Source organism: Gemmatimonadota bacterium, from assembly GCA_041390105.1.
Classification (GTDB): domain Bacteria; phylum Gemmatimonadota; class Gemmatimonadetes; order Longimicrobiales; family Gaopeijiaceae; genus JAGQIF01.
In genome coordinates, this window is record JAWKQO010000003.1 from 173,015 (window position 1) to 230,685 (window position 57,671).

Here is a 57,671-nt window from a genome sequence, read left to right on the forward strand (position 1 = left end):
GGCGTGACTTAGGCACAGCGAAATCCACTGCGAAACAGGCCACCCTTTCGTGGCCGCCTGATTCATGAGTATCATTCCAGCATTCCCGACAACTTGGAACTCTCCCCCGTGAGGTGGCGCGATGCCCCGACCCCCGGGCGCTTTGGTCGTGCGTTGGCGCGACATGGCCGCAGAGGGTAAGTCGTATGCCGAGATCTCTCGGCGCTACGCGAAGTACTCAGCCGACCAGGTCCGTCACTACTGTCTCGGCAACAGCGGCGCGAACCTGCCTGGTCCCCGTCAGAAACCGGGACGCTGGGCGGGTCACAACGTATGGCTACAAGGTGAGAAGTCTCCCCACGCGGAGATGACGAAGACGCAGGCGCTTCGCGTCCTGAACGACTGGGACGAGAAGAAGGACCGCTGGAAGACGTCGGGAGCCGAGTGGGCAGAAAAGCTGGGCGTGTCCCCCAGCACGATCCACATGCTGCGGCGTGGCGAAACCTGGCAGCACCTCGACCACCCCAATCAGGGGCGGGTGCCCCAGAAGCGGGGCGCGGAGAGCACGCCCCGCGCGAAAGCGGCGCCGGCGCCGAAGCGCGCCAAGGTCAAGCGTGCCAAGAAGGCGACCACACGCGGCAAGGCGCGCAAGTCGGCCGCACGGAAATCGAAGTCGACCAAGAAGTCGACCCGTTCCCGGACGTCGACCCGCAAGCGGCGCTGACGAGATTGTCGCCGCGGATGCTCAGGCGTCCGCGGCGACGTCCACCAGCCCTTCGCGCACGGCCAGCAGGGCCGCCTGCGTCCGGTCGTTGACGCCCAGCTTCGCCAACACCGCACTTACGTACCCCTTCACGGTCCCGACACTCAAGAAGAGCGTCTTGGCGATGGCCTTGTTGCTCTTCCCCGAGGCAATGAGGCGTAGGACGTCGCGCTCCCGCTCGGTCAACTCCTCCAAGGGAGAGGTTCTGGGGGGCGCGGTGAGATGGTGGACCAACATCTGCTGTGCATCCGGGTGCAATGTGGTGCGGCCCTGATGGGCCGCGCGGATGGCCGCGACCAGATCGTCCCGACCCACATCCTTGAGCAGATAGCCCAAGGCGCCCAGACCCAGGGCCTCCCTGACCTTGCCTTCTTCGATGAAGGTCGTCAGCACGATCACGCGGGCGCGCCCGCCATTGGCCCGTAGCCGGCGCATCGCCTCCAGGCCGTCCATCCCTGGCATGACCAGGTCCATGAGCACCACATCCGGGTCCAACTCATGTACGAGCCGGAGGGCTTCCGCCCCGTCCTTGGCGTGCGCCACCACCTGGATGTCCTCGGCCTCCTCGGAGAGGAAGAGCTCCAGGCCTTCGCGGACCACGGCGTGGTCGTCCACGATCAAGACTCGAATCGCACGGATCACGGCGTTCCTCCGGCCTGTTGGGCCATTCCACCCGCCCCATCGTCGCCGTCCGCCGCGGGGCGGGCAGGTGCCAGGGCCCGAACGCAGGTGCCACCGCTCGGCCCCGCCGTGATCACCAGCAGTCCGCCGTACTCGGCCAGGCGCTCCCGCATGTTGCGCAGGCCGTGGCCGCCCTGCTCGGGGTCGCGACATCGTTCCGCCAACCCCTCGGGCATGCCCGTGCCATCGTCGAGCACGGACAGGAAGACGTCGTCTCCGCTCCTGCCAAGGCGCACCTCCACCCGCGAAGGCCGGGCATGGCGTAGCGCATTGCTCACGGCTTCCTGGGCAACCCGAAACAGGGCGCGCTCCAGTCCGTGTTCCTGCGCCTCATAGCCCTCGGCGTGGAACGCCAACGTCACGTTGGGTCCGCCGAAGTTCGGAATGGCCTCCGCGAGCGCGGACGCCAGTCCCCCATCGCGCAACAAAGCCGCACCGAACTGGGGACCCCCGTCGGACGGGGGAGGGGGAGTAGCGTCGGCGGGCTTCAGTTCCGCCAACAAGGCACGCATCTCGCCCAGGGCCGCTCGGGCCAGCTCCAGCATGCGCTCGGTGCGGCGCTCTCCTTCGTCCTTGTCTCGCTTCCACGCGTTCGCCAGCGATTCGGCGATCATCACGGTACCGAACAGCAGCTGCGTGACCGAGTCGTGAAGGTCGCGCGCCAGCCGCTGACGCTCGGCCAGGACCGCCAGGTCCCGCGCCTGCTTGTGCAGACGAGCGTTCACGATGGCCACGGCCAGCTGTCCGGCCACGACCTTCAAGCTCTCGACGTCTTCCTCGGTGAAGGGATCGCCGCCTTCCACGTTCAGCACGCCCACCACGGCGTCGCCGATCACGATCGGGATCGCGAGCTCCGCCCGGATCCCCTGTGAACCCGGAGTATGCACCCAGCGTGGATCCGACTCCACGTCGTTGACCAGGATGGCACGGCGCTCCGTGGCAGCGGCACCCATGATGCCCTGCGTCACCGGCTGCCGATACACGCGGGGGAGGAGGCTCTTGTAGCTTCCGCCGACGTGGGCGATGGCCAACACCGGTGGCTCTCCGGGCTCGAGCGTGGGGATGGCCACGTTGGGATAGCCCAGGACTTCGTGGATGGCATCGGCAGCGTTCTGCAGGATCTCGTCGAGATCGAGCTCGGTCGTGATGATCTGTCCGACCCGAGTGAGCAAGGCCATGGACTCACGCCGTTCCAACTCGCGTTGATACCGACGTGCGTTGTCGATCGCGATGCCCGCGTGTCGAGCGAAGATCCCCAGCGTCTCGACGTCGGACGCGTCGAAGGGGCGGCGGCGAGGACCGTCTTCCGGGGTCGGCGCCGGACAGCGACCGATGCCGATGAACCCGATCATCCGCTCCCGCACGGAGATCGGAAACCCCAACACCGCGTTCTCACCGTGGTAGCGTCGACCAGGAGCTTCGAGGTCCGCGTAGCGGTCGAGCAGGATCGGGCGCCCGCTGGCCAAGACCTGGCCTGCGAGCCCGACGCCGGGCGGGTACAGCGCATCCAGCTCTTCGTCCGGCATCCGGTAGATGGCGCGGGTCTGGACGACCCCGGTCTCGGGCTCGACCAACCCGATGGCGCCATCGTCGGCGCCGATGAGCTCGCAGGCGTGGCGCAGGATCCGGCCCAGCAGGGGCTCCAGATCGAGCTCGCTGCTGATCGACTCCACGAACGCCCGCAACGTCTCCTGCTCGCGCAGCAGCTCCTCGGTGGAGCGGGCGGGCCGGCGCGCGTGGAGGGGAGCGTGAGCCAGTACCCGCTCGCCAACCGGCTCTCGGCCAACTGCCATGGGCTCTCCTTCGGTCCGATGAGGGGTGGGTGACGATGGCCCCCCCCGACCACACCCCACGCCCCTGGAACGGGGGCCATCGCCGCCCGTAACAGGTTCGAAAAGGTGGGCGCCTCACACCACCGCAGGTCGTTGGGTCCGTGGCCCTGACTTTGGTCGGGTGGCCCGCCGCACGCTACTACCGGGTGGTCGACCCCGGGCCGGAGGGCCTCGCGTCGCTCAGTGGCGACCTCGGTAGAGGTGGTCCGCCAGGGTCGAAACCAGTGGCGTGCCCACCGCCAGAAGGGCCGCGCCCAGCAGTCGCTCGCTGCGGAACCCACTGCGCTCCCCGTCCACGTAGACCGCGTAGCTGAGCGCGGCGGGCAGGGCGGTCATGGCCAGGCTCGGCAACCAACGACCGCGCGAGACCTCGGTGCGGCCGAGCCAATGCGCCCCCAGTGAGGAGCCGAGCCAGGGAAGTGCCAGGGCCGCCAGGCCGGTACCGGCTCCCGCACTCTCCACGCAGCCCCCGTCGGGTACGTCCGGTCCCGGCAAGCAGCCGATTGCCGCCAGGCCCGCCGCCAACCCCCCCAGGGCGCCCAAGGTCGCCCCGGCCCAGGCCCGCGCCGTGGGGTGCCCTCCCGGCTCGACGGACCAGGAGTAGTTGGGGTAGCGCGACGCCTCCATGCGACCAGGGTCCGTCACCACTCCGGAGCGCCGCGTCTCGATCACCAGCACGCCGTGGGTGGCACCCATCCCGTAACGGGCCGAGCCCTCGCTGGCGGGGACGTACTCCACCCGCTCCAGCTCCTCCAGGGTGAGATCGCGCAGGAAGCGCGGCGCTTCGTAGACGGGGAGGCCGTCCACCACGATCAGCGGGTAGTTGCAGCCGCTGGTGCGGCTGGCGCGGGCAGCCCGGAACTCCACGCACAGGAACCCGCCGCGTGCCTCCGAGATCACGGCACCCGGGACGAAGCTACGTAGCAGGTCGCCGATGTGCCGGGCCCGCCCCACCACGGACTCGATCTGCTCCCGATCGATGACGTTGGAGCGGGTGCTCTCGGTGCGGGGTCGGCGCTGGGCCGTGACCTCGATGGCCTCCAGTACCAGCGCCTGGGGAGTCAGGCGCAACTCGACGGCGAAGACCGAGTCCTCAGGGAGTTGGGCCGACTCGGTGTGCACCCCATAGGCGAGGTGACTCACTCGCAGTTGGATCGGCCCCGGCAGCAGGCCGTCGAGGCGAAACCTCCCGAGCGCGTCGGTGAACGTGGCCAGGTCGAGGCCGGGCACCACCACTTCGGCCCCTTCGACGGCCCGGCCGGTCTCGGCGTCCAACAGGCGCCCTTGGAGGGCAACCGCATGCTGGGCGTCGAGGGGCGCCGCCCAAAGCAGGGCCGCGAGGCCCACGATACAGAAGAGACGGTTTTGCACAGAAAGCGAAGGCGCGGCCCCCGTCGCCGGGGGCCGCGCCGGAAGGGTACCGCTTAGCCGAAGTTCGGGTTGGTCCGCTTCTCGGCGTCGGGAACCGGCCAGCACTGCTGGTTCCCCACATCACCGACGCCGGGCTTGTAGTACGTGCTGTTGTCCGGAAGTACGAACGGCACGGCGTGCCCGTTACGGCGATAGTCGCCCATCTTCTTGCCCTCGAGCCAGAAGTCGCGGGCGCGCTGCATCATCAGCTCGGCGAACACCTCCGTGGCGTCCGTCGAACTGAAGGCCGCCTGGTTGCCCACCGCCCGACGCTCGTTGATGAGGTCGAGCTGGTCCTGCATGCTGCCCGTGGCCTCGGCCACGATGTAGCGGGCTTCCAGACCGGAGGCGAGGCGGATGTTCACGCCGTACCCCGTGAACTTCTGCTGCCGGTAGAACTGCAGCTCGGAGTCCTGGGCCAAGCGACCGGAGTCGTCATAGGAAATCCGGGGATCTCCCGAGTCGGCGATGTCCCGGTACTCGGGGGGCACCACCAGCGACTGACGGGCCGTGGTGAAGTTCCACACGTTGTTGCCCACCCGTCCGCGATTGGCGGCGTCGTCCACGTACTTGAACTCGAACACGAAGTTCGGGTCCACCGCGGACGCGGCAGTGGCGGCCTCGGCCTTGCGGCCGGCCTGCAGGTGCGCGCGGGCGATGCCCACCTGCGCTGCGCCTGCCAGCAGCACGCCCTCGCTGCTGCCATCCGCCGTGCCTTCGGTGCGCGCCAGGTTCAGGCGCTCCACCGCCCTGTCCAGCATCTGCGCCGTGGACAGGCGCGGTCCCGGCTCCTCCGGAGAAGCAGCCACCGTGCCCTCACAGAACGTCTCCGCCATCAACAGCAGGGCGTAACCCTCCGTGAAAGCGCCGATGGCCAATGCCAGTCCCGGCGTGCTTTGTAGCGTGCCCACAACCTGCTCGCCCGTGCTGGCGGCCAGAGTGATCGGCGACCACCCTTCGGTGTTCAGTGTGCCGTTCGTATCGTCGATGAATCGCCGACCGAACTCGTTGCGCGTGGGGAAGGTGTCTCCCACGCGGGCCTCGTGCGACCACCAGGCCGAGTAGACGATGATGTCCCCGAACGCGTCGGCCAGGTTCTGGAACGCAGAGCGCGCCAGCGTCATGCCGTCCGCTTCCGGGTCGATGTTGGTGGCTTCCAGAAGGTCCGGATCGGACACCTCGAAGAAGCTGTCGGTGCATCCGAACGCGGCCAACAGCGCCACAGTCGGGGCAATCCGATGAAGTCTCTTGCTCATTGGATATTCCTCGTGGCTCAGTAGGCGAGATTGACGCGGACCGACCAACGCCGCTCGGCCGGAACCGTGAAGAACTCGCGTCCGTCGTTGAACGTGGTCTCAGGATCGAGCCCGCTGTACGGCGTCCAGGTGGCCAGGTTGCGACCGGCCACCGTGAAGGACGCGCTGCGAGCGCGCATGGCGCGCGCCACCGACTCGGGCGCCTGATAGGTCAGGGACACCTCACGCAGACGCGTGTAGCTGGCGTCCTCGATGTACTCGCCGTTCACGTTGCCGAACGTCACCGTGTTGCCGCTCTCGTTCACGAACGGACCGAAGCGGCGGATGCGCTCCTCCTCCGACAGCAGCTCGTTGCGCTTGATCCAGCGCTCCGAGTTGCGGAACTGCCGATCGCGGAAGTCGTCCGTGAAGTTGTTCTTGTACACGTCACCACGCAGGTCCAGCTGCGCGTATAGCGTGAAGTTGCTGAAGAGGTTGAGCGTGGAGGAGAGGGTGCTCTCCCAGCCCGGCAGCGTGTTGCCCACGAACTCCAGCGTATCGGAGACGATGGCGCGACCGGCGGCCACGTCCACGCTGCGAATGACGGACGTGTGGAACGAGTTGATGGGCGCGCCCTCGCGCGTGCGGAGCAGCGTGCCGAACGGATCCACGTCTCCCAGATCCACCACCGTGTTCTTCACGGTGGACAGCGTGCCGCGCAGCTCCCACCCCAGGTTTTCCTGGGTGATGACGCGCGCGGTGGCACCCACTTCGAAGCCCTTGTTGTTCACCTCGCCGATATTGACGAACGGGTTCTGGCTGAACCCGAGCGACGGCGCGATGGGCCGGCGCAGGATCGCGTCGGTGGTGGTCTTGTCGAAGTAGGTCACCTCGAGGCTGAGGCGCTCATCCAGCAGGCCGGCCTCGAAGCCCAGCTCGTACTCGGTGCCGCGCTCAGGCTTGAGCGTGGTGTTGCCCGGATCGTTGGGCGTCACACCCGGCTGCACCGAGCCGTCGCCGTACAGCACGAAGGGCGACAGGTTGTAGGTCGCCAACGCGCCGGTCGTCGGAGACCGGCCCGTGGTGCCGAAGGCGCCGCGCAGCCGCATGGTGCTGACCAGGTTCCCCAACGGTCCGTCCTGCCAGAAGCCCTCCTCCGAGATCACGTAGGAGAAGCCGACCTTGGGGCTGAAGAAGTACTGCGACTCCAGGCCGAACGACGAGTTGCGGTCGAGGCGCCCGGCCACCTGCATGAAGAACTTGTCCTTCCAGCTGGTCTGCACCTGCCCGAACACGCCGTTGGAGCGATTCTCAGACACCAGCTGGTTGCCGGTCACGGTGGAAGCGGCACCGACAGAACGGGCCGAGTTGGCCACCAACCCCTGGCCGGTAGCGAAGACCTGGTCGTTCTTGTCCGCGATGGTCTGCAGACCCCAGGAGATGTCCGTACGGAGCGTCTCGGACAGGTCCAGGGCCAGGTTGCCCAGGTAGTCGATGGTGAAGCGGTTGTTGGTCTCGCGGCCTTCCTGGATCTGGCCGGAGTTCAACACGTCCGAGCCGTACCAGCCACCGTCGTTCTTGGGATAGAACTGCCAGGCGGAGGTGCGCGTGAGGTCCGCGCCCACGATGAACCGATTCGTGAAGTTCGTGCGGGGTGCCCAGTTCACGGCCAGTCGCGGCTGGAAGCGGAAAGCGTCGTCGAAGTTCTCGATCTTGGCCCGTCCGTCGATTCCACCCACTCCTGCGCCGGAATAGAGCCCGTTGGCCGCGGTGCCCACCGTGGTGGGGCTGCCGAGGAAGCCGGCGGCCACCATCCCGTACACCGAGTTGTCGGAGTGCGGCAGACGCGTCTTGGTCTTGCCGATGCCGAATCCGCCCTCGATGCGCAGCTCAGGGTTGATGACGAAGTCGAAGTTGGAGCGGAAGCTGAGCCGCTGGAAGCTGTTGTTGGGCAGCGTCCCGTCCTCGTCGTCCGCGCTGGCGGAAATGAAGACACCGTAGTCCTGGCCACCGCCGCGCAGCGAGTAGCTCAACCCCCGGCCCTGGCCGGGGTTGAAGACGTTGAGGCGCTCCAGAGGATTGTCCGATACGATGGTCCCCGCCGACTGACCGAAGCAGAGCGACCGGTTGGGATCCGCCACGTGCGTGGCCGAGCAGGCCGCCCAGTTGGCGGGCGCGTCGAAGCTCGTCTTGAGATCGGAGTATTCGGCGGAGATGGTCTGCGTGAACTGACCGGAGGCGCGACCCCGCTTGGTGATGATGTTGATCACACCCGCGGAGGCGTCGGCGCCGTAGAGCGTGGCAGCCGCCGGCCCTTTCACTACCTCGATGGACTCGATGTCCTCAGGGGCCAGGTCGTTCATACGGCTCACGGACTGCCCCAGCACGCTGAACATCTGGGCGTTGTTGGAGCCGGTGCCCGCCCGGGAGTCCATGCGCACACCGTCCACGAACACCAGCGGCTCGTTGGACAGAGAGATCGACGCCTGCCCGCGGATGCGGATGCGCGGCGCGGTGCCGACCGAGCCGGACCCTGCATCCAGGTGCACACCGGGCACCCGCGCCTGCAGCAGCGTCTGCACGTTGTTGACGGGGGCAAGCTCCGTGAGGCGGGCCGCGTCGAGCTTCTCGACGACGGCCGCCTGGGCACGGCGTTCCAGCCGCCCGGCCGTTCCGGTCACCACGACTTCTTCGAGCGAGATGGCCTGCTCGGTCAGGACGAAGTCCTGCCGGGCCGAGGCTCCCGCCGTGACCGTGATCTGGATCGACTCCGTGCTGTACCCGATGCTCTGCGCGACCAGCGTGACAGAGCCGGACGCGAGCACGAGCCGATACACGCCGGCGTCGTTGGTGAGCGTTCCTACGTTACGGCCTTCGGCGTAGACCTGGGCGCCACGTACTGGCTCGCCCGTCCGGGTCTTGACCGTTCCGAAGACCGTGCCGTCCTGCGCTGCGATTCCGCCCGGTATGAGCAGAAGCAGGCAGGCCAGCACCGATCGAACACGGTTGTGTGACATGCGCACTCCTCGACGTGAGTTGGTTGTACGAGTACGGGAGCGTTGATCGGGCCTTTGCCCAGGGAGTCGGGCCATGGGAACCGCCCCCCGGCCGGCGAGTGCCGGGCCAGGAATCCGGTGCGGGTGGATGAGGACAGCGCAGCTGGGTTGGGCTGCACCTTCCACCTTCACTTCGCGGTGACCCTGCGCGCCCACGAGAGGGCTCGGATGGCGCGCCCCTCCAACCGCGGTCCAGAACATGCGACTCGGTCTGATCGAAGGGGTCCCGAATCGTGAAACAAGGTCCGAACAGAAGTCGGTCGTAAGACACCCTCCAATAGGAAGACCCGACAGGCCGCGCCCGTCTTCGGTGATCCGGGCTTTCCTACGTGCGGATAGGTCGATGGCCGGTGCATCGCCGACGATCGAGGGCCCGTCACTGGTAATTAGGGTGGGCTCATGGCCCGATGCAAGGGGTTGGCTGGACCGTCGCTGACGACCGGGTCGACCCGGAGAACGGTTGGCAGAAGGCGAGCGACCCGATATCTAGAACCCTGTGGCCCCGCCCAGGCCGGGTGCCCGTCCCAGGAACGCCGGAACGAGGCGGAGATGCGCCACTTCCCGAGGTCGGCCGGTCCGTCCGGCGTCATTTCCACGCGCTGGTTGGTGCTGGTCGGGGCCCTGGCGCTGGGGCAGGTGAGCGAGCCCGGGGGCCTGGTCGCCCAGGAGGATGCCTGGCTCGCCAAGGACAAAGCCGAGCACTTCGCCGCCAGCGCCATCATCGCGGCCGGTACCTACGCCTTCGCCATCCCCCTTTGGGAGTGCAAGCAGCCCCGGGCCTTGCTGGCGACCGGAGTGTCCCTCAGCGCCGGGCTCCTGAAAGAATGGAGCGATTCACGGGGAAGAGGGCAGGCGTCCTGGAAGGACCTGGCCTGGGACGTCCTCGGGGTGGCGGCCGGAGTGGGGCTCCTGTGGGGGTTCGACGACGCCCCAGCGGCCTGCGGGCCCCCTCCAGCGGGAGGCCTACTGGACGCGTCCGCGCTGTTCTTGCCGATCGGCCCCTTCCCGCCGCCCATCCGCTAGGCTGACGCAGCCCGCAGGCACAGCGCGGCGGGTCCGAAGCCAGGGAGGGTCTCCCGCTCGGCCCTCAGGCCCCCACGAAGCGGATGGCCAGCACCCGTGCGCGCCGCTCGGCCGACGTGCCCAGGAGTGCCTCGGCCACCTTGTCGCCGGTGGTGGGCTCATCGAAGCCCTGCAAGATGATGGCGTGCGCGCCGATCTCGGCGGCCTTCTCTCGCATGGCCTCCACGAAGGAAGACTGATCGTTGAGGTCGGCGTCTCCCTCGGCGTAGATCATGGCGATCTTCACGTACTCGCCCTCCACGTCGGCTTCGTCCACGTAGACGACGATCTCGTTCACCGGCACCGGCGGGTAGTAGGCCCCGGGGTCCAGCATGACCGCGTTCGTGGTCACGCATGCCGCCAACAGGCCAAGGGGAAGCAATCCGAGGGCGCGCATCACGGGGGACTCCTTTCTCATGCTGGTCTTTGCGGTACCCCGCTCGGAACGGCCGGTTCTTCGGCCTGCCACCCCGCCCTCCGGACCGCGACCCCCCGGCCCCCTGTGGGCACCGCGTCAGCCGAAGAGGGCCGGAACCAGCTCGGTGGCACGCCCGCGCAGGACCCGGTCGGCCAGGCCGTCCAGGGCTGTCTCTTCAGGGCCCAGGACCAGCACCCGCCCTCCGGCTCCTGCGGTGATCCGCGGCACGCTCGCGGCGGGCTCCACCAGTCCGCTGGTTCCAACCACCAGACAGACATCCGCTCCGGCCGCGAGATCGAACGAATGATCCAGCGTGCGGGCATCCAACCTTTCGCCGAACCAGACGACGTCCGGGCGCAGAAGCGCCCCGCAGCGCGGACACCGTGGTAGCCGCTCGAGCGCGCTGGCGTCGACGGGGTGTTCATCCAGCTCCCGGTAGCTGCAGGTCGAACAGCGGGAATGGGCGATGGACCCGTGCAGCGCCAGGATGCTTCGCTCCAGGCCCGGCACCCCGCCGCGAGCGCGGAGCGCCCGCTCATGCAGGCCGTCGACATTCTGTGTGACGACGTGCACACCGTTTCGCATCAACTGCGCCTCGGCGATGGCCTGGTGGGCCGCGTTGGGCGCACAGGCAGCCAACAGACCGCGGCGCCAGGCGTACCACTCCCAGACGAGGCGGGGGTCGCGGCGAAAGGCCGCCGGAGTGGCCAGGTCCTCCGCGCGGTACGAGCGCCAGAGGCCCTGCTCCCCTCGAAACGTGGGCACCCCCGACTCGGCGCTCACCCCCGCGCCGCTGAAGACGACGACGGTGCGGGCGGCGCCAATCCACGCGCGAGGCTCTTCGAGATCCATGCACCCCTCGGTCGGTGGGTCCCAGTGAGCAAGGTGCTGGCCTCCAGCAACCCCGAGCAACGCCGGTTCGAGGCTCGCCATCCCCCTGCCCAGCGCACACCTTGGAGTGCCGAGCTTCCGCGGCCGTTCGACCCTTCCGCCTTCATCGTGAAGGTGAATCTCTGGCTTTCACTCTGACGAGGAGGCCCCATGTCACGGCATGCGCTCATACTTACGGCGGCTCTACTGACCCCGGCGGCCTGCACCGCCCCTCCCGCGCCGAGCGCCCCCGGCGCCGCCGCCGTGTTCGCGGGCGCCAGCGGCCGCTGGGTAGACCTCACCCATCCGTTCTCGTCCTCGTCCATCTATTGGCCCACCGCCAACGGATTCGTTTTGGACACCGTCGCGTTCGGGCAGACCGAGGGAGGGTGGTTCTATTCGGCCTTCGATTTCCGCGCTGCGGAGCACGGGGGCACGCACCTCGATGCGCCCATCCACTTCGCCGAGGGTCGAATGGCCGCGGACGAGATCCCGCTGTCCCAACTGATCGGCGCGGCCGCCGTCGTGGACCTCTCCGAGCGCGCCGGGCCGGACGACCAGGTGCAGGTGGCCGACCTCGAAGCCTGGGAGGCCCGGCACGGCCGCCTGCCCGACGGAGTGATCCTGTTGCTCCGTACCGGCTGGGGAAACCGCTACGGCGACCGTAGCGCCTATCTGGGCACCGACGTCACCGGACCAGAGGCCGTCCCGCTCCTGCACTTCCCCGGCCTGCACCCGGACGCGGCCCGCTGGCTGGTGGCAGAGCGTGCCGTAGGCGCCGTGGGCATCGACACACCGAGCATCGACCACGGCCAGTCGGCGACCTTCGAGAGCCACCAGATCCTCTACGGCGCGGACATTCCCGGCTTCGAGAACGTGGCCGGACTGGAGCAGCTGCCGGAGCAGGGGGCGTTCGTGGTGGCGCTGCCCATGAAGATCGAGGGCGGCAGTGGCGGTCCCCTGCGGATCGTGGCGTTCGTGCCGGAGAGGACATGAACATGCGCAAGCTCCTCCTGACCCTACTGCTCCTACCGCTGGTCGCGCTCGGCGTGGCCGCGGTGCGTGCGGCGACGCTGCGCCCGCCGGAGCGCGAGCGCGTCGAAGCCATCGCAATCGCGGTGGACGAAGCTGCGGTGGCGGCTCGCTTGGCCGAGGCCCTCACCTACCCGACCATCTCGAGGGAGCCGCCGGCCCTGCCGGACTCCACTGCCTTCCGGAGCTTCCACGCCTTCCTCGAGCGCACCTTCCCGGCGACGCACGCCGCGCTCGGGCGTGAGCTTGTGGGCGGATTGAGCTTGCTGTATCGCTGGAACGGTGCCGACGCCGGTGCCCCCGCCGTCGTGCTCATGGGGCACCAGGACGTGGTTCCCGTGCTGGAGGGCACCGAGGACGACTGGGAACACCCCGCGTTCGCAGGCGTCATCGCCGACGGGTTCGTCTGGGGGCGCGGCGCCATCGACGACAAGTCCACGCTCATGAGCATTCTCGAAGCCGTCGAGAGTCTGGTCAGCGAAGGCTTTCAACCCCCGCGCACCGTCTATCTCGCCTTCGGTCACGACGAGGAGGTCGGCGGCCTCAGGGGCGCGCACGCGATCGCCGAGCTGTTGGCGTCGAGAGGGGAGCACGATCTCGCGCTTGTCCTGGACGAAGGCGGGGCCGTGCTGCCGGGCCTGGCCAACATCGACCGGCCGGTGGGATTGGTGGGTGTGGCGGAAAAGGGCTTCCTCACACTGTCCCTCTCGGTGGAGGCGGCGGGAGGCCATTCCTCCAACCCGCCGGCCCAGACGGCGGTGGGCGTGCTGAGCGCCGCCATCGCTCGGCTGGAAGCCGACCCCTTCCCCTCCACGCTGGAGGGCAGCACGGGGCTGCTCTTCGAACGCCTGACGCCGGAGATGGACTTCGGGGGGCGCTTCTTCCTGGGGAACCGCTGGCTCTTCGGACCGCTGCTCACCCGTTTGTTGGCCGGCGCTCCGGAGTCGGCGGCCATGCTGCACACCACCACGGCCGCCACGGTCTTCCATGCCGGAGAGAAAGACAACGTGCTTCCCATCGAGGCGCGCGCGCTGGTCAACTTCCGCATTCGCCCGGGCGAGACCGTTGAAACCGTGACGGAGCGCGTGCGACAGGTGATCTCGGATCCGCGGGTCGAGATCCAGCCTACCGAGAGCGCACGCGATCCCTCTCCCGTCTCCGACCACGAGTCCCCCGCCTTCCGGATGCTGGAGCGCACCGTGCACGAGGCGCTGGGAGGCGAGATCATCGTGGCGCCCTATGTGGTTCCGGGCGGGACGGACGCCTGGTACTACGGCGGCCGTTCCGCGAACGTGTATCGGTTCCTGCCCGTGCGGTTCCAGACGGACGACCTGTCTCGGATGCACGGGACCGGCGAGCGGATCACGACGGCCGACTACGCGAACGCCGTACGGTTCTTCCGCCGATTGATCCAGAACGTGGAGCGACTTCCGTGACCCTGACCGCCCTGGGCAATCTGGGCGAATTCATCGGCGCTATCGGCGTCGTCGTCTCGCTGATCTACCTCAGCGTGCAACTCAAGCAGAACACCAAGGCCGTGCGTGCGGCGTCCTACCAGGAGATCTCCCACAACAGCCTCGAGCTGTTGAGCCTCATCATCTCGGACGCGGAGATGGCCGACATCTGGGGGCGGGGCCTCGACCACGGGGCGGACGCGCTCGATCCCATCGAGCATTTCCGGTGGCATTCGATGCTGCTGGCCACGTTCCGTCACTGGGACAACCTCTACTACCAGTATCGCAACGGGATGTTGGAGAAGGAGCTCTGGAAGAGCTATCGCTTCATGATCCGCTCCTACCTGGTGCGCCCGGGATTCCGCGATTGGTGGCTGCGACACCAGGACGCGTTCTCTGACAGCCTGCAGCAACTGATGCGCGGTTGGATGGCGACGTTGGACGACGCCGCTACGCGCGAGCTGAGCTTCCATCCTGCTGCGGAAGACGAGTGACGCCGGACGGAAGCAGTCCGGAGTCCGCCGCGCGGCTCAGGTTGGAGGAGGCCCGGGCCGAGACCACCGCTCGCCTGGCCGAGCGGCGCGCCGAGCTCGAGGAGTTGGAAGCCCGCGAACTGGTCTGGGCCAACACCTCCGCGGCGGTACTCCTGGGTGCACTCCTCTGGGCGTTCCTGTCGGCGCTGGGCATCCTACCCGGCTCCGGCGGACGCATCGTGCTGGGTGCCGGCGCGCTCCTGGTTCCGCTCGTGCTGGTCCGTCGCCTTGCTTCCACGAAGCGCAAGCGCTGCGGCTACGCGGTCGATTGGAACGAGCGTGCCCGGCAGCGGCTGGACGAGCGCTTTGCGTTCGGGCAGCCCGACGGGCGAGAGTTCATGGACCGGAAGCACGCGTTCAGCTACGACCTCGGACTGTTCGGACCCGACTCGCTCTTTCACCGTGTGAACGCCTGTCACACGGCCCTGGGCAGGGGTACGCTGGCTGAATGGCTGCAGGACGCCTCGGCACGCCCGCCGGCCGAGCCGCGCGCCCAGGCCATCCGCGAGTTGCGGACACGCGGGGCCGACCGCGAGCTGCTCGAGATCGAGCTCCGAACCTTGAGCGAGGCGGGTAGCCGCCATCCTCCGGAGGTGCTGGCGCAACGCACCCGTGACCTCGTCGCCTGGGGAGCCACGCCCGCCCCGGACGAGCGCGACACGCCGCTCCACACCGGGCTTCTGGTCCTGCTGCCGCTGCTGGCCGTCACAGGCGTCGTACTGAGCGTTGGGTTGGGATCCTGGTGGTGGGCGGTGATCCCTTTTGTGGGCAACGCCCTCTACGCACGGAGCTTCCGGGACCTCGGCCCGCTGACCGGCCGCTTCGAGGCCGTGGCCGATACGTTGGGCGCCTGGAGCCGCGTGTTGGAGCAGGTCGCGGCCCTTCGCTTCCAGACCCCGCTATTGACCCGGCTGCTGGAACCGGTGACCCGAGCCGACTCGCCGGCTCCCGCTGCCGTGGCCGAGCTGCGCCGCCAGGCTCACCGTCTGGCCCAGCGCCAGAACGCCTTCTGGGCCGTGACCGGCAACATCGTTCTGCTCACCGACCTGTGGGCGCGGCGGGCTCTGCTGCGTTGGCAGCGGCAGCACGGACCGGAGCTGGCCGCCTGGACCGGCGCGGTGGCGGGATTGGAGGCCCTCCTGTCGCTGGCCTCCTACGCGGACGCCGTGCCCGACCACGGAGGCGCGACCGTGGGCGAGGACGGCCCCCTCTTCGAGGCCAGCGCGCTCGCGCATCCGCTGCTCCCCCGCGAGCGACGGGTCGCCAACGACGTGCGCCTCGAGCGAGAGGGAGTGCTGGTGGTGGTCACCGGATCGAACATGAGCGGAAAGAGCACCTACCTGCGCGCCGTCGGCCTGGCCACGGTGCTGGTGCGCGCGGGACTTCCCGTACCGGCAGCCTCCTGTCGCATGCGCTGCCTCTCCGTCGTGACCAGCATGAACGTGGAGGACTCTCTGGGCAGCGGCCTTTCCCGCTTTCACGCCGAAGTTCGGCGCCTGCGCTTCTGTCTGGACCGGGCCGCCGAGAACAGCCCCACGCTGGTGTTGCTCGACGAGATCCTTGGAGGCACCAACTCGCGGGAACGCCACACCGGTACCGAGGCGGTGCTGCGCCAGCTCTCGCGGCTCCCCACCGCAACGCTGGTGTCCACCCACGATCTGTCCCTGGCTTCGTTGGCGAACGACCCCGAGATGGGGGCGCGCGTGGTGCACTTCACCGACGAAGTGCGGGACGGCGTCATGACATTCGACTACCGCCTGCGCGAGGGTCCCCTTCCCAGCACCAACGCGCTCGAGGTCATGCGCCTCGAGGGCATCGAGGTGGAGGACCGCTAGGGAGGGCTCGATCCCTCCCCGAGGGTCTGCGCCCGCTTGCTTTCACAGTGGCAGATCGTCCATCCTGGCCGAGGACGCCTTCGTAGGCGCACCGCAAGATCCTCGCACGATCCACGTTTCACGGAGCCTCGCCGATGCGCGCACGACCCTGGCTTCTCCTCGCCGCCCTGCTGCTCTGCCTCCCCCGCTCGCTGGACGGCCAGGAGGCCCGCCGCCGTTGGGAGCGCATGGCGCAGATCCGGCGGGACAAGTTCGATCTCGTCCTTCCCGAGGCCATGCGTGAGAACGGGATCGACATGTGGATCACCGTGGTCAAGGAGGGCCGTCCCGACCCACTCGTGGAGGATCTGGGCGGCGGATACGTGGGCTCGGTGGGCTACTACATCTTCACGGATCGAGGTGGTGATCGCATCGAGCGGGTCGCAGCCGGCATCGATGGCTACCGACTGGAAGAGAGTGGTGCCTACGATCAGATCCTGCCCGGCATCGACCTGGGTGCTTTCGTCGCCGAACGCGATCCAAAGAGGATCGGCGTGAACATGTCGGAGCGGATCGGTGGTGCGGACGGGCTGTCCCACACGAGCTATCTGGCCCTGCAGGAAGCGCTTGGTGAGCGCTACCGTGCCCGGCTGGTCTCGGCGGAGAAGCTCGTCTCGGACTTCCGGTCGCGGCGCGTCGCCACCGAGATCGCCGCATTCGCGGAAGCCGGGGAGATCTCCCGCGAAATCGCCGAGCGTGCCTTTTCCAACGAGGTGATCACACCGGGTGTCACGTCCCTGGAGGACGTGGCCTGGTGGATGATGGAGGAGCTACGCCGGCGGGGGCTCGACACCTCCTTCGACTTCCCGTCCGTGTACGTGACCGGTCCCACCGGCATCGAAGCCACGTCGAACGAGCGCATCATCCAGCGAGGCGACCTGCTCATGATCGATTGGGGTGTGGGCTTCCTGAACTTCCACACCGACATGAAGCGGATCGCCTACGTCCTGCGGGACAGCGAGACGGAAGCCCCGGAGGGGCTGCGCCACGCCTTCGAGCGCGGGGCCCAGGCCCGCGCGGTCGTCCGGAACACCATCCGGGCCGGACGCACCGCGCAGGCCAACTCGGACGCCATCGTGCAGGCGCTGTCCGCAGCGGGCTTCCGGCCCATGGAGGAGTTCAACAAGCCCTACGACACCCCCACCACCGACATCATGTTCGGCAACCACAGCGTCGGAAACCTCGGACATGGCATCGGGCCCTCCATCGCCTTCTTCAATCCACTGCGCCTGACCTACGAGGTTCGGCCCGGCAACCTGTTCTCCATCGAGCTCTTCGCGTACACGAGCGTGCCCGAGTGGGGTGGAGCCAAGGCACGCATCCCACTCGAGGACGACGCTGTGGTCACCGCACGGGGCGTGGAGTGGCTCTACCCCATCAATCCCGGCATCCGCCTGATCCGCTGAGCGCCGCGGGCCAGCGCGCAGGCTCGAAGACGACGCTCCGACTCAGAAGCGACCGAACTTGAAGGTCAGGTAGCCGGACGCACCGTCCAACGCGCCGGCGTCCAGACCCTCCAGCTCGACGTCACCGGTGAGGCGATAGCTCACGCCGAAGCCGAGTCGGAACACTTCCGCGACGTTGACCATCAGGTTGGCGCCCGGCTCGACGACGAAGAACGCATCGTCGTCGTACTGGGCTCCTCCGCGGAAGCGATCGTCCCAGGTGGCGCCTCCCGCCCCCACCAACACCTGGAAGGACGGGTGAACCACCCGGTACCAGGCCGGGATGTACTCGAGCTCCAGGCCCCCGTAGCCCATGGTCAGTTCCACGGTGTTTCCGCGGCTGTCCAATCGCTCGAAGTTGTCTGGATTGGCCAGGCCGTAGCCCCCACCACCGATCACGAAGGTGTGGTTGATGATCCAGCCACCCCGCCCTCCAACCAGGATCCCCAGGTCCCCATCGAGGTCCGAGAAACGCACCACCGGCCCACCGAAGCCACCCGAGTGGATCGGGCCGTTCATCAGGGTTTGGGGCCGCTGTCCCAGAAGTGCGGTCGGCACCAGCCACAGCGCGACCGTGACCAAACTCGCCTGCTTCCTCATCCTCCCCTCCTCCGAAGGCCCACGCCGGTGCGGCGGACGACAGCGCGGGCACCCTCGCACGCTGGAGCATAGCGGCCAAAGAAGCGCGCTTCCGTCGGGAGCTCCCCTCGCACGCCTGGGGGTCTTCTCCGACGGGGCCACGGCACCGATCTTCCCGGCGGCGGTGCCTGGAAGGGCCGGGCCCGCATCCTCCACAAGGAATCCGTGCCATGAAGGAGCGCGTCGCCCTCGCCTATTCCGGCGGCCTCGACACCTCGATCATCATCCCCTGGCTCAAGGAGAACTACGACCTCGAGGTCCACTGCGTGGCCGGCGACGTCGGCCAGGGTGAAGGGGAGCTGGACGGACTGGAGGAGAAGGCGCTGGCCACGGGCGCCGCTTCCTGCAAAGTGGTGGACCTGCGCCGCGAGTTCGTCGAGGAGTACGTGTGGCCCTGCGTGCGCGCCATGACCGTCTACGAAGGGCGCTACCTGTTGGGGACCAGCATGGCGCGACCGGTCCTGGCCAAGGCGCAGGTCGAGTACGCGCGCGAGGTGGGCGCCAGGTACGTGGCCCACGGGTGTACGGGGCGCGGCAACGACCAGGTGCGCTTCGAGCTCGGCTACCAGACGCTGGCTCCGGACCTGAAGGTCATCGCTCCTTGGCGGGAGTGGGACATCCGCTCCCGTACCCAGGCTCTCGACTACGCGGCGGCCCATGGCGTCCCCGTCACCGCCTCGCGGGAGAAGATCTACTCGCGTGACCGCAACCTCTGGCACATCAGCCACGAGGGTGGAGCACTGGAGGATCCAGCCAACGCTCCCCCGGACGACGTCTGGATGCTCACCGCGCACCCGTGGGAGGCCCCAGACAGCCCTGAAGAGGTTTCGCTCACGTTCGAGCGGGGCGTGCCGGTCGCGGTGGACGGCAAGGCCATGGCCGCTGAGGCCCTGGTCGCCGACCTGAACACGCGAGCCGGCCGCCACGGCGTGGGACGCGTCGACATCTGTGAGAACCGCATGGTGGGCATGAAGTCGCGAGGCGTATACGAGACGCCGGGAGGCACCGTCATTCTGGAGGCCGCCCGCACGCTCCGTTCGCTCACCTTGGACAAGGACACGGCCCGTCTTACGGAGCGACTCATGCCCGAGTACGCCGACCTGGTCTACACGGGGCGTTGGTTCGTCCCCGAACGGCGCGCGCTCGACACGTTGTTCCGTGTCGCCAGCGAACCCGTGACCGGCGAGGTGCGCGTGCGACTGTTCAAGGGGCAAGCCACGGCGCTGGCGGCCACCAGCCCCTACTCGCTCTTCCGCGAGGACCTCTCCACGTTCGAGGACAGCGATACCTACGACCACGCCGACGCGGGCGGGTTCATCCGGCTGTACGGGCTCGCATCCAAGGTTGCGGCGGAGCGGGACCGGAGCGCCTCGTGAGCGCCCTTTGGGGCGGACGCTTCGCAGGAGGTCTGGATCCGGCCTTCGACGCCTTCAACCGCAGCTTGCCGTTCGACAGGCGGTTGATCCAAGCGGATATCGAGGGCAGCATCGCGTGGGCCGGCGCCCTCGGGAAGGCCGGCGTGCTGACACAGAAGGACGTGCGCGCCCTGCAGCGAGCGCTCCGTCAGCTGGGACGGGACCTGGAGGCGGATCCCTCGCCGTTGGAAACCTCGGCCGCGGAGGACGTGCACAGCTTCGTGGAGGCGGCCCTGGGCGAACGAGTGGGTGACCTCGCTCGTAGGCTGCACACGGGCCGGTCCCGCAACGACCAGGTGGCCACCGACCTACGCCTCTGGCTGCGGGAGCGCGTCGCCGGGCTCGATGGCTCGCTGGGCCGGGTCATGCACGCCCTGGCGGAGCTGGCGCTCCGCACCGCGGGGACCGCGCTCCCCGGGTACACACACCTGCAGCGGGCCCAGCCCATCACGGCCGGCCACCATGCCCTCGCGTACGTGGAGATGCTCTCCAGGGACCGGGAGCGGCTCGCTGACGCAGCTCGCCGGGCAGACGCCTGTCCGCTCGGGTCCGGCGCGTTGGCCGGCACCGCCTACCGGGTGGACCGCAAGGCGCTCGCCAAGGCGCTGGGCTTCAGACAACCCACCCGCAACAGCCTGGACGCGGTCAGCGACCGCGACTTCGTGTTGGAGCTGGCCTTCGTGTGCAGCACCATCATGGTGCACCTCTCCCGGCTTTCCGAGGACTGGATCTTCTTCGCGTCGCACGAGGCCGGGTTCCTCAAGCTGGGCGACTCCGTGTCGACGGGATCCAGCTTGATGCCGCAGAAGAAGAACCCGGACGCGCTCGAGCTCATCCGCGGCAAGGCCGGACGGGTGATCGGACACCTGCAGGCTCTGTTGGTCACGCTCAAGGGCCTCCCGCTCGCCTACGACAAGGATCTCCAAGAGGACAAGGAGGCGCTTTTCGGCGCCCTCGACCAAACGGATGCCTGTCTGCGCGTGATGGACGTGGTCGTGCGCTCCGTGCAGTACGACGAGGCGCGGTGCGAAGCTGCTGCGCGCGGGGGCTTCCTGAACGCCACCGACCTGGCGGACCTGCTGGTCCGCCGCGGCATGCCATTCCGGGACGCCCACGAGGTGGTGGGCCGAGCCGTGCGCGCCGCCATCGAGCACGGCTGTGAGCTGGAGGACCTGCCCGCCGAGGTGCTGGCAGGTCTGGTTCCGGAGACAGGATCGGTACAGCGCGAACTGTCGCTGGGGGCGGTGCTGCGCCGCCGGGACGTGCTGGGCGGAACGGCGCCCAAGCGGGTGAAGGCGGAAGCCGAGAAGTGGCTGTGGGCCCTGGAGGAGGACGGAACCCACTCCAAGCCCCCGCCGCGGCCCACACGGCGACGCGTCTAGGCTCCCCCTCACGAGGCACATCACCATGCGACCCACGCGCGCGCTGCTCTCGCTCCTGATCGGGCTGAGCGCATGCACTGGGTCCAACCCACGCCCTCCTGGGCAGGAACGCCAGGATGCCCGGTTGCAGGCCCGCCTTGACTCGCTGGTGCAGGGCTTCCACGGAGACGTCGGGATCTACGTCCGACACCTGGGAGATGGGAGGAGCGCCTGGATACAGCCGGACACGCTCTTCCCGACCGCCAGCATGATCAAGGTTCCGATCCTCCTCACCACGTTCGAACGGATCGAGCAGGGTGCACTCGACTTCGACCAGGCGCTGGTGTACCGCGACTCGCTGCTCTACGAGGGCGAGGACATCCTGGGCTCGTTCAAGGACGGCGAAGAGATCGCTCTCTCCAAGGTGGTCATGCTCATGATCACCATGTCGGACAACACGGCCAGCCTCTGGCTGCAGGATCTGGTCGGGACCGGCACTGCCATCAACGAATGGCTGAGCCAACACGGCTTCGAGCGCACCCGCGTCAATTCCCGCACGGAAGGGCGCCGCTCCGACTGGGAAGTCTATGGCTGGGGGCAGACCACTCCACGGGAGATGGCCGAGCTGCTTGTGCGTATCCGCGAGGGCCGAGCGGTGAGCCCGGGCGCCGACGAGGAGATGTACCGCGTGCTCAGCCGTATCTACTGGAACGACGAAGCGCTTTCGCAGATACCACCCTGGGTGCAGGCGGCCTCCAAGCAAGGCGCCGTGGACCGCTCGCGTTCCGAAGTGGTGTTGGTGAACGCGCCGCATGGCGACTACGTGTTCTCCGTCATCACCAAGAACCAGGAGGACTCCAGCTGGGGGGCGGACAACGAGGGCTTCGTGCTGCTGCGCGATGTCTCGCGCCTGCTCTGGTCCACGTTCGAGCCGGGCACCACATGGACGGCCCAACCGTTTCCAATGCACGACTGATGGCCCGCCGTACCCGGCTGCTTTCCTTGCTTCTGCTGGGGGCGGGGCTGGCGTGCGCGCCCGAGGCTACCCGAAGCGGCACGGCAGCGCTGCTGCAGCGCGCTCCCACCGCGCTCTCCGACTCGACCTTCGCCGCGCTGGTCTCCCGGCTCTCCGAGCCCGGCGGCTACTTCGATACAGACAACCTCATCTCCAACGAGTCCAGCTATCTGCATGTCGTAGGCGCGCTCCAGCGACGCGGACTTCGGGGAGGCGCCTACGTCGGAGTGGGCCCCGACCAGAACTTCTCGTACATGGCGGCCATCCGTCCGGAGGTGGCGTTCCTGGTCGACATCCGCCGAGACAACCTGATCGAGCACCTGCTGTTCAAAGCGCTCTTCGAGCTGGCGCGCAACCGACTGGAATACCTGGCGCTGCTCTACGCACGACCGCTGCCCGACGACCTGGATGCCTGGAGCGCACGCCCGCTGGACGATCTCATCGCCTGGATCGACGGGCACGCGGCGTTGACGGATAACGGAGCGGAGGTGCGTGCGCGAGTGGCGCTGCACGTCGCCGGGTTCGGAGTACCCCTGGGAGACGAGGATCGCGCTGCGCTGGACCGCTTCCACCAGGAGTTCATCGCGAACGGGTTGGACCTGCGCTTCCACTCCTTCGGACGCAGGCCCCGCTTCTTCTATCCGACCCATCGCGATCTCTTGCTCGAGCGGGACCTCGACGGACGGCCGGTCAGCTTCATGGCCACGGAGGAGGACTGGCGAGCGGTCGAGGCGCTGCAGAAAGCCAATCGCGTGATCCCGGTGGTGGGGAACCTGGCCGGAGAGCACGCGCTGCGTGCCATCGGCGATGCCGTTCGGGAGTCCGGCCTGGAGGTGAGCGCGCTCTACGCGTCCAACGTCGAGTTCTACCTCTGGAGCGACGGCAGCTTCCCCACCTTCGCCGAGAACGTGCGCTCCCTTCCCCTCGCGGACGACGGCGTCCTCATCCGCAGCTACTTCGGTGGCGGCGGGTTCCAGGACCCGCTGCTGGCCACTGCGCCGGGCTACTACAGCGCGCAGCTCCTGCAGCCGTTCTCGGTCTTCTTGGAAGCGGGTCGCACAGGGGGATTCCGCGGGTACCGCGACCTGGTCACCCGGGGCGCGCTACCGCTGGGCGCACGCTGAAGGGAAGCCCGAGCACTCAGGGAGTCCCGTTCGGCCGGGTTCGGGCCCCATCCCACCGTGGCGCTCGGACGTCCCTAGAACTCACCGCCCTCCATCCACGACACCAGCCGCCCCACGAAGCCGGCCCCGAACGGGGCGGGAAGTAGGCCCCCTCCCCGCGACCGCCGCAGTTGGTGATCCGATCCGATGAAGAGCCGGACCGCCTGCCGCGGGCGTCCCGAGGCCGCGAAGGCCGCCGCCAGGCGCTGCCCATCGACATGGGGGGAGATCACGGCGTCATCGAAGCCGTACACACCCAGGAGGTCGGGTCCATCGGGCCCCAGGGCTGGGTCGGCATCCAGGGGCACCGATACCAACGCCAGGAAATCCGGGTCGGCCTCCTCCAGACATCCGGGGTCGGAGCCCGCCGGTCCGAACGCCAGCGCTCCCACACGGACAACGCCCGGCCCCAACGCTCGGACAGCCTCGAGATCGGCGGGCAGGGGCGTCGCCCCATCGGCCAACACCACCGCGAGCACACCGTTGCGGGCCAGCGCCGCGGCCAGCCGCTGCATCAGCCGCCAATCGTCCTGCCCACGGGCGGCCAGCAGCACCCCGGTCTCCGCTTCCCCGCGCGCGGGCTCGTAGACCCGGGAGCCCGTCGGCATCTCCGGGGCATATGCGGATAGGGAGAGCGTGGTGCGCCATGCCGCCACGCCGGCGAGCGCCAGGCAGAAGTCGAGCAACACGATCCCCGGAACCAGCGCGCTCCAGCGGCGAGGCCCCCGCCACTCGATGACCAGACCCGTGGCGGCCAACAGGATGCCCAGCGCCAGGAAGCTCCATCCGAACGAGGCACTCCACTCCGGCGGAAGCGCAGGCACCTCCGGAATGAGGGCCCAGGCCCCCAGGAGAGCAGGCAGGAGGCCCAGGGCGCCCGCCCGGTTCCCCGGCTCCTTACGCGAATCGACGTGTCCCATGAAGACTGGATCCGCTACAGGGATCGTGCCGAAACGCAGAACGGCCGGCGGGTCACCCCGCCGGCCGCTCGCTTCTCCGCCGAAACCGAGCCCTAGTTACCGAAGGGGCTCGAGTTCCGCTGGGCCAGGATCCGGTTCAGATCGATGTCCATGGTCACCTCGGTGGTGAACAGGGCATCGTTGGCGTCGTACGGGGACGCCGGTGTGAAGGTGTCCATGGCGGCCGCCACCGGCTGAGTCAGGTAGGCGGGGATGGTCATGCGCGTGCCGGGATCGCCGTCCGCAATGTTCGGGTTGGCATCGATCTCGGTGAGCATCATCGGAAGCCGAAGCCCCAGGTCCGCCATGCGGCGGCCTTCCAGGAAGAGAATCTCCTGGCGCGCCAACCAGAGCGCGTGCCACAGGCTCTCGGTTTCCGAATCCGGAATGGCCTCGATCGAATCCGCGTCCAGCGACGTGCCCGACACGGTCGGCACCGGAATGCTCACGTCCGGCCGGTTCAGCACCAGCCCGGCACGGAACCCGGCACCGGGCTCCGCCGCGATCATGATCGTCGCGTCCCGGGGACGGATGGACAGATCGGCGTTGAGCCGCTGATCGTTGTCCACGAACGCGCTGGTGCCGCGTTGCTGCGCCGCGCGGATGGCATTGGCCAGATGCGTCTTGCCCGCTCCGAAGTCTCCCTGGGCGAAGCGCGCCTCAGCCATGATCAGGTGCATCTCCTCGGCCTTGGCCACGGCGATGCCCGCCTCACGGCTGGTGTACTTCGGATCCAGGAAGTCCAACCGCGGCAGCGGCTGCATCTCCTGGAGCGCCCTCAAGAACAGGAATGCGAACGGGTTGTTCTCGATCGACTGCGAATCGTACTCCTGTTGGAACAGGAACGCCGGATCCGCGGCCAGGACGTCCACCGCCATGTTGATGGCCTGGGTGGCATTCCCCTGCCAACGGTACGCCCGCGCCAGCGCGGCCTTGGCCTGTGTGGCCAAGGGTCCAGCCAACGCGGCCGTCAGGTCCGTGACGGCGCGGCTGAGCGCTTCGCTGGCCGGCTGCGGCGTACCGTCCTTCTCCACCGGGAAGAACGAGAAGTTCTCTCCGAGGTGCAGGTACGCCATGCCCCGGTAGTAGTGCGCCTCCGCGATCAGGTCCGGCGTGGCCGTGGCGTCTCCGGGCGCGATCTCGTCGATCACGAAATCGGCCAGAGCCCGCAGCTCCTGGTTGTGCCAGTAGATCGCGTGGGCGCTTCCGGTACCGGTCGCGTCCACGATGGTGGGATCCGTCTGGTAGGGGTCATCCAGCTGCTTGAGGATGCCCGTCCCGTGGATCGAATAGTTGTCCGAGGCGTTCTCGGTCGTAGTGACCGTGGCCCCCACGGCCCGCGCGAACTGCGCGCGCAGACCGGGCAGCAAGGCCTCGGTAGGCCGCTCGGCCTGGGCCAGGTCCTCGTCCGTCGTGGTGGGGTTGTCCACCTTGGTCGGGTCGAGGAAGTCGCAGGCCCCTGCACCGAGCGCCAGCGCCAGGAACAGCGCCGAGCCGGGAGCGGCCCTCTTCACGAAAGATCTCGCATTCATGATGTCTCGCCTCTCCCTTAGAAGACCACTTCGACGCCGAACTTGAACGCTCGCGGTGCGGAGATCGTGATCGAGCTCTCACCGCCGAGCTCCAAGCCGTTGTCGTTGACACCGCTCAGCTCCGGGTCGATCAGGCCGTTGCGCGACCAGATCCAAACGTTGCGCACGGAGCCGTACACCGTGGCCCGGCTGGCGCCGAGTTGCGACGCCATCGACTCAGGCAACGCGTAGCGAGCCGCGATCTCCCGCAGCTTGAACCAGTCTCCGTCGTACACGAACGCGGAGCGCGCGGCGCTCTGGCTGTACTCGCCCTGGTCCACACCCGCCAGGTTGTAGCGAAGCGGGAAGCCCTCGTCACACGGATCCTTGCCCGCGGGACAGCGCTCCAGGTTGGCGCGATAGATGTTGTTGAAGGTGGCCCACACGGAACCGTAGTCGAACACCTCGAAGCCGGCCGCCCAGTCCGCCAGCGCCGAAAGCGTCAGATTGCCCCCCAGGGTGAGTGAGGTGTTGAAGCTCCCGCTCTTGTCCGGGAAGGGCTGCCCGCCCGTGTACTGGCGCTCCGATCCGTCCGGCAGACCGTCGCCGTTGGTGTCGATCGGCGTGGTGACGAACCAGGCTCCCACGGGGAGCTCTTCCAGACCCGGTGTGTTCGGGTCGCAGTCGATCGGTGGTCCGCAGACGTGCTTCTGCGCCTCTACGAAGAAGGCGGCAGCGGAGCCCATGTCGGTCACCCGATTGTCCACCTGGTTGTAGGTGGCGCCGGCCGACCAGGCCACGCTCTGGGTGTTGAGCAGGGTCAGGTCCAGGGTCAGCTCGATCCCCGTGTTGGTGATCTCACCCACGTTGCGGGTCTGCGTCCCCAGGCCGGTGACTGGCTGCTCCGGCACGGCGAACAGCGCGTCCGTGGTCTTGGCGTCGTACCAGGTGAAGCTCAGGCCCACGCGGTTGTTGAAGAGCGCCGCGTCGATCCCCGCCTCCAGGGTCGACGTCTTTTCAGGCCGCAGGTCCGCGTTGCCGGGGTTGTCGAAGCGCGGCGCGCTCTCCCCCCGGAACGGCGTGGCCGTGAAGCTACGGTCCGCCAGGAAGGGCGGCGGGAACTTGCCCGTCTCGCCATAGGCAGCGCGCAGCTTCAACTCGGAGAAGAGGCTGCTCGCCAGATCCTGGAAGAAGTCCTCTTCCGAGATCACGTAGGAGATGGTTCCCTTCGGGTAGGTCTCCCAGGCCACCTGGTCACCGAAGCTGGACCCGGCGTCGACACGGAAGCCGGCTCCCAGATAGAGCTTGCCGTACAGCGACAGCTGCTCGTCGAAGTAGAACCCGCCGGTGAACAACTCGGAGTTCCCCTCGGACGCGATGATGTCCGCGGCGTTGCCGAAGTCGTTGCTGCCCGGGAGCGCGAACGTCGTTCCGGTCGCGAAGATGGTGCTCACGTCGTCCCGGAACCCCTGGGCACCCACCGTGAAGGAGGACGTGATGTCCCCGTCCAGGGGGTAGGCGAACGTGGCCGCGGCGTCCATGGACACCGACGTGAACTCGCGATCGAAGCGGTCCAGCTCGCCCGTGACCTCGCCAGGCGTGAACCCGATGGGCTCGGCAATCCGCTGTTGGTTGGAGCGGCTGTCCAATCCAACCGTGACGCGTGAGCTGATGTTGTCGTTCAGCGTGTAATAGCCGCCGGCGCTGAAGATGAAGCGGTTCACTTCCTCGGTGATGGTCGGGCGAAGGAAGATCTCCAGCGCTTCGTCCAGCGAAGCGGCGCCCGAGAAGAACAGCGCGTCGCCCACCTCGAAGGTGGTGAGCGGGTCGGCGATGGCCGTCCCGTTGAACAGGCGGTCGTAGTCACTGCGCGTGTAGGAGCCGGAGAACTCGACCCGGAACTTGTCCGAGACGGTGGCCTGCACGCCGCCGCGCAGGTTGTACAGGACGCTGTTGTTCTTGACCTGGATACCGTCCGCCTGCTCGATGCGGCCCGAGACGTTGTAGGTGGCGTCGTTGGAGCCGCCGTTCACACCCAGGTAGTAGCTCTGCGTGTGGCCGTTCTGGAAGAAGTTGTCCTTGAGCAGCGTCGGTGAGGCCCCCGCGGCCACCTCGTCCGGGAAGATGGCCCCGGTGTCGAACATATACTTGAGCTCGGGGGTGTCGACGCCCTGTTCGACCTTCATGGTGAAGCGCGGAGCGCCCGGCGTGCCCTTCTTGGTGAAGATCTGGATCACGCCGGTGGCGGCGTCCGACCCGTACAGGGTGCTGGCCGCGCCGCCCTTGGTGACCTCGACCCGCTCGATGTCGGAGACCATGAGGTCCGCCAAGGCCGAAGACTGCTCACCGCCCGTCCCGGCGGCGGTGCTCTGGCTGTTGTCCACCCGCACGCCGTCGATGTAGATGACGGGCGTCTGAGCACCGAACACCGAGGAGACCCCCCGGAAGTTGATCAGGGCGCCCGTACCGGGCTGCGCCGAGGTGGCGCTCACCGTCGCACCGGCCACGCGCCCCTGCAGGAGCTGCTGGACGTTGGTGACCGGAGCGGCCTCGATCGCCTGCGCGTTGATCACGTCCACCGTGGTCCCCAGCGCCCGGCGCTCGGTCGCCTGCCCCACTCCCGTGACGACCAGCTCGTCCAGGGCGATGGCGGTTTGCCCGAGCTGAAAGTCCAGAGCGACCGACTGGCCCGACCCCACGGTGACCTGCTGGGTGACGGTTCCGTAGCCGATCAGCTCCACCCGCACCGTCACGGTGCCGGGCGCGACGCCCAGGAGGATGTAGCGGCCGGAGGAATTGCTGAGTGTGCCGATGCCGGTCCCGGGGATCGAGACCTGCGCTTCGGAAAGCGGACGGCCGGATTGACCATCCGTGACCTGCCCGGCGATGGTGCCGGTGGCCTGAGCCAGGAGCGGGCCCACGGCGAACGCCATCGAAAGCGTCGCCAGTGCGGCCGCCCGGCTGAACGTCTGACGAAGTTGGATCATGATGAACTCCTCTAGAGCAGAGGCTGGAAACGGCGCGCCCGCAGAGGACCCCGGCCTCCGCGACACGCCAGCGAAAAAGAATAGCCCAATCATCCGAGCGTCACCATCGCACCAAGGTGTGTGGATCCGAAGTCCGGGGGGCGGAGGACCGGGCTATCTTGTACTACAGATACGAAAGAGCCGGGGCTTCCTGGCAGTTCCGGCTTCCGCGCCCGGGCGAGCCGGTCCATATTCGCCGAGTCGCCCGCTCCGGGGCTCGGCCCGCCCTACGGCTCCGCTCCGGCACCTGTTTCCGCGAGAGGTCTGATGTCACGCCCGCTCCAGTCCGCCCTCCCGACCGCCTTGGCTCTGCTCTCCCTGCTCGCCCCCGGAGCCGCAGCCCAGATCCCCTCGCCCGAGTCGGTGCTGGGGCACCGCGTCGGAGAGGACTTCTTCCTGGCCACCTTCGAGGAGTCGCTGGCGTACTTCCAGCGCCTGGACGCCGCCAGCGACCGCCTGGAGCTCCGGCAGGTGGGCGTCAGCTCGTTCGGCCGCCCGACCTACGTGGCCCTCATCTCGAGCGCGGCCAACCTGCAGGCGCTGGAGCGTCACCTGGAGACGGCCCGACGGCTGGCCCACCCGGAGGGGCTGAGCGACGAGGAGGCCCGCCGACTGTCCCGTGACGGCAAGACCGTGGTCTGGATCGACGGCGGCCTCCATGCCACCGAGGTCGCGCACGCGCAGCATACCATGCAGCTCGCCTACGATCTCGTGACCGGCGATGACGATCCCGAGATCGCCAACATCCTCGAGAACGTCATCCTGATCCTCTGGCCCTCCATCAATCCGGACGGGCAGACGATGGTGGCGGAGTGGTATCGCTCCAACCTGGGCACCTCGTACGAGGTGGCTCCCACGCCGTTCCTCTACCAGAAGTACATCGGGCACGACAACAACCGGGACGGCTACATGATCAACCAGATCGAGTCCCGCACCGTCACCCGGGTGGCCCGTGAGTTCGAGCCGCAGGTGTTGTACAACCACCATCAGAGCTCGCCCTTCCCCACCCGCATCTGGATCCCGCCCTTCGCGGAACCGGTCAGCCCCTATGTGCACCCCCTGATGTGGCGCACCGTGAACCTGATCGGCATGTCGATGGCGACCGCGTTGGAGGAGCGCGGACAGAAGGGCGCCACCCACATGGGCACCGGGTTCGACAACTGGTACCCGGGATTCATGGACCACGCCAACAACTTCCACAACGTGGTCTCGCTGCTCACCGAGACGGCCCTCTACCGCTACGCCACTCCGCACTTCTACACGATCGACGACTTCCCGGCCCGCACCCGGGACCTCCGGCCTCAGTCGCTCTACTCCAGCCCCTGGGAGGGTGGCTGGTGGCACCTGCGGGACGCGGTCGACTACATGCTGACGGCCTCGATCTCGGTGCTGGACGTGGCCGCCAAGTACCGGTCCGACATCCTCTACAACCGGTACCAGGCGGGGCGGGATGTGCGGGCCCAGTACGCAGCCACCCCGCCCTACGCGTATTTCATCCCCCAGGACCAGGACGACCCGGTGGCCGCCGTGGAGCTGCTGCGTCGGCTGGCGTTCAACGGCATCGAGATCTCGCGGCTGTCGCGGGCAGCGACGGTGGACGGTGTCTCGCACGCGGCCGGGACCTGGGTGATCGCCATGGACCAGGAGTTCGGCAACTTCGTCCGCCAGCTCTTCGACGTGCAGGAGTATCCGGATCTGCGGGAGTATCCGGACGGCCCCCCCGACCAGCCCTACGACGTGTCGGGGTGGACGCTGCCCTATCAGATGGGAGTCCATGTGGTCGAGGCCGCTACGCCTCTCACCCCGGAGGTCCGCTCCGCCCTGGAGCCCGTCTCCGGTGAGGCCACGCCGTGGGACGCGGAGGTGGCGGACGCCGCCCCCTTCGATTCACCGACCGGAGTGGGGTTCGACTCCAACCCGGTCGCCGCGGGCATCCTGCCGCCCGACGGCCGCATCACGGGTGGCGGCAACGCAGTGGCGATCGACGCTCGCCAGAACAACGCGTTTCGCCTGCTCAACCGGGCCTGGGCCAGCGGTGCCCAGGTGCGCTTCCAGGGCGGCACGGCGGGGGAGGAGGGCGCCCCCGGGCGGAGTGGTCGCTTCCTGGTGAGCGGGTTCTCCGGCGTGGAGGCGGCCGCCCGCGACCTGCACGTGCAGGCGACCCGGGCCGGCTCGGCGGGACCGGTGGTGCAGAAGCCCCGCATCGGGCTGTATCGACCCTGGGACGCCAGCATGGACGAGGGCTGGACGCGCTGGGTGCTGGAGCGCTTCGACTTCGACTTCCAGAGCGTCTACAACGCCGACATCCTGGCCGGTGAGCTGCGCGACCGCTACGACGTCTTGCTCTTCGCCGACATGTCGGGAGACGACATCATGGAGGGCTTCGCGACCGGATCGGTGCCCGGCCGCTACGCGGGTGGTCTGGGAAGCGAAGGCGTGCGGGCCATCGACGCCTTCGTGCGGGCTGGTGGCACGCTGGTGACGCTCAACAACAGCGCCCTCTGGGCCATCGAACAGCTCCATCTTCCGGTGAAGAACGTGATTGCCGACGTAGCCCGCAACGAGTTCTTCATGAGCGGCTCCATCGTGGAGATGACGGTCGATCCCGCGCACCCGCTCATGTCAGGGATGTCCAATCCGGCAGCGGTGGTGGTGGGCAGGAGTCCCGTGTTCACGACCGAGGAGGGCTTCGAGGGCTCGGTGTTCGCCAAGTACCCCGAGGAGGGCTCACCCCTGCTGTCTGGCTACCTCCTCGGTGAGGAGCACCTGCAGGGGTTCGCGGCTGGAGTGGACGTGCGGCACGGCAGCGGACACGTGGTGCTGCTGGGGATGAAGCCGCAGTGGCGGGGCCAGCCCTTCGGCAACTTCCGCATCCTCTTCAACGCGGCCCTCTACACGCAGGCGGTGGCTGGCGAGACGCCGGACACCTCGGGATTCTGGACCGCGCCCGAGATCATGGAGGACACGGCCACCGCAGAGAACGGGCGGAGTCGCCGGTAGCGCCCGCCCGGCGACGCCAGGGCCACGGTCCGGGGGACGACGGATGGGCCGGCCGTCACGCGGCGCCGGGCCCGCGCGTTGTTCTGGCGTGGAGCACGTCCAACCCGAGTCCGCGCGATGCGATTCATCCAGCTGCTGACCGCCGCTCTCCTGTTCTCCAGCGTACATGGATGCGGCAACGACGGGGTCCAACCCGACCGGTCGCGTATTCGTATCGAGGTCCAGGTCGGCGGAGGATTTGCCGGCGTGGCCTATTCCTTCCGCTTCGAAGGCCAGACGGGCGAGATCCGAGGGCTCACCTGCGAGCGGTTCTGTCCCTTCGAAGCGGGTGAGGTGCTCGCCACGCTCAGCGGTGACGACCTCGACCAACTGATTCAGGACATCGTGGACAGCGGACTCCCCACGATGGGGACGCGCAACTTCGGATATGGCTGCTGCGATCAGTTCACCTTCCGGGTCCGCTATCAGGACGGCGTCCGTGACGCCGACGTCGAGGGGGACGACTTCACGCTTCCGCCGGCGCTGAACGCGCTGGTGAGTCGCCTCGTGGGCCTGGCGCACCCCAATCGGCAATAGGGCCGAACGCGTCGGATCCGGACAACGGGCTCCGTTGCGGTGCACGCCTCAGTCGCCCGGGACCAGCGGCGTCCACAGCGAGCGGGCCGTCCCCACGGCTTCCACCTCCCAGGCCAGCGCTGCGATCCGCTCGCGGACCATCCGCACATCGAGCGGCGTGACGGCATCCGGCGCATAGACCCAGCGCTGCTGCGGGGCATACAGGAGGATCGAACCGTGTGCGTCGGGCAGGTCGATCGGCTCCAGTCGCACGCGGCCGCCTTCGATCTCCAGCCACCGTCCCTCGTCTACCACGGTGATGCCGCGCACGCGCTCGCCGGCATTCTCCAGCATGCGCTCGAGGAAGGGCCGGGCCGCCGCCGACGTGTAGACCGGCGTGCCCTCGCGAACCAGAGCGACCACACCGCCGTTCCCGGTTCGGGCCGCCGCCACCAAGGCTGCCTGTACCGAAGGGACTCCGTGCCCGGACAGCGCTTCCCGCGCGCGCGTCAGATTGAGGGGTGCCTGGCCTGCCTCGAGGAGCAGGGAGCCGCCTCCGACCTGAAGCGTGCCGGCAGGAAAGCCGAACGCGTGGATCCGGACGAGACCGGGCGTGGCCACGCTCACGGAGTCGATGGCGCGGTCGTGCATGGGACGGCGGGCCTCCAGGTAGGCCTGCCTGAGCGCGGTTGAAATCTCGAAGGAGTCGGCCGCGAACTCTGGGTTGAAGACCGCACGCTCGACCGTCATGCGCTTGTACGGGCGGCCGCTCCGCCGGATGTCCCACTGCGTGGGGATGCTCAGCGCGCCGAACGTCTGCCAACCCGCGTACCAGATCTCGACCTCCATGTCGCCCCAGGGGACCAGGCCGAAGTCGTTGGGATGCCCCTTCTGGAATCGCAGGAAGGCGGGAAGGCCGGTGCCCCCATGGAAACCGACGGCGACGGGCAGGCCCTGCAGCACCGTGGCGCCCACCACGTCGTAGCGCTCTCCCGCGACCGTGGTATCGCTCCCCATGCGCAGATCCGCCGCCGCGAGGAGCGCCAGGATCAGGCGGTCGGGCGTGTAGAGGAAGAGCTCGTCCCGCTCGTCCACGTACGCGACACTCTGGGGCTGGAAACCCGTTCCGAAATCGGTGATGGCGATACTGTCCCTGACGACGTTGACGATGTTGCGAGCGCCGAACTCCCGCGTGTTGCGCCAGGCGTCGAGCCCGTAGTCGCGCACATCGGTGTGTGGCTCCGCTGAGGGCCGATCGGCCGCCGGGGTCCCTCGAAACTCGGTGCGCTGCCACCACGTCATCATGTCGAGGCGAACCCGCTCCACCGCGCGCAGCTCGGCGGCTCCTCCCATGCGCGCGGCGGCCCGCTCCACGAGGGCACGTGCGTCCGCAGCCGCCACCTGCCCGTCGATCGGGTCCGGAACCAGCACCAAGCCCAACAGCAGGCCCCCAACCAGCGCACCGCCCACCCATCCCCTCGACCCGGTCATTCCGCCTCCCTTGGCACACGGTTCGTCTACCGGCGTAGCTTCGAAGCTGTGGGACGGCCGCCGACGCGTGGTATCGACCAAACGGACGAGGGGGGGACGAGTGGCGGAGACACGGGAAGGACGGATGCCTCCCTACCGGGTCGTGCTGGACCGGCTCGATCGAGGCGACCGTCCGGGAGCGCTCGCCGCCCTCGAGGCTCCCGGGACGGACGACCCCACAGCGGGGGAGTCCGGCCCTCCTACCCGCATCCTGCAACTGCTCCGCGCGCTGCTGACGCAGGCCCCCATACGCATCTCAGCCGCGAACGCGGAGCAGGAGCCTCCGCCGGGCCAGCACGAGGAGAGCCGGCTGCTCGTGACCCTCGAACGGGCTGGCAGCGCCACGCTCGCTCTGCGTGAAGGACGCGTAGAGGACTTGGTGACGGACGCAGCCGCTGCGGCGGACGCGAGCGTACCCTCACGTCCCTGGCTCACGCTCTATATCGGCAGCCTGCTCCAGGGCGCGTTCCGCTTCACCGGGGATCCCATGCTCCGGGACCGGGCGCTCGAGCAGCTTTCGCAGGTAGCGGACCGGATCGAGCACCCCCACCTGGCCATCAGCGCGCGCGCTCTGATGGGTACGGTCCATCTCATGGGCGGGAGCTACCACGCTGCCCTCGACGCCTGTGCCTCCGCCATTGCCCTGGCGGATGCGAGTGGTCTCGCCAGCGGCCCCGCGGTCGCGCTCGCCCATCAGTTTCGTGGCTATGTGCTCTTCGAGTGGAATCGCCTGCAGGAGGCGGAGGACGCGCTCGCTCGTGCCTGGGAGTTGGCGGGGCCCAACGGGCGCGGCGTGCGCAGCGGCGTCGCGCGCGTCCGCGCAGCCGTCGCTACCGCCCGCGCCGACGGGGCCGCGGCCGAGCGGTGGCTCGACGAGTTGGAGCGCATCGTAGCCGAGCCCATGACGCTACGGAACCGCGAGTGGCTGGCGGCCGTCCGCGTGCGCGCCCGCCTGGGCTCCGGCGATCTGGGCGCTTTGGCGGACTGGCTCAGAACCTACGACTACCGACCCGAAGAGCTGGCCCGCAGCGAGAGCCGCGCGCTGGCGGCCCGGCTTCACGAGCTCGAGCACCTGCTGGCCGTATTGGAGGGACTGGGCGACTGGGAGGCGCTCCTCGCCACGGCGCCCCATCTGCTGCGGGCCAGCGGATCGCTTCGCCACTGGTACGCAGTGCGTGCCTTGAGCGCGGAGGCAGTGGCCTTGCACGCGCTCGGCCGCTACGGGGAGGCCGAGACTCGCTGGAGCGAGGCGCTCACGCGCGGTGCCCGCGGATCGTTCGTGCGGGTCTACCTGGAAGGGGATCCACGGCGCCTGGATCTGTTGCACGACGCCGCCCACGGCACCGGGGCCGCCGTCGCCCAGGCCCGTCGTGTGCACGCTGCGACCGACCCCGCTCCCGACCCGTCCGCACTGCCGCCGCTCAGCGAACGACAACGCCTGGTGCTGTCGAGCCTGGCACGAGGTTGCTCCAACAAGGCCATCGCTCGGGAGCTCGGTCTGTCTCTGAGCACGGTAAAGACCCACCTCCGTGCGCTCTTCGTGAAACTGGACGCCTCCTCACGCACGCAGGCGCTGGCCCATGCCCGCCGTCGCGGCTTGCTCTGACCGAAGCGGCCACCGAAACCTGCCCCCGTCGTCCCCCCGTATCTCAGAGAGGACCCCACCACCGGAGCCGGACCATGGAAGCGTTTCTCGACCGCCTGCACGCGCAGGCCCGTGCCAATCCGTTCTTCCAGCGCCTCGCGGTGGTCAGCCGCATCCTGCTCGCGGTCGGGTTCATTCCGCCCTCGATCACGAAGATCTTGGGTCACCGCTTCACCAGCCTGGGATTGGACACACCGGTCGGCTACTTCTTCGACGCGCTGCACCGGACCGGGGCCTGGTGGCAGTTCATCGGGTGGAGCCAGTTCACGGCCGGTGTCCTGCTGCTGATCCCGGCCACGGCCACCGTGGGGGCGGTTCTCTTCTTTCCCATCATCCTCAACATCTTCGTGATCACTGTGGCGGTGGGCTTCACGGGCACACCGTTCGTGACCGGACCCATGCTGTTGGCGGCGTTCTTCCTGCTCTGCTGGGACTACGACCGCCTCAAGCCCATGGTGTGGCCCACGTCACGTCGCGACACACCGCCGCTGGTGCTCACGCGCGTCGAGATCGCTGGCTATCTGGTGGGAGGGGCGGCCGCGCTGGTGGTTCTGACGGCCATCCGAGGCCTGGTACCACGCGGTGTGGTACTCCCCGCCCTGGTCACGGGCGCGCTGGCGGCACTGCTCGTGCTGGCGGGATGGATCCAAGCGGCGATGCGGCACACACCCGACCCCGGGAGCGTCCGGTAAGCGACCTGTTGCGCGCAGGGCCCCGCACCTGTGCAGAGCTCGCCTAGTAGCCCGGCCAGTGCTCCCGTTTTCCGATGACCGCGATCACCGCTTCCGTCAGCTCGTCCCCACGATCACTGTTGGTCAGAACCACAAGGCCGTAGCCGAGGGTGGGATGCGCCAACATCCCTCCGCGGAAGCCGTCGTTGGCACCGGCGTGCCAGAGGTACGTCTGACCGTGGATGGATCGCAGGCCAACGCCCAGTCCATAGCGTTCTCTGACTTCGGCGATCAGCATCTCCGCGCTCTCGCGCGAAAGCACTCTGTTCGACTGCCCACGCAGAGAAAGCTGGAGCTCGATGAGAAAGCGCGCGTAGTCGGACGCCGTCGTCCACAGCGCCGCCGCCGCGCTTTCCGGGTAGATATGGTGGCCACCGGGCACGGCGCTGCCGTTCGCGTAGTAGCCCGATGCGGTCCTGTCCCGCCACGCCTCTGCCAGCGGTTGCTCATAGGTGCTCTCGGACATGCCGATGGGAGTGAGCACGCGTTCGCGTACGAACTCGGCGAAAGGCACGCCAGTGACGTCTCGCACCACCAGGTCGGCGATTTCGTACCCGCCTCCCGAGTAGCTGAACCGGGTTCCCGGCACCGACTCCACCACCACCGGAGGAGAGTTCGCGGGTGGCTCACCGTTCAGGATCTGAACGAGGGAGGGGACCGCCTCACCGTAGCGGTACCCGCGGAATCCATGCACGGTGGTGCCGGCCGTGTGACTGAGGAGCCGCCGCAGCGTGACTTTTTCAGCGGCCTGCAGGCCGTTGTCAGGAACCTGCCAGGACGTGAGGTAGTCGTTCACGTCCTGGTCCAGCGACAGCGCGCCTTCCTGGGCCAGGCGTACGATGCCCACTGCCGATACGGCCTTGGTCAGCGATGCCGCCTGAAAGAGCGTGTGCTCGGTGACGGGATCCCGGGTGGCGCCGCTCTTGACTCCGTGGGTCTCCGCGTAGTCCAGGCCGAAGTCCCGGATGACTGCGACGCTCACACCATTGATGCCGTAGAACTGCATCCAGGCCGCGATATCATCGCGATGCTCCGGGCCGGCCGGATCGCGGCACCCCTCCAGGCAAGCACCGCCTACGACGGCTACGAAGGCAACGACCGAACGAAGCGCTCCCACCCCGCACATACGACCCACCCCCGCTGTCCCGCACCGATCAGGTCCAGGGGATGACACACCTTCAGTCCTACCCCGCCTTCGACAGCCGGTTCGCGCATCAAGCTCTCCCGCAGGGAGTGCGCCCCGCCGCACCTAGCCTGGATAGACCCTGATCCAGCGAGGCAGCGTGGAACCGGCCCACCCCCCGAGCAACGCACCGCCGGCGGTCAATACCGCTCCCCACGGTCCCAGCCCTCGTGAGCAAAGGCCCGGCTCCGCCCCGAAGCCCCAAAGCCACACGCCTCATCATCCAGCCCCTCGTACGCTCAATGCCGCGGCGGCTGCGCGCTCCACCACCAGAACGGAGCGAGCGGCCTCTCCACGGGCCAGACCTGGTCCAGGGTGTCGCCGTCGTAGAGCTCGCCGTTCTTCATCACATAGTGGACGGAGTTGGTGTTGCGGATGTCGTCCAGCGGGTTCCGGCGCAGCACCACCAGGTCCGCGAGCTTGCCCACCTCGAGGCTGCCGAGGTCCTCCGCGAACCCGATGATCTTGGCCCCGTCGATAGTCGCGGCCTGCAACACCTCTCGCGGAGTCATGCCCCCCATCGCCAGTGCCCACATCTCCCAGTGATAGCCGAGACCCTGCAGCTGGCCGTGCCCCCCCACCCCTACCAAACCGCCTGCGCGTTGGATCTCGGCGGCGGCGGCAGCGGCCTCGTCGAAGCTGAACTCGTCCTCCCGCACCCAGCGCCCGCGTCGGCGCGACATGTCGTCCAGCACGTTGTGGGGATAGAAGCGATTGAGCTTGGGGTCGTCGTGCACCTCGGTGGTGGTGTAGAAGTACTCCTCGGCGATGGGGCCGCCGTATTGCACGAGCAGCGTAGGCGTGTAGGCGATCCCTGTGCGTACGAACAGCTCCCGCACGTCCTTGAAGAGCGGCACGACCGGAAGGGTGTGCTCGTTCCCGTGGAATCCGTCGATGGCGTGCGTGAGATCGAGCTTGAGATCCCGCCCCCCTTCCGTGGTGGGCATGAGCTGCAACTCTTTGGAGGCCTGCACCACCCACTGTCGCTGCTTGCGGTTGCCCACCATGTACGACTTGATGTTGGGCGTGCGATAGTGGTGCTTGTAGCGCTTCAGATAGCTGAGCGTGGCCTCATAGCTCTGGAAGTCGTTGGAGCTGAACACCCCGGGACCAGTCATGAATGCCCGCTCCCCCACCGCCTGCCCCGTCTCCACCAGGTCCTGATACGCGAAGTAGTCGTTGGTCGAGGTCTGCACATCCAGGCCCGCCGTCACGCCATAGGCCAGGTTGGCCACCAAGGACCAGTTCTGGGGCTCCAGCACGTCGTGGGTGCGGAACTCCCAGTGCGCATGCGTATCGACAAACCCCGGTACGATGAAGCGCCCCGACACGTCCACCTCGCGCGCGCCGCTCGGGATGGGCACGGAACCCCGGGCGCCCAGCCCGACGATGCGGTTGTCGGTCACGATCAGATCCGCATTGGGGATCACCTGATCCCCGTTCATCGTGATCACCGTGGCACCGCGTAGCGCGATCGTCCCCGACGGGGTGGCGCGCGGGAACTCCATCACGATTTCGACGGCCTCGACCGCCGGATCGTCGTCGAGGGCGGGCTTGGCCGCGCTCGAGTCCGCACTCGCGGTGTCCGGGCGCGCGCCGGCACGCGCTCCTCCCTCCTCGGGCGTGAAGTCGAGACTGGCGAAGGGCCGCCGATAGTACGTGGAGCCAATCGCCCAGGTGATGGTCTCCCCTCCGTCGGCCCAGGCGAAGTAGTCGGCCCCGATGTCGGTGATTCGCTTGGTCGGCATCGAGGGGCTGCGGATCGCGACGCTGGCCGGATCCGATTGCACGGGAGGCACGGCCATCACGTGCAGCTGGTTCCCGACCGCGGCCAACGCCCACTTCCCGTCGGGCCGCATGACCACGGCCTCGGCCGCGGGCGGCTGGGGCGCTCGCGGACTGGGCGGCCCGGTCACCTTCAGATGGGTGCGGCGGTCGCTGCCATCGTAGCGCAGTGAGATCAGCCCGTCGTTGGAGTAGACGAAGATCCGGTCTGGGTCGTTCCCGAAGTGCGGGACGCCGAGGCCTCGGGCCGGCGAGACCAGGTGCACGTCCCCACCGTTGACGTCCAGCCATACGAGGTCGAGCGGAACACGCAGTCCTCCGAACTCGGAGAACGTCTGGTGACGCATGTACGCGTTGGCCCGCAGGCCCACCAAACGGGTTCCGTCGGGCGAGAAGGCGAGATCCGTGTAGAAGGCCTCGTGCTCTGTGAGGCGCTGCGGCTGCCCCTGACCGTCCGAACGCATCTTCCAGATGTGCCCGCCCTGCATGTCCCAGGTCACATACGCGATCCAACGGCCATCGGGCGACCACACCGGCTTGAATTCCCAGGCGTCCGTGCGAGTCAAACGGCGGGGCTCTCCGTCCGGCAGGTCCATCACGTACACCTTGGTCAGTACCGAGAACGCCAATCGCCGACCGTCCGGTGACTGCCGTGGATCTTGCACCAGACGAGCGCGCACCGGCCCCTGGGGCACCCGGTACGGGAAGTTCAACTCCGGACCGACTTCGAGGGACACATGGGCGTTGAAGGGGATGACGCGCACGCTGCCATCGGCGACCGAAACGCGCTTGATACGACCCTGCTCCGTGAAGAGAACGGCGCTCCCGTCGGGAGTGAAGGCGTAGCCGGGGAGCACGTCGCGGCTGGGCGCTCCGCCCGTCTCCTGTTCGTCACGTTGGATCGGGTAGACCAGCCAACGGTCCGCGCCGCTCTCCAGATCGCGAATTCGCAAGCCGGTCTGCGTCTCGTGCCGCGTGCCGTACACGAGCTGCGTGCCGTCCGGCGACAGAAGCGGACGGATGGCGCTGCCTTCGCTCTGGGTCAGGACGTCCACGTCACCGCTGCGCAAGTCGCGACGCGCCACCTGCCAAAGGGGGAAGCGCCCGCCCTGCCCTCCAGCCGCGCGCGCCGCATACACGTAGCGCCCGTCCGCCGAGAGCACCGCCCCCAACTCCGCGGGACGTCCGCCGCCCCCGCCGGCACCCCCACCCCCGGGCGCGCTGCCCCCGCCCAGCGTGAGGCCACTGCCGCCGTTCACGTGCACCATGTGCAACTCGGTGCTGCGAGCCCGCTCCGTGTAGACGATGTACTGAGAGTCCGCGGTCCAGGCCGGGGACATGACCGCGTTCTGGCTTTCCCGGGTGAGCTTGCGTGCACCCGTGCCGTCGATCTTCGCCACCCACAGGTTGTCCGCCCCGTCCCGGTCCGAGATGAAGGCGATCCACTGGCCGTCCGGCGACACCCGGGGTTGGCTGTCGTAGCCCTGGCCTTCCGCAAGGCGCACGGCGTCCCCGCCCTCCATGGGCAGGCGGTACAGATCTCCCAGCAGCTCGAAGACGATGCTCTGCCCGTCGGGCGTCACATCCAGCGAGATCCAGGTCCCCTCGTCCGTGTCGAACTCCACGGTACGCTCCGGTACCAACGGCAGATCGCGCTTGGGCTTGGTGCTGTCGGTCGGCTGCTGCGCGTGGAGCCCCGCGGTCGTCGAGGCGAACAACAGGCAGACACCGATGGCCGACGGGATTCGGAAAGGCCGCATGGACGGAACTCGCTGACGCTCGGGGTAGTGCCCGCCGGGGCGCGGGCGATGGGGAACCACCCACGGTCGGGCGCCTTCCCGGCCTCCGCAAGCGCCGAGCGTACCTCTCCCGCGTAGCGGACGGGAACCAGGGTAGCGGCGGTGCCTGCTACCGCTCCTCGTTGGAGGAACCCACCACCCGCGGTGACGCGCTGGGCCGGAAGACCAGGTCGTCCAGGGACACGATGAGGTCGCGGAGGTAGCCCGGATTGCGTTCGGTCTCCAACAGCCCCACCGCCACGTACTTCTTTCCGTCCCGCTCCACCAAGGCGGCATCGGCGTGCCAGCGGCTCCAGGTCCCGGACTTCCGGTAGATGCGCGACCCCGGCCGGGCATCCAACCCGGCCACGAACTTATGGTGGATCGCCGGCTCGCCCATGATGTCCTTCATTTCCGCGGACGCCCAGGGACTGATCAGCAGACCCTGATCCATCATCACCATGAAGCGCGCCACCTGCCGGGCCGTCGCCCCGTGTGACAGCTGCGCAATCGGATCGCGACGCCACAGGCCCATCCCGCCGTAGCCCCTTCCGACCCATATGCCGCCGTTGCGCGCCTGGGAGTAGAGCTGATAGCGCGGCTCCTGCAGCACGTTTGCGATGGTCTGGAACCCGACGCGACGGATCAACTCACTCGACTTCTGGTTCGACGAGTTGCGGATCATCAACTCGAGATCCCTACGCAGCTCCGGCGTGTACTCCAGCTCGCCTTTTTCGACCTGATCGAAAACACCGAGCAGGATGCCGATTTTCGGCAGGCTCGCCGCGTAGCGCATGTGGTCTTCGTCGTATCCGGCGTAGCGGACGTGCTCCGGATCACTCAGGTCGATGAGCGCCACCGACAATGCCCCTTGCCGCACCAGATCGCGGAAGGGTGCCCGGGCCAGTACCCGCTCCAGGCCGCGTTGCAGACTCGCGTCCGGATCGGGAAACGAGAAGCTCTCCAGGGTGCCCCCACCACTCGCCCGCACGGGGACGCTGCTTGCGCCCGAATCCCCGACACGCTGCGCCAGGGCCGGAGTCGACGGAAGCCAAAGGGCGAGCACGAAGAATAGAAGGACCCGCGTCTTCAAGGACGGACCTCCGCTGACGATTCGGTGGAGCCGGACGCCGGCACATGCAGACCCCGGATGAACCGTTCGATCTGTGTGCCCAGCTCGGCATGCTCACTGGCTGAATTGACCTTGAGCACGTTGCTCATCATCGAGATGAGGTAGACATGCTGTACTGTGTCCGGTCGCGCCGGCGCCTCCACGATGGCCACGGCATGCATCAGGTTCTCGGCGTTGCCGCGGTACTGGCCGCAGGAGTACCCCTCTTCGGGACGGCATCGATAGAGGGATCCGGATTTGAAGTAGACCGCGGCCTGATCGAGCTCGGGAGAGAAGGCGTAGCGATAGCGCCGCCGCGTGAAGTAGAGCAGCCGCTTCATCTCCTCGCTGCTCCAGCGGTCCACCACCTTGCCCTGCTCCAACTTGAGCAGCCAGCGCACCAACTCCTGTGGAGTGGCGTAGCTGGAGCGCCCCGGAATGATCCGCTCGGCACCCCGGGTGAAGAACGTGCGCAAGCGGAGCTGTTCGGTATCGAGGCCCATCTCCCGCAGGGGCGCCTCCAGCACCTCGATGGCCCGATCGGTGAGCTCGGCCTTGGGGGTGTTGGCGAAGAAGGCGTCTTCCTCTTCCTTGGACACCGGGTAGCGCGACCCGAAATGGTTCATGAGGAGGACGTGCTTCCACACCATCGACCCCGCTGCGTTGGAGCTGGGTGAGACCATGTGGTCCAGCCACTCCCACAGCGTGAATTCGTCGCCGATGCGGATGGAGCGATGGGTGACGCGCGTCATGTCCTCGTTGACCACCGGGACCTCGTGGGAGTTCGGCATGACCCAGGCGTCAGCGACGATCCGGGTGGTGCGCAGCAACTCCTCGCGGGCGGCCAAGTCGGTGGGAAAACGCTTCCTCAGCTCGTTGAACAGCCCTGTCATCACCAGCAGCTTGCCCACGCTCCCGGGGATGTAGCCCTCGTTGGGTTTGACCGCAGCGTAGCGCGGATGCTGGGGATCGGTGATGTCCAGCACCGCGACGCGGTAGGAGGAGTGTCGCCGCCCGACGATCCGCTCGATCCCCTCTTGCAGCGCGGCATCGCGCGGCGTATCCGCCCCTACGTCGAACGAGGGATTCGTATCGGCCAGCCGCAAGCGGATGGCGCTGCTGGGGAGCTGAGCTCCGGGCTTGAGACGAATGTTGCCCGGCAAGGCCCCGTCGTTGATCTGACGATAGACGCGCAGCCGACGGATGCCGGTGCGCTCGTACCCGTCCAGCGGATAGGAGTCGGCCCTACCGGGCAGAGCCACGACCGCCGCGGCGGCCAGGCACAGCCCGCCCAGAGCGGAAAGACCCCGCCCCCGCGAGACCCGCCAGCGGCGCTGCGACTTCAACGCGACAGCTCCCGCATGAGGCCGTCTCGCTCGAGCACGGGGAGTCGTTGCACGGGGGCGGAGAGATCGACAGGGCGCGAGCCGTTCTCCAGCGCTTGGCGATCCAGGAGGGAGAGGGTGCCCATCAACTCGGAGCTCCGGAAGCGAACGAACGGCCGAATCTGGAACAGCCAGAGCTTGCCGCCTTCAAATCCGAACTCCATGTCCCAGACCTCATCGTGTTGTTCGGGGGGCAGGCGCCGCTCCCACTCGCGCACCACGCTCCGCAGCTGCTCCAGGTCGCTTTCTCCGAGCAGCGTGTCGGGCAAGGCAGCGACTCGCCATTCCGTGCCGCCGGCCCCGCGATCGACGAGCGCCCGGCGCCGAGGCGCTTTGGCTTGGGTTAGCAGAAGCCCGCCGGTGGCGTTCCGTGGAAGAACCACCGTTTCGGCCTCCTCCCCGTCCACCGCGCCCCCGACGCCCTCGGCGGTGACGACCGTGAGGGAGTCCGGCCCGTACTGAAGCCCAGACGTGATCAATACCCCGGACCGGTCCGAATGGATGCTCTCCAGGAGGAGCACCGACGGATAGACCGAGCCCTGCTCCTCCAGGATCTGCTTGCGCCAGAGGTAGGCCCGCTCGGAGAAAGGCGATGTCCAGACACGCTTTACGGAACTCAGGATGTCGTCCACGCTCCGCCGGTGGGCCACCGTCAGGTTGAGGCCGGCGCCCGAGAACTGGGGCAGATCCTCGACGTTGGTGTCACTGCGCACGAAGACGCCGCCGGTGGGCTCGCCACCGAAGGTGGTCCGCACGGCCGCTGCGATCGCTTCCTGCACGTCCGGCTGCCAGGGGAGCGCCTCGATGGCCCGGCGGACCCAGGCGAGTCGCTCGAACATGTACCCGTCCACCTCGGCCTCGGAGGCGCCGCCCGCCGTCATGGTCGCGGCCGTGGTGTACGCCTCCCGGAGCGCCTGCAGAACCGTGGTCTCGCTCCCCTCGAAGGGCCGGTCCACGTGGCGGGCGAACATCCCGAAGGGGAGCGCCACGCCACGCGACACGTGGTCTGGGAACGCATAGGCCAACTCGCCCAGGTTGGCCGCTTTCGGGCCCACCAGCACACCCGAGATCGACGCCCGCAGACTGTCCAGGGGCACGGGCTGCCACCGGTCGAGGTGCAGCCGCGAGGTATCGAGCCGCAGCCTGGGCGGCGGCTCCACGCGGGTCGCGTCGATCAGCGCCCGCTCGGGGCCCTGCACCTGGTCCGGGCGCTCCAGAAAGACCCGACCCAGCGGCGAGACGGCGAACAGGACGTCCTGACCGGAGACGCGGCGCAGCTGATCGAGATAGGCCGAGCTGACCACCGCGTTGGGGATGCCCAGGTTCCTGGCCAGAAGCTGGACGTGCGAAAGCAGATTGCCCTCATCCAAGGTCAACACCCCGGCGACTGGCCGCAGCTCGGGCGTGGTGGCCGGGATGACGTAGATCCGGTCGCTCTGGGCGGACTCGAGATCGTGCAGGTCCGCCACTTCCAGCGGACGTAGCGCCAACCCCGGATTCAAGCCTCGTGCGCCGCTGGTCACGTTCCTCCCCAGCAGGCGGTGGGGAGCCTCCAGCACCAGGTCGGCATCGGTGACCAGGGCGTCGATGTGGAGCGAGAGCTGGAGCAGCGCCGATCCCCGGACCAACGCATCCAGGAACCCGGCGGCTTTGGGTTCGACCGCTTGGTAGCGTTCCTGCACGGGCCCGAAGGTGGCGCGGGCCGTCCCCCACCCCCAGTCGAGCGCGCGAGCCAGATACGCCAGCGCGCTGCGGTACTCCAGCGCGGTCAGAGCCGGGGCCGCACGCAGCTCGGCCACGGCGGTGCGCAGCGCCTCGCCTTCACGACCCGACAGGAATCCCGCTCCCTGGGCCACATCCGCCAGCGCCATCAGCCGCCGCAGCCCCTGGTCGCGGGTGGGGGCGTCGCCCGCGGCCGTGGCCTGGGCCAACGTGAACGCTCTCTCCTGGACCGTCAGGGCGAGGTCGAGCAACACGAGGTTCCCGCGACCGTCCCGGCTCGTGGTCACGTGATCCCGGATGGCTCGCAGCAGGGCGCCGGCAGCGGCCAGGGCGGAATCGGGCTCGGAAGCACCGACGCCGGGCGCGAGCTGGTCGAAGGGCTGACGGAACGCGCGCGGCACCCGCCGCGCAAAGGACGTCACCCGCTGGCCGCCGACCGCCGGGTCGTACTGCGCCTCCAAAAGCTCCTGGAGCTCGCCCAAGCGGGAGCGCGCCTCGGCGTTGAGGCCACTGCGGGCGCTGAACTCCCGGACTGCGATCAGGTCGGTCTCGGAGGGGAAGGAGTGGATCTTGATGCGCACTTCGAAGAAGCGGTTGTCCAGGACCGCGATCTCCGTGGCGAGATTCCGGATGCGCTGGGTGCTCCGGTCTCCGGACGATCCGGGGTGGGCGATGGTCGCCACGGACTGGATCGCGAGGAGGTAGTGGCTTCGGGTCCAGCCCGGATCGGCCAGCAAACGCTCCAGGATCTCCTTCCCTTTGGCCTCTTCGTCCTCGATCTGACGAGCGCCGCGGTAGTACTGGGCTCGCTCCAGCACCCACCCGTTGTCCACCTCGAACAAGAACTGCTGGAGCGGCAACTCACGGAGCCAGGAGTTGCCGCGCTCGGCGTCCAGCAGTTGCTCGAACGTGATCGCCTGCAACAGGGTCCCGGGGTGGAAGCCCAGACGCCCCAGCGCCACCGCCTCCGGCTTGAACTCGGCATGCTGGACGCCACCGCCTCGCTCCACGCACGGATTGACGGCGGTACCGGTGACAGGAGCGGCCGTGGTCCCGTCCGCGCAAAACCAGCGGATCCGGAGGTAGGGCCCACGGGGGTCGACGCGGAACGCCGCCAGGCGCTCGCGGACCTGCGCGACCTCTTGCGATGTGAGGGGCGGGGGGAATGCCTGCGCGGCCAGGCCGAACGGCCAAGCCACCAGCAGGAGGAATGCGAATCGCATCGTGACGGGTACCCGAAGGTGCACCGGAAGCGTCCCCATTGGACGGACCGCGAATCTACCGCAAGTTTAGCGCCGTGAATAGCGAAGCCGGTCGTTTCTCACTGCCCCGAACGCTCGCCCGTCGAGCGTTCGAACTGGCAGCCCGGATCCGACCGGAAGAGCGCCGAAGCGCTGGTAGCGCCTTCTTGACGCTCTTCGGGTTCATGGCCGGGCACAGCCTGCTCGAGACCGCCCGCGACGCGCTATTCCTGGCCAGCCTTTCCGCCCGCCGACTTCCTTGGGTCTATCTGCTCATCGCGGTCGGCGCCCTGTTTCTGACCACACGGCAGCACGAGCTCGCCCGCCGCATCCCCGCCCGCAACGAGCTCACTGCCTGGTTGCTCTTCGCAGCGTTCGGCACCCTCGCATTCTGGTTGGCCATCTTCGTCGCGGGCCCCTGGATCTACTACGCGGTCTACGTCTGGTCCGGCGTCTTGGCGACCCTGGTCATCGTGCGGTTCTGGACTCTCCTGGGGGGGCTCTTCACCGTCACCCAGGCCAAGCGCATCTATGCGTTCGTGGGGGCGGGAAGCGTAGCGGGCGCCATCGTCGGCTCAGGTGCCGCGTTGGCCTTGGCCGAGGTCGTACCCGCCCAACACCTCGTGCTGGCTGCCGCTGCGGTCTTTCTGGCCGCCACCGTCCCCCCGCGTTTTCTGGAGGTGCACGACACCGCTGACGGAAACGGCGCGCTGGAGCGCATGGGAGACGTGGCGCGCGCCGCCCGCGCCGTGTGGTTGCAGCCCTACCTGCGTCGGGTCGCGGGCCTGATCCTGGCCGCTACGGTCACCTTCACGTTCGTAGACTTCGTGTTCAAGAGTGCGGCCGACCGCTACATCGCTCCGCAGCGACTCGAGGAGTTCTTCTCCTCCGTGTACCTGGCGCTCAACCTGGCGTCCCTGCTGGTGCAGCTGCTTCTGGTGCCTCGCCTGCTGCGCTGGGTCGGTGTGAACGGCGCCCTGGCCGTGGTGCCGGCGGTGCTCCTCACGTCGGCGGTCGGCCTCGCCGCCGGGGGTGGACTGACGCTCGCACTCGTTCTGAAATCCGGTGACGGCGCCCTGCGCCACTCGCTGTACCGGACCGGGGCGGAGGTACTGTTCTTTCCGATCTCGCCCGACCTGCGCGCACGGGTCAAGTCTGTGGTGGACGTGATCGGACAACGGGGGGGGCAAGCCCTCGGATCCGTTCTGATCCTCATGGTCCTGTCCGTATCGGCCCGCGAGGCCACCTTCGCTACGCTCACCGCGCTGTCCGCCCTGGCTTGGCTGGTGCTGGCGCTCACTCTGCGTGGCCACTACCTACGCGCGTTCCGCGAACAGCTGCAGGAAGAGCGGACCACCGACCAGGTACGCATGCCCGCGCTCGATCTGGCGTCGCTGGAAACCCTGCTCTCCACCCTGAACGACCCTGATGAGAATCGCGTGCTCGCCGCGCTGGATGTGTTGAGCGCGCAGGGCAAAGCCGGCGTGATTCCAGCGCTGATCCTCTATCATCCTTCTGGCCGTGTCGTGGAGCGGGCGCTGACGCTGATGACGGCCGGCGGTCGCGACGACTTCTCGCCGCTTCTGGACCGATTGGAGGCGCATGCCGACCCGAGAGTGCGCGCCGCGGCGCTGCGAACGCTCGGCGCCGTGCACCCGGATCGGGGGCGCCTCGAGCGCGCCGCGGCAGACGTGGATCCGGGAGTGAGCGCCACGGCGCTGGTCGCACGGCTCTCCCACGGTTGGGCAGACCCGGTGGAACTGGCGTCGCTCCTCGACGGTGCGCTCCGATCCGGGGCCTGGGAGGTCACGCGCGCCGTCGCTGGGGCCGCGGCGGCCGTACCGGCCCCGGCGGTGGAGGACGCGCTGATTCAGCTCGCGGGATGCTCGGACGACGAAACGTCCCTGGCGGCGGTGCGCGCCATGCGTGAAGCGCCCAGTCCCCGCTACTTCCCCGCCTTGCTGGGCCTGCTGGCCCGGCACAGTGTACGCGCCGAGGCGCGCGCCAGCTTGATCACCCTCGGAAGCAGCGCCCTGGCGCGACTCGCGGACGAGCTGGCCGACGAAGCGCTCGATCCACGCGTCCGCAAGCATGTGCCCCGCGCCATTGCCGCCTTTCGCACCACGCAAGCCGCTGCGTTGTTGCTGCGGCGACTGGATATTGAAACGGATGGCTTGATCCGGTACCGCATCCTGCGCGCGTTGGGCCGCTGGAGAGTCGATCAGCCGATGTTGCCGCTGCCGCGTGCACCCCTGGAGCGCGCGCTGGAGTGGAACCTGAGAGCCGGACTACGCTTGCTCGCCTGGCGTCGCGAGCTGGCGCAGAGCGCGATCGACGACGCGCGCTTGGATTCGCCTCTCCACCGGGCGCTCTCCGACTTCGTGCGCGACAAGCAAGCCCACGCGCTGGAGCGTGCGTTCCGCCTGCTGAATCTGATCCAGGACGATGACGACTTCCGGCGGATCTTTCTCGGGTTCCAAAGCCCTTCTCCGGTGACTCGGGCCAGCAGTCGCGAGTTGGTCGAGTTGCTGGTCCTCCCGCCTCTACGGGAGGCGCTGCTCCAGATCGTCGACGACCTGACGGGCGACGGACGAGTGGTCCACACCGTGAAAGGAACACGGCCCTACCGGGTGGTGCTCCAGGAGCTGGCGGAGGCCGGGTTCCCGACGCTCTCCGTGTTCGCCGCCGCACGGATCGGCCAGCTCGATCCCGCGTCCGTCACGGCGGTGGTGCCTCGTCCCTCTGGCGACGAACGTGCGACCCCTGCGGCTCGCCCCCTCGGTGAACGATGAGAGACAGCCCGCTCTTCTTCGGACCGTTGCTCCATCTGCGAACCGTGCCGGCGCTGAGCCAGCTTCCGCCGCACGAGCTGGCGGCTCTCGCCCATCGCGCCGATCAGTTGCTCGTCCCGGCAGGGGGCACGCTCTTCGCACCCGGCGCCTCGCGCGAGGTGCTTCACTTCCTGGTGAGCGGCGATCTCCTTCTTCGAGGCCCCGGGGGCGAGCGACGGGCTCGTCGCGACGAGACGATCGGCGTCGTCGAGGGGCTCGCGGGCCGCAGCTCGGAGCTCGAAGGGATCGCGATCTCGGATACGGTGATCCTGCGCCTGGATTGGGACGTCCAGCTCGAGCTGTGGGAGCGCCATTTCGGCCTGTTGAGAGCGACGTTGGGCTCGCTCGCGACCCGGGCGCTCCAGGCTCAGGCCGGCCTCCCGCACGTGAGAGGCCCTGAAGCGGCGTCGGTGCCTGCTCCCACCGCGGAGCTCGACATCGTCCGCCGCGTTCTGCAGCTCCGAGAGCTGGCGCTCTTTCCACCGACACACATGGAAGCCCTGGTGGAAATGGCCCGAGAAGTGACCGTGACGCGCGCCCATGCCGGGGAGACCGTGATGTCCACTACTCAGGTCGTGCCCCGTTCGATGCTGCTCCTGTGCGAGGGCGATCTGGAGTGGGTGGACCCGACGCAGGCACAGGGACCGCCTGCGCCGCTCGGGGCGGTCGCGCTTCTGGAGATGCTGGCCGGTCGACCGTTCACGGGAGAAGTCCGGGCCCGAACGCCCGTTCTCGCGTTCGAGCTTTCCAAGGACTCGTTCCTGGACACGCTGGACGACCACTTCGGACTCGCCATCGGCTTCATGGCGCGCCTGGCCCAGCAGGTCCTGCTGGCCGAACGCCGGGTCACGACATCCGTGTGACCCGCAGCACCAGGTCCCACTCGACGGGGACGCGGGTCCGACCCGTGGTCACGAGATCCACCTCGCACTCGAAGACGTCAACGGGGTCGGTGCCTCGATCCGCCTGGAAGCGCTTGGTGGCCGACCAGGTGCGCAGGTAGCCTGCCACCCGTTCGAGGGCCCACTCCTCTCGCATCTTGAACTCAGGGACCGCGACGGGATCACCGGGCAGTGGAACGGGTGCGTAGCCCTCCTCCACCAATCGCCGCTCGGGAGGCCACCAAGGCGCGACTCGCGCGTAGAACCGTTCGACGGCCTCGCCATAGGGGGGCGCCATCCGGAACCAGCGATACGTCCACGCCGCCAGGATCCCGCCCGCTTTGAGCACCCTCCGCGCCTCGGAACCGAAGCGCTGAGCGTCCAGCCAATGGAGCGCCTGCGCTACACCGATCAGATCGACGCCGCGGTCCCTCAAGGGCAGGGCCTCTCCCAGCGCCACCACCCTCCAAAGGGACTCGGGCGCTTCACCGAGTTGGCGGAAGCTGGGGTCGGTGGCCACGACGTGTTCGAAGCGACCCGCCAGCGGAAGCGCCGCCTGCCCGTTGCCTGAGCCGATGTCGACCGCCATCCGACGAGCGGGACACTGCCCGGCCAGCCAGGAGAACAGCGCCTCCGGGTAGTCGGGTCGAAAGCGCGCATAGTCGGGCGCGTGTCCGGAGAAGTGGTCCTTGAAGGCCGGCATGGCATAGAATGCACACCCGCATCCCGGAATGCACGCTCCTGGGTCGGCCGGAGCCGGCCGGCCCGGGGCGTCCCTCACCTGACAGGAAGCGCCCCATGGGCAGTCGCCGATCGACCACACTCGTGCTCGTTCTGCTGATGGTGGGGTGCGCAGAGCGCACCCCGGAGCTGGATCTGGTCCTGGCCGGGGGTCGCGTCATGGATCCGGAATCCGGCCTCGACGCCATCCGGGACGTGGGGATCCGGAGTGGACGCATCGCGGCCATCTCGGAAACGGCGCTCGAGGGCGCCCGGGTCATCGACGTCTCCGGCCACGTCGTCGCCCCAGGGTTCATCGACCTGCATGAGCACGGTCAGTCCGAAGAGGCCTATGGGCTCATGGTGCGGGACGGTGTGACCAGCGCGTTCGAGATCGAGGTGGGGACCGGAGACGTGAGTGGCTGGTATGCTGCCCGCGAGGGCGGCCAGATCGTCAACTACGGCGTGAGCATAGGCCACATCCCGGCGCGGATGTCGGTCCTGGGTGATCCCGGCGCTTTCCTCCCCGCCGGTGTCGGAGGGAGTAGCGCCGCGGACGACGCCCAGGAGGCCGCCATGGAAGAAATCCTACGGCGGGGACTGGCGGAGGGCGCCGTGGCCATGGGCTTCGGAAGCGCCTACACGCCGGGAGCGGACATGGCCGAGCTCGAGCGCATGTTCCGGGTGGCGGCCGAGGGCGGCGTGTCCGCCCACATCCATCCCCGCAACGGGTCCGCGGGTCTCGACTCCACGTTGACCGCAGCGCGACGGGCCGGAGCGGGGCTACACGTGGTCCACGTCAATTCGAGCGCGGGTGACGAGCTGGACGCATTCCTGAGCGCAATCCAGGCGGCCCGCGACGCGGGCCAGGACGTGACCACGGAGGCCTACCCCTACGGCGCCGGCATGACCGAGATCACCTCCGCCCTCTTCGACGACTGGCAGACGTGGCCGGAGGAACGCTTCGGCCTGCATCAATTGGTATCGACCGGGGAGCGCCTCACGCGGGAGAGCTTCGGGCGAGCGCGGGCCGCCGGCGGCACCGTGATCATCCATGGCCGCTCGGAGGAGCAGACCCGCGCAGCCATTGCGAGCCCGCTTTCCATGATCGCCAGTGACGGTTTCATCGAAGGAGGTCGCGGCCATCCCCGCACGTCCGGCACCTACGCCAAGGTGCTGGGGCGCTACGTGCGCGACGAGGGAGTGGTCGAGCTCATGGACGCCCTGCGCCGCATGACGCTGGAGCCGGCGCGCCGGCTTCAGGCCCGGGTGCCCGACCTGGCCAACAAAGGGAGACTGAAGGTGGGGGCGGACGCGGACATCACGGTCTTCGACCCGAATACCGTCCAGGACCGATCGACCTACGAGGACGCCACCATCCCCTCAGCGGGGATTCCGTACGTGTTGGTGGGCGGCACCCTGGTCGTCGACGGCGGCGCCCTGGTCGCGGACGCACGCCCCGGCCGTGCCGTCCGCGCTCCACGCGAACGGTAGCCCCGTGGCCTCCCAGCGCAGGTACACCGGGAAGGGTCGGCGCTCGGATTGATCGAAGCCGCCTTCGCTGCGCTCGGCGCGGTGCTCGCCCCCCACGCCCTCCTCATGATGCTGACGGGCGTCGGCATCGGTCTGGTCGTGGGCATCCTGCCTGGCCTCGGCGGCACCGTGGGGATGTCGTTGGTGCTGCCCTTCATCTACGGCATGGAGCCCAACGTGGCGCTCGCCATGCTGATCGGCATGATCGCCGTCATCCACACCTCCGACACCTTCCCGAGCGTGCTGCTGGGGGTGCCGGGCTCATCGGGATCCCAGGCCACCATCCTGGACGGCTACCCCTTGGCCCGAAAGGGCGAGGCGCAGCGCGCTCTGTCCGCGGCCTTCTTCGCGTCGATGCTGGGGGGTGTGATCGGCGCGGCTGCGCTCTTCGCTCTGCTTCCGCTGGCCCGGCCGCTGGTGCTGGCTCTGGGCTCGCCCGAGCTGTTCATGCTCGCCGTTCTCGGGCTCTCGATGGTGGGTGTCCTATCCGGGGAGGGCCCACTGCGAGGCATCCTGGCCGGGACGTTGGGCCTGCTCCTTGGCACCGTGGGCGCCGCTCCAGCCGCACCGCACTATCGCTACACGGCGGACCTCCTCTACCTGTTCGACGGCATCCCTCTGGCGGTCGTGGCCCTTGGCCTGTTCGCCCTCCCCGAGATCCTGGATCTGCTGCGCTCGGGTGAATCCATCGCCCGGGAAGCGCAGATGATCGGTGGATGGCGGCAGGGCCTCACCGATGTGATCCGCCATCGCTGGCTGGCCCTGCGCTGCTCGGTGCTCGGCATCTTCGTCGGGTTCGTGCCCGGCCTCGGCGGGAGCGTCGTCGACTGGCTGAGCTACGGCCAGGCCGTGCAGATCGCCAAGGACCGCGACGGATTCGGAAAGGGCGACATCCGCGGAGTGATCGCGCCGGAGAGCTCGAACAACGCCAAGGAGGGGGGCGCGCTCATCCCCACGCTCCTGTTCGGCATCCCGGGAAGCGGGACCACCGCCGTGCTGCTGGGTGGGATGATCCTCCTCGGTCTCGAGCCCGGCCCCACCATGCTGACGACCCATCTGGATTCGACGCTGACGATCGTATGGTCGCTGGCCATCGCCAACGTGATGGGCACGCTGGCCTGTCTGCTGATGAGCAAGCCCGTGGCGCGCATCTCGATCGTGCCTGCGCGCTGGCTCGCGCCCTTCCTCCTGGTGATCATGGTGGCGGGAGCCTACCAGACCACGCGTGATTGGGGCGACCTGATCGCCTTCCTGGTGATCGGTCTGTTGGGCTGGATCATGAAAGCGCTCGACTTCCCCCGTCCGCCCCTTCTCATCGGCTTCGTGCTGGCAGCGAGCGCCGAGCGCTACCTGTGGATCTCGGCCACCCGCTACGGGTGGACGTGGCTGAAGGACCCCGGCGTCATCCTGATCGCGCTCGTCACCATCGCGCTGACCGTGGCCGGCTCTCGCCTGCGCGGCTCCATCTCCAGACAGGGGCTGGCCTCATGAGCAGGCGGGCGGCGCGCCTGGCGCTCACGCTGGTGATCGGTGTGCTCTTCGCGCTGGCGGCCGTGCATGCGCGCAGCTTCCCGTTTCGAGCACGGGTGTTCCCGATGAGCGTGGGCGGCGCCGGCGCCCTGCTGGCGTTGGTGACCCTCCTGCGCGAGTGGACCCGGGACGCCGGGCCCGAATCACCCGCCGGACCAGGGGACCGCGTCCTGCTTTTCCGCTACCTCACCTGGGTGCTCGCCTACTACGGGCTGATCTGGCTGATCGGGTTCGTGATCGCCTCCGCAGTCTTCGTGGTGGGGTTCCTCTGGCGTGAGGCCCGGGCTCGGCCCTGGGTGGCGGCGCTGGCAGGCACCCTGACGGGGCTCGCGTTGTGGGTCATGGGCAGCGTTCTGCGCCTCCAGTGGATCGTGGGACGGATCGCGGGGTGATAGCGGGCATGGGAACACTGCGCGCTCCACTCTGGCTGCTGATCGGATCTCTCCTGGTGCTGACCTCGTGCGCCGACCGCCGCTGGTCCCCGGAGGAGATCGAGAACGCCCAGCACCTGCTGAACGCACAGCAGGCCGACGTGATCGCGGAACGGATGGGCAGCATGGACTCCCCCCACGCCACTCCGGGAGACGCGATGACGCGCGCGGTGCTCGAGCACCGTCGCGAAGCGCTGCGCCAAGCGCGCCTCGTACGGGACGATGTGCTGGAGAAAGCACGACCCGGTCTGAGCCAACAGTTCCGAGACACGTTCGAGCGCGGCCTGGAGTTGCTGATCGAGGGGGCCGAAACCGGGGACGCGGATCTCCAGAGCGAGGGGGCGCAGCTGCACCAGGCCTGGATCGACTGGTCGCACGAGCACGGAAGCGAAATCCTCATCCCGCAGGCAGCGGGCATCGAGGTCGCGCCCGCCGCTCCCGTCGATACGGTTTGAGGGGAACCGGCGCTGACCCGGGCGCGCGCTGATCGGGGCGTGCTCTAGGTCTCGCCCGCGAGCACCGTGTCGTACCTGTCCGCGAGCTCACCGTGCAGCTGTCGGAGCACGCCCACCTGCCCGGCCAGCCGCGGTACGAGCTCGGGCGAATTCGGCAGGCTCAACTCTCCCATGCTACGCAGCAGCTCGATCCGGAAGACGTCGTACAGCTTCTGCGTCTCGTAGAGCTGGGCCACGCGGACCAACCAGTCCACATCGAAACGCCCGCTCGCCGCCACGAGGCGCGCGCCCTCCCAGGCACCGCTCGAGAGGTCCGGTAGGGACAGGTCGACGCGAAGGGCGGAGCGCGCCTGGCCGGAATCGATCTCTGCTGCCGCCCGCTCCAGCCCTGCGAACGCGTCCTCGATGGACTCCTCGGTGGCGGCGAGCTCGTCGCGATTGGCCCGGAGCTCCCGGACGACCGCCGCCCGCGCCGCATCGGCCTGCTGCTGCAGTTGGCGGTTCTCACGCCATTCATCCGCCGCCAGCGCAACCACGACCGCAAACACGATGCTGATCACCTCGGTCAGCGCTGCAGCGATCCTGATGCGGAACGACGTCCTCTCGGCCATGGGCTTCTCCGGTTCAGTCCGTCGATGACCAGAGACCCGGTAGCTCGGCCACCGAGCTCACGAGGTGGGTGTGCGGGGCGCGCTCCAAGGTTGCGCGATCGTGCGCGCCGGAGAGGACCCCGATGTTCCAGCCCACGCCGGCACGAAGCCCCGCCTCGAGGTCCAGCGCCGTGTCGCCGACGGCCGCCACGGTGTCGGCTCGCTCGACCCCACAGCGCTGCATGGCGGCGTGGAGAAGGTCGGGAGCGGGCCGCCCGTGCTCGACGTCGTCCGCGGTCACGATGGCGTCCACGGCACTCTCCCACCCGAGGGCCGGGATCAGCAGGTCGACGATGTCCCGATCGAACCCGGTGTTGAGCGCCACGTGTGTCCCCTGACGCCGCAACCAGGAGAAGACCTCGGCCGCCCCCGGAATGGGAGCGACCCCGGCCGAGAACCGCTCGGCCAGCCGCGCCTTGAACGACGCGTAGACGTGCTCGGCCTGTTCGTAGCGGGCGTCCGTCTCTGGCAAGAGACGGCGGATGGCCTCCCGTTTGGACGCGCCGCGAACCCGCCCCAGTTCGGCGGTGCTCAACGCGAGACCGTGCTCGGTCAAGGCAGCCATGAAGGCGCCCGGAACCTGCCCCGCATCCTCCACCGTGGTTCCTGCCATGTCGAAAACCACCAGCTCCGGTCGCGTCACACCCCACCCCCCTTGCAGGTCCGCATTATCGTTTTACGATATATCCTGCTTCGATAAGACGCCCACCTGTCCACGCGGCGGACACATGGCTCGCACCCGCGCAACAACCAGCCCGGTCGCCACCACCCAGTTCCACATCCTGCTGGCGCTCGCCGATGCACCCCGCTACGGCCTCGGGATCGTCGAGGAGGTCGCACGGCGCACGGACGGCGAGATCCGACTCGGCCCCGGGACGCTCTATACCGCGATCAAGAAGATGGTCGAAGGGGAGCTCATCGAGGAAGTCGCCGACACGTCCCGTCAGGGTCTACAGGACACGCGCCGCCGCTATTACCGGATCACTCGCGAGGGGCGGATGGCGCTACGCGCCGAGGCCGAGCGGCTCACCCAGTGGCTCCAGGTGGCACGCGACAAACAGGTGCTGGCGGAATGAAACCCATGGAGCGCTCGCCGCTGGCCCGGACGCTGCTCCGGCTCTACCCGCCACATTTCCGGGAGCGCTTCGCGGCGGAGTGGGAGGACATCGTCGCCTGGCACTGGAAGACCCGCGACGCGAGCCTCCGCGGCACCCTTCGCTTCGCTCGGGCCCTGGTCGCGGACGCCCTGCGCACGCTTCCGGGCGCCTGGTGGGAAGCGCTCATGACCGCGGCGCGCGGACAGGGTCCTCTCGGCAGCGATCTGCGCCACGCCCTTCGCGGACTCCGTCGCAACCCCGGCTTCGCCGGCGCCGCCCTCCTCTCGGTCTCGTTGGGCATCGCTGTGAACAGCGCCATGTTCAGCGTGGTCGATGCGGTGCTGTTGCGCCCGCTTCCCTACGCTGCGTCGGATCGCTTGGCCATGGTATGGAATGCGTTCCCCGGCGCCGAGCTCTCGCGCCTCCCCATGTCGGGGGTCGAGATCGAAAGCCTCCGGGAAGAGTCACAGACCTTCGAGCAGGTAGCGGGGATCTGGGCCACGTCGACGGGGATCGAAGATTCCGAGGGGCGCGTCCTGCAGGTGTCGCATGGCCTCGTGACGCCGGATTTCTTCGACCTCCTGCAGGTCGAACCGACGGCGGGTCACTTCTTCGTGCGCGAGCCCGAACAGGGCCCGCAACCCACGGGGGTCGTGCTGAGCTACGAGCTCTGGCGGGACCACTTCGGAGCGAACCCGGCGATTCTCGAGTCCGGCATTCGACTGCGCGGCCAGACCTTGGCGGTCTACGGCATCCTCCCGGCGGACTTCACGCTCTTCCTGCCCGAAGACGGGGCCGTCCCTCCGCGGCTGGATCTGTACAGCGCGCTCCCTTGGGACCTGACGCTGCTTCCGCCCAACCAGCACTTCCTGCGCGTCGTCGCACGGCTGCACCCGGGCGTGAGCGCCGACGAGGCATCCTCTGCGGCCGCCACCGCCGCCGAGCGCGTCCGCGGACGCTACCCGGTCCTGCAGGACACCGGGGACACGTTCACAGTGCACCCGCTGCAGGCCGACGCGGTGCGGGCTGCTCGTCCGGTCCTCTTGGCTCTGCTCGGAGCTGTGGGGCTCTTTCTGCTACTTGCCTGCACCAACGTGGCCAGTCTCATCTTGGCTCGCAGTATCTCCCGGATGCGCGAGCTCGC

At 68.4% G+C, this 57,671-nt stretch carries 44 protein-coding genes (1 of these 44 cut by a window edge); 24 read left to right on the forward strand and 20 right to left on the reverse strand.

The window, feature by feature from the left end:
* Positions 1–121 precede the first annotated feature (121 nt).
* The gene (locus R3E10_13880) at positions 122–703 is read left to right on the forward strand and encodes a hypothetical protein (GenBank protein ID MEZ4416834.1); all 582 of its coding nucleotides are present in this window, start codon (positions 122–124) and stop codon (positions 701–703) included.
* 21 nt (positions 704–724) lie between these two features.
* Here the strand turns inward: R3E10_13880 and R3E10_13885 are convergent, their stop codons facing one another.
* The 5 genes from R3E10_13885 to R3E10_13905 form a co-directional block, all read right to left on the reverse strand.
* Complete coding sequence (locus R3E10_13885) at positions 725–1,384, reverse strand: response regulator transcription factor (protein MEZ4416835.1); 660 nt, start codon at positions 1,382–1,384, stop codon at positions 725–727.
* Entirely contained in the window at positions 1,381–3,216 is a 1,836-nt protein-coding gene (locus tag R3E10_13890; protein ID MEZ4416836.1) for a GAF domain-containing sensor histidine kinase, read from the reverse strand. The genes R3E10_13885 and R3E10_13890 overlap by 4 nt, the downstream gene beginning before the upstream one ends.
* A gap of 219 nt (positions 3,217–3,435) precedes the next feature.
* Positions 3,436–4,626 (reverse strand): TonB-dependent receptor plug domain-containing protein, encoded by a 1,191-nt coding sequence (locus R3E10_13895; GenBank protein ID MEZ4416837.1) that lies wholly within the window; start codon positions 4,624–4,626, stop codon positions 3,436–3,438.
* Positions 4,627–4,679: 53 nt separating this feature from the next.
* Complete coding sequence (locus tag R3E10_13900) at positions 4,680–5,921, reverse strand: hypothetical protein (protein ID MEZ4416838.1); 1,242 nt, start codon at positions 5,919–5,921, stop codon at positions 4,680–4,682.
* Positions 5,922–5,938: 17 nt separating this feature from the next.
* Entirely contained in the window at positions 5,939–8,917 is a 2,979-nt protein-coding gene (locus R3E10_13905; GenBank protein MEZ4416839.1) for a SusC/RagA family TonB-linked outer membrane protein, read from the reverse strand.
* Positions 8,918–9,505: 588 nt separating this feature from the next.
* Here R3E10_13905 and R3E10_13910 point away from each other — a divergent pair.
* A complete protein-coding gene (locus R3E10_13910) occupies positions 9,506–9,979 on the forward strand; it encodes a hypothetical protein (protein ID MEZ4416840.1) in 474 nt (157 codons plus the stop codon).
* A 64-nt stretch (positions 9,980–10,043) separates the two neighbouring features.
* On the opposite strand, the gene R3E10_13915 is transcribed toward R3E10_13910, so the two are convergent.
* Both R3E10_13915 and R3E10_13920 read right to left on the reverse strand, forming a co-directional pair.
* Positions 10,044–10,418, reverse strand: a complete 375-nt coding sequence (locus tag R3E10_13915; GenBank protein MEZ4416841.1) for a hypothetical protein — start codon at positions 10,416–10,418, stop codon at positions 10,044–10,046.
* 114 nt (positions 10,419–10,532) lie between these two features.
* The gene (locus R3E10_13920; protein MEZ4416842.1) at positions 10,533–11,288 is read right to left on the reverse strand and encodes an NAD-dependent deacylase; all 756 of its coding nucleotides are present in this window, start codon (positions 11,286–11,288) and stop codon (positions 10,533–10,535) included.
* Between the two features lie 24 nt (positions 11,289–11,312).
* On the opposite strand from R3E10_13920, the gene R3E10_13925 reads away from it, so the two are divergent.
* The 6 genes from R3E10_13925 (at position 11,313) to R3E10_13950 (ending at position 17,605) form a co-directional block, all read left to right on the forward strand.
* Entirely contained in the window at positions 11,313–11,465 is a 153-nt protein-coding gene (locus tag R3E10_13925) for a hypothetical protein (GenBank protein MEZ4416843.1), read from the forward strand.
* 12 nt (positions 11,466–11,477) lie between these two features.
* On the forward strand, positions 11,478–12,302 hold the full coding sequence (locus R3E10_13930; GenBank protein ID MEZ4416844.1) for a cyclase family protein: 825 nt from the start codon (positions 11,478–11,480) through the stop codon (positions 12,300–12,302).
* Positions 12,299–13,774, forward strand: coding sequence for a M20 family peptidase (locus R3E10_13935; protein ID MEZ4416845.1), 1,476 nt, complete (start codon positions 12,299–12,301; stop codon positions 13,772–13,774). The genes R3E10_13930 and R3E10_13935 overlap by 4 nt, the downstream gene beginning before the upstream one ends.
* Positions 13,771–14,286 carry a hypothetical protein gene (locus tag R3E10_13940; GenBank protein ID MEZ4416846.1) on the forward strand — a complete coding sequence of 172 codons (516 nt, stop codon included), beginning with the start codon at positions 13,771–13,773 and terminating at the stop codon, positions 14,284–14,286. Before R3E10_13935 ends, R3E10_13940 begins: the two co-directional genes overlap by 4 nt.
* Complete coding sequence (locus tag R3E10_13945) at positions 14,283–16,160, forward strand: hypothetical protein (GenBank protein ID MEZ4416847.1); 1,878 nt, start codon at positions 14,283–14,285, stop codon at positions 16,158–16,160. Before R3E10_13940 ends, R3E10_13945 begins: the two co-directional genes overlap by 4 nt.
* A 134-nt stretch (positions 16,161–16,294) precedes the next feature.
* A complete protein-coding gene (locus R3E10_13950) occupies positions 16,295–17,605 on the forward strand; it encodes a M24 family metallopeptidase (protein MEZ4416848.1) in 1,311 nt (436 codons plus the stop codon).
* A 42-nt stretch (positions 17,606–17,647) separates the two neighbouring features.
* On the opposite strand, the gene R3E10_13955 is transcribed toward R3E10_13950, so the two are convergent.
* Positions 17,648–18,244 (reverse strand): hypothetical protein, encoded by a 597-nt coding sequence (locus R3E10_13955; GenBank protein MEZ4416849.1) that lies wholly within the window; start codon positions 18,242–18,244, stop codon positions 17,648–17,650.
* A 209-nt stretch (positions 18,245–18,453) separates the two neighbouring features.
* Between R3E10_13955 and R3E10_13960 the strand changes: the two genes are divergently transcribed.
* Genes R3E10_13960 through R3E10_13975 form a run of 4 tightly spaced genes read left to right on the forward strand, consistent with a single transcriptional unit; the run spans position 18,454 to position 23,198 of the window.
* Positions 18,454–19,659: an argininosuccinate synthase gene (locus tag R3E10_13960; protein ID MEZ4416850.1), complete on the forward strand. Its 1,206-nt coding sequence runs from the start codon at positions 18,454–18,456 to the stop codon at positions 19,657–19,659.
* Complete coding sequence (gene argH, locus R3E10_13965) at positions 19,656–21,080, forward strand: argininosuccinate lyase (protein MEZ4416851.1); 1,425 nt, start codon at positions 19,656–19,658, stop codon at positions 21,078–21,080. Before R3E10_13960 ends, argH begins: the two co-directional genes overlap by 4 nt.
* Positions 21,081–21,105: 25 nt before the next feature.
* Positions 21,106–22,035, forward strand: a complete 930-nt coding sequence (locus tag R3E10_13970; protein ID MEZ4416852.1) for a serine hydrolase — start codon at positions 21,106–21,108, stop codon at positions 22,033–22,035.
* Positions 22,035–23,198, forward strand: a complete 1,164-nt coding sequence (locus R3E10_13975; GenBank protein MEZ4416853.1) for a hypothetical protein — start codon at positions 22,035–22,037, stop codon at positions 23,196–23,198. Before R3E10_13970 ends, R3E10_13975 begins: the two co-directional genes overlap by 1 nt.
* Before the next feature lie 74 nt (positions 23,199–23,272).
* On the opposite strand, the gene R3E10_13980 is transcribed toward R3E10_13975, so the two are convergent.
* From R3E10_13980 to R3E10_13990, 3 genes are all read right to left on the reverse strand, one after another.
* A complete protein-coding gene (locus R3E10_13980; protein MEZ4416854.1) occupies positions 23,273–24,157 on the reverse strand; it encodes a hypothetical protein in 885 nt (294 codons plus the stop codon).
* A gap of 92 nt (positions 24,158–24,249) precedes the next feature.
* Positions 24,250–25,728, reverse strand: a complete 1,479-nt coding sequence (locus tag R3E10_13985) for a hypothetical protein (protein ID MEZ4416855.1) — start codon at positions 25,726–25,728, stop codon at positions 24,250–24,252.
* Positions 25,729–25,745: 17 nt separating this feature from the next.
* Entirely contained in the window at positions 25,746–28,694 is a 2,949-nt protein-coding gene (locus R3E10_13990) for a TonB-dependent receptor (protein MEZ4416856.1), read from the reverse strand.
* 306 nt (positions 28,695–29,000) lie between these two features.
* Here R3E10_13990 and R3E10_13995 point away from each other — a divergent pair, with 306 nt between their 5' ends.
* Positions 29,001–31,733 carry a M14 family metallopeptidase gene (locus tag R3E10_13995; GenBank protein ID MEZ4416857.1) on the forward strand — a complete coding sequence of 911 codons (2,733 nt, stop codon included), beginning with the start codon at positions 29,001–29,003 and terminating at the stop codon, positions 31,731–31,733.
* Between the two features lie 117 nt (positions 31,734–31,850).
* Positions 31,851–32,309 (forward strand): hypothetical protein, encoded by a 459-nt coding sequence (locus R3E10_14000; protein ID MEZ4416858.1) that lies wholly within the window; start codon positions 31,851–31,853, stop codon positions 32,307–32,309.
* A gap of 48 nt (positions 32,310–32,357) precedes the next feature.
* On the opposite strand, the gene R3E10_14005 is transcribed toward R3E10_14000, so the two are convergent.
* Positions 32,358–33,779, reverse strand: a complete 1,422-nt coding sequence (locus R3E10_14005; GenBank protein MEZ4416859.1) for a hypothetical protein — start codon at positions 33,777–33,779, stop codon at positions 32,358–32,360.
* Positions 33,780–33,903: 124 nt separating this feature from the next.
* Between R3E10_14005 and R3E10_14010 the strand changes: the two genes are divergently transcribed.
* Complete coding sequence (locus R3E10_14010; protein ID MEZ4416860.1) at positions 33,904–35,424, forward strand: LuxR C-terminal-related transcriptional regulator; 1,521 nt, start codon at positions 33,904–33,906, stop codon at positions 35,422–35,424.
* 74 nt (positions 35,425–35,498) lie between these two features.
* Complete coding sequence (locus tag R3E10_14015; GenBank protein ID MEZ4416861.1) at positions 35,499–36,155, forward strand: DoxX family protein; 657 nt, start codon at positions 35,499–35,501, stop codon at positions 36,153–36,155.
* Between the two features lie 43 nt (positions 36,156–36,198).
* Here R3E10_14015 and R3E10_14020 read toward each other — a convergent pair whose 3' ends face one another.
* The 5 genes from R3E10_14020 to R3E10_14040 form a co-directional block, all read right to left on the reverse strand.
* Entirely contained in the window at positions 36,199–37,320 is a 1,122-nt protein-coding gene (locus R3E10_14020) for a serine hydrolase domain-containing protein (protein MEZ4416862.1), read from the reverse strand.
* Between the two features lie 296 nt (positions 37,321–37,616).
* Positions 37,617–40,922 (reverse strand): amidohydrolase family protein, encoded by a 3,306-nt coding sequence (locus tag R3E10_14025; protein ID MEZ4416863.1) that lies wholly within the window; start codon positions 40,920–40,922, stop codon positions 37,617–37,619.
* 148 nt (positions 40,923–41,070) lie between these two features.
* Positions 41,071–42,033, reverse strand: coding sequence for a serine hydrolase (locus R3E10_14030; protein ID MEZ4416864.1), 963 nt, complete (start codon positions 42,031–42,033; stop codon positions 41,071–41,073).
* Positions 42,030–43,397, reverse strand: coding sequence for a serine hydrolase (locus R3E10_14035; protein MEZ4416865.1), 1,368 nt, complete (start codon positions 43,395–43,397; stop codon positions 42,030–42,032). The genes R3E10_14030 and R3E10_14035 overlap by 4 nt, the downstream gene beginning before the upstream one ends.
* Positions 43,394–46,381 carry a PEP/pyruvate-binding domain-containing protein gene (locus R3E10_14040; GenBank protein ID MEZ4416866.1) on the reverse strand — a complete coding sequence of 996 codons (2,988 nt, stop codon included), beginning with the start codon at positions 46,379–46,381 and terminating at the stop codon, positions 43,394–43,396. The genes R3E10_14035 and R3E10_14040 overlap by 4 nt, the downstream gene beginning before the upstream one ends.
* Positions 46,382–46,455: 74 nt before the next feature.
* Between R3E10_14040 and R3E10_14045 the strand changes: the two genes are divergently transcribed.
* Both R3E10_14045 and R3E10_14050 read left to right on the forward strand, forming a co-directional pair.
* On the forward strand, positions 46,456–49,191 hold the full coding sequence (locus R3E10_14045; protein ID MEZ4416867.1) for a hypothetical protein: 2,736 nt from the start codon (positions 46,456–46,458) through the stop codon (positions 49,189–49,191).
* Entirely contained in the window at positions 49,188–50,093 is a 906-nt protein-coding gene (locus R3E10_14050; GenBank protein ID MEZ4416868.1) for a hypothetical protein, read from the forward strand. The genes R3E10_14045 and R3E10_14050 overlap by 4 nt, the downstream gene beginning before the upstream one ends.
* Here the strand turns inward: R3E10_14050 and R3E10_14055 are convergent.
* On the reverse strand, positions 50,077–50,814 hold the full coding sequence (locus R3E10_14055) for a class I SAM-dependent methyltransferase (GenBank protein ID MEZ4416869.1): 738 nt from the start codon (positions 50,812–50,814) through the stop codon (positions 50,077–50,079). The two genes, R3E10_14050 and R3E10_14055, sit on opposite strands and share 17 nt — an antisense overlap.
* Before the next feature lie 95 nt (positions 50,815–50,909).
* Between R3E10_14055 and R3E10_14060 the strand changes: the two genes are divergently transcribed.
* The 4 genes from R3E10_14060 to R3E10_14075 are packed head-to-tail and all read left to right on the forward strand — an operon-like array spanning position 50,910 to position 54,780.
* On the forward strand, positions 50,910–52,325 hold the full coding sequence (locus R3E10_14060) for an amidohydrolase family protein (protein MEZ4416870.1): 1,416 nt from the start codon (positions 50,910–50,912) through the stop codon (positions 52,323–52,325).
* 48 nt (positions 52,326–52,373) lie between these two features.
* The gene (locus R3E10_14065; GenBank protein ID MEZ4416871.1) at positions 52,374–53,855 is read left to right on the forward strand and encodes a tripartite tricarboxylate transporter permease; all 1,482 of its coding nucleotides are present in this window, start codon (positions 52,374–52,376) and stop codon (positions 53,853–53,855) included.
* Complete coding sequence (locus tag R3E10_14070; protein ID MEZ4416872.1) at positions 53,852–54,286, forward strand: tripartite tricarboxylate transporter TctB family protein; 435 nt, start codon at positions 53,852–53,854, stop codon at positions 54,284–54,286. The genes R3E10_14065 and R3E10_14070 overlap by 4 nt, the downstream gene beginning before the upstream one ends.
* A gap of 8 nt (positions 54,287–54,294) precedes the next feature.
* The gene (locus R3E10_14075; protein MEZ4416873.1) at positions 54,295–54,780 is read left to right on the forward strand and encodes a hypothetical protein; all 486 of its coding nucleotides are present in this window, start codon (positions 54,295–54,297) and stop codon (positions 54,778–54,780) included.
* Positions 54,781–54,824: 44 nt separating this feature from the next.
* On the opposite strand, the gene R3E10_14080 is transcribed toward R3E10_14075, so the two are convergent.
* Positions 54,825–55,391, reverse strand: a complete 567-nt coding sequence (locus R3E10_14080) for a hypothetical protein (GenBank protein ID MEZ4416874.1) — start codon at positions 55,389–55,391, stop codon at positions 54,825–54,827.
* 13 nt (positions 55,392–55,404) lie between these two features.
* A complete protein-coding gene (locus tag R3E10_14085) occupies positions 55,405–56,073 on the reverse strand; it encodes a phosphonatase-like hydrolase (protein MEZ4416875.1) in 669 nt (222 codons plus the stop codon).
* 85 nt (positions 56,074–56,158) lie between these two features.
* On the opposite strand from R3E10_14085, the gene R3E10_14090 reads away from it, so the two are divergent.
* Both R3E10_14090 and R3E10_14095 read left to right on the forward strand, forming a co-directional pair.
* The gene (locus tag R3E10_14090) at positions 56,159–56,506 is read left to right on the forward strand and encodes a helix-turn-helix transcriptional regulator (GenBank protein MEZ4416876.1); all 348 of its coding nucleotides are present in this window, start codon (positions 56,159–56,161) and stop codon (positions 56,504–56,506) included.
* Positions 56,503–57,671 carry the beginning of an ABC transporter permease gene (locus R3E10_14095; GenBank protein MEZ4416877.1) on the forward strand. Its footprint extends 1,498 nt past the window's final position, so 1,169 of the gene's 2,667 nt are visible here — the first part of the coding sequence; the start codon lies at positions 56,503–56,505; the stop codon falls past the right edge of the window. The genes R3E10_14090 and R3E10_14095 overlap by 4 nt, the downstream gene beginning before the upstream one ends.

What these genes read in the sequence shown, in the direction of transcription:
- R3E10_13880 (MEZ4416834.1), top strand. Translation starts at nt 122, where the DNA reads ATGCCCCGACCCCCGGGCGCTTTGGTCGTGCGTTGGCGCGACATGGCC.
- R3E10_13890 (MEZ4416836.1), bottom strand. Translation starts at nt 3,216, where the DNA reads ATGGCAGTTGGCCGAGAGCCGGTTGGCGAGCGGGTACTGGCTCACGCT.
- R3E10_13900 (MEZ4416838.1), bottom strand. Translation starts at nt 5,921, where the DNA reads ATGAGCAAGAGACTTCATCGGATTGCCCCGACTGTGGCGCTGTTGGCC.
- R3E10_13905 (MEZ4416839.1), bottom strand. Translation starts at nt 8,917, where the DNA reads ATGTCACACAACCGTGTTCGATCGGTGCTGGCCTGCCTGCTTCTGCTC.
- R3E10_13910 (MEZ4416840.1), top strand. Translation starts at nt 9,506, where the DNA reads ATGCGCCACTTCCCGAGGTCGGCCGGTCCGTCCGGCGTCATTTCCACG.
- R3E10_13920 (MEZ4416842.1), bottom strand. Translation starts at nt 11,288, where the DNA reads ATGGATCTCGAAGAGCCTCGCGCGTGGATTGGCGCCGCCCGCACCGTC.
- R3E10_13930 (MEZ4416844.1), top strand. Translation starts at nt 11,478, where the DNA reads ATGTCACGGCATGCGCTCATACTTACGGCGGCTCTACTGACCCCGGCG.
- R3E10_13935 (MEZ4416845.1), top strand. Translation starts at nt 12,299, where the DNA reads ATGAACATGCGCAAGCTCCTCCTGACCCTACTGCTCCTACCGCTGGTC.
- R3E10_13950 (MEZ4416848.1), top strand. Translation starts at nt 16,295, where the DNA reads ATGCGCGCACGACCCTGGCTTCTCCTCGCCGCCCTGCTGCTCTGCCTC.
- R3E10_13955 (MEZ4416849.1), bottom strand. Translation starts at nt 18,244, where the DNA reads ATGAGGAAGCAGGCGAGTTTGGTCACGGTCGCGCTGTGGCTGGTGCCG.
- R3E10_13960 (MEZ4416850.1), top strand. Translation starts at nt 18,454, where the DNA reads ATGAAGGAGCGCGTCGCCCTCGCCTATTCCGGCGGCCTCGACACCTCG.
- R3E10_13970 (MEZ4416852.1), top strand. Translation starts at nt 21,106, where the DNA reads ATGCGACCCACGCGCGCGCTGCTCTCGCTCCTGATCGGGCTGAGCGCA.
- R3E10_13975 (MEZ4416853.1), top strand. Translation starts at nt 22,035, where the DNA reads ATGGCCCGCCGTACCCGGCTGCTTTCCTTGCTTCTGCTGGGGGCGGGG.
- R3E10_13980 (MEZ4416854.1), bottom strand. Translation starts at nt 24,157, where the DNA reads ATGGGACACGTCGATTCGCGTAAGGAGCCGGGGAACCGGGCGGGCGCC.
- R3E10_13985 (MEZ4416855.1), bottom strand. Translation starts at nt 25,728, where the DNA reads ATGAATGCGAGATCTTTCGTGAAGAGGGCCGCTCCCGGCTCGGCGCTG.
- R3E10_13990 (MEZ4416856.1), bottom strand. Translation starts at nt 28,694, where the DNA reads ATGATCCAACTTCGTCAGACGTTCAGCCGGGCGGCCGCACTGGCGACG.
- R3E10_13995 (MEZ4416857.1), top strand. Translation starts at nt 29,001, where the DNA reads ATGTCACGCCCGCTCCAGTCCGCCCTCCCGACCGCCTTGGCTCTGCTC.
- R3E10_14000 (MEZ4416858.1), top strand. Translation starts at nt 31,851, where the DNA reads ATGCGATTCATCCAGCTGCTGACCGCCGCTCTCCTGTTCTCCAGCGTA.
- R3E10_14005 (MEZ4416859.1), bottom strand. Translation starts at nt 33,779, where the DNA reads ATGACCGGGTCGAGGGGATGGGTGGGCGGTGCGCTGGTTGGGGGCCTG.
- R3E10_14010 (MEZ4416860.1), top strand. Translation starts at nt 33,904, where the DNA reads ATGCCTCCCTACCGGGTCGTGCTGGACCGGCTCGATCGAGGCGACCGT.
- R3E10_14015 (MEZ4416861.1), top strand. Translation starts at nt 35,499, where the DNA reads ATGGAAGCGTTTCTCGACCGCCTGCACGCGCAGGCCCGTGCCAATCCG.
- R3E10_14020 (MEZ4416862.1), bottom strand. Translation starts at nt 37,320, where the DNA reads ATGTGCGGGGTGGGAGCGCTTCGTTCGGTCGTTGCCTTCGTAGCCGTC.
- R3E10_14025 (MEZ4416863.1), bottom strand. Translation starts at nt 40,922, where the DNA reads ATGCGGCCTTTCCGAATCCCGTCGGCCATCGGTGTCTGCCTGTTGTTC.
- R3E10_14040 (MEZ4416866.1), bottom strand. Translation starts at nt 46,381, where the DNA reads ATGCGATTCGCATTCCTCCTGCTGGTGGCTTGGCCGTTCGGCCTGGCC.
- R3E10_14050 (MEZ4416868.1), top strand. Translation starts at nt 49,188, where the DNA reads ATGAGAGACAGCCCGCTCTTCTTCGGACCGTTGCTCCATCTGCGAACC.
- R3E10_14055 (MEZ4416869.1), bottom strand. Translation starts at nt 50,814, where the DNA reads ATGCCGGCCTTCAAGGACCACTTCTCCGGACACGCGCCCGACTATGCG.
- R3E10_14060 (MEZ4416870.1), top strand. Translation starts at nt 50,910, where the DNA reads ATGGGCAGTCGCCGATCGACCACACTCGTGCTCGTTCTGCTGATGGTG.
- R3E10_14070 (MEZ4416872.1), top strand. Translation starts at nt 53,852, where the DNA reads ATGAGCAGGCGGGCGGCGCGCCTGGCGCTCACGCTGGTGATCGGTGTG.
- R3E10_14075 (MEZ4416873.1), top strand. Translation starts at nt 54,295, where the DNA reads ATGGGAACACTGCGCGCTCCACTCTGGCTGCTGATCGGATCTCTCCTG.
- R3E10_14080 (MEZ4416874.1), bottom strand. Translation starts at nt 55,391, where the DNA reads ATGGCCGAGAGGACGTCGTTCCGCATCAGGATCGCTGCAGCGCTGACC.
- R3E10_14090 (MEZ4416876.1), top strand. Translation starts at nt 56,159, where the DNA reads ATGGCTCGCACCCGCGCAACAACCAGCCCGGTCGCCACCACCCAGTTC.